44 protein-coding genes, 1 tRNA gene and 1 pseudogene (1 of these 46 running past the window's edge) are annotated in these 57,671 nt (G+C 43.5%); 25 read left to right on the plus strand and 21 right to left on the minus strand.

The features are described from left to right. Positions 1-34 precede the first annotated feature (34 nt). On the minus strand, positions 35-655 hold the full coding sequence (locus tag ACJB0T_RS10515; RefSeq protein WP_479293278.1) for a DUF4795 domain-containing protein: 621 nt from the start codon (positions 653-655) through the stop codon (positions 35-37). Between the two features lie 5 nt (positions 656-660). Beyond that, entirely contained in the window at positions 661-1,956 is a 1,296-nt protein-coding gene (locus ACJB0T_RS10520) for a tyrosine-type recombinase/integrase (protein ID WP_479293280.1), read from the minus strand. Between the two features lie 1,545 nt (positions 1,957-3,501). Here ACJB0T_RS10520 and ACJB0T_RS10525 point away from each other — a divergent pair. From ACJB0T_RS10525 to ACJB0T_RS10545, 5 genes are all read left to right on the plus strand, one after another. After that, complete coding sequence (locus ACJB0T_RS10525; protein ID WP_479293282.1) at positions 3,502-4,233, plus strand: endonuclease NucS domain-containing protein; 732 nt, start codon at positions 3,502-3,504, stop codon at positions 4,231-4,233. 160 nt (positions 4,234-4,393) lie between these two features. Beyond that, the gene (locus tag ACJB0T_RS10530; protein WP_479293284.1) at positions 4,394-4,684 is read left to right on the plus strand and encodes a GIY-YIG nuclease family protein; all 291 of its coding nucleotides are present in this window, start codon (positions 4,394-4,396) and stop codon (positions 4,682-4,684) included. Between the two features lie 15 nt (positions 4,685-4,699). Then, the gene (locus ACJB0T_RS10535) at positions 4,700-5,626 is read left to right on the plus strand and encodes a COG2958 family protein (RefSeq protein ID WP_479293286.1); all 927 of its coding nucleotides are present in this window, start codon (positions 4,700-4,702) and stop codon (positions 5,624-5,626) included. Between the two features lie 18 nt (positions 5,627-5,644). Beyond that, positions 5,645-6,478 carry an HNH endonuclease gene (locus tag ACJB0T_RS10540; protein WP_479293287.1) on the plus strand — a complete coding sequence of 278 codons (834 nt, stop codon included), beginning with the start codon at positions 5,645-5,647 and terminating at the stop codon, positions 6,476-6,478. Positions 6,479-6,908: 430 nt separating this feature from the next. Further along, on the plus strand, positions 6,909-9,032 hold the full coding sequence (locus tag ACJB0T_RS10545) for a KAP family P-loop NTPase fold protein (protein WP_479293289.1): 2,124 nt from the start codon (positions 6,909-6,911) through the stop codon (positions 9,030-9,032). A gap of 293 nt (positions 9,033-9,325) precedes the next feature. On the opposite strand, the pseudogene ACJB0T_RS10550 reads toward ACJB0T_RS10545, so the two are convergent. Next, positions 9,326-9,745, minus strand: a pseudogene (locus tag ACJB0T_RS10550) (DUF4277 domain-containing protein); the annotation flags it as partial. Between the two features lie 488 nt (positions 9,746-10,233). Between ACJB0T_RS10550 and ACJB0T_RS10555 the strand changes: the two are divergent. Next, the gene (locus ACJB0T_RS10555; protein WP_479293291.1) at positions 10,234-10,791 is read left to right on the plus strand and encodes a hypothetical protein; all 558 of its coding nucleotides are present in this window, start codon (positions 10,234-10,236) and stop codon (positions 10,789-10,791) included. A 326-nt stretch (positions 10,792-11,117) separates the two neighbouring features. Here ACJB0T_RS10555 and ACJB0T_RS10560 read toward each other — a convergent pair whose 3' ends face one another. From ACJB0T_RS10560 to ACJB0T_RS10575, 4 genes are all read right to left on the minus strand, one after another. Continuing rightward, the gene (locus tag ACJB0T_RS10560; protein ID WP_479293293.1) at positions 11,118-11,522 is read right to left on the minus strand and encodes a hypothetical protein; all 405 of its coding nucleotides are present in this window, start codon (positions 11,520-11,522) and stop codon (positions 11,118-11,120) included. A gap of 61 nt (positions 11,523-11,583) precedes the next feature. Beyond that, positions 11,584-12,366: a hypothetical protein gene (locus ACJB0T_RS10565; RefSeq protein ID WP_479293296.1), complete on the minus strand. Its 783-nt coding sequence runs from the start codon at positions 12,364-12,366 to the stop codon at positions 11,584-11,586. Continuing rightward, the gene (locus ACJB0T_RS10570) at positions 12,359-13,690 is read right to left on the minus strand and encodes a tyrosine-type recombinase/integrase (protein ID WP_479293299.1); all 1,332 of its coding nucleotides are present in this window, start codon (positions 13,688-13,690) and stop codon (positions 12,359-12,361) included. The genes ACJB0T_RS10565 and ACJB0T_RS10570 overlap by 8 nt, the downstream gene beginning before the upstream one ends. Positions 13,691-13,779: 89 nt before the next feature. Next, positions 13,780-13,870 (minus strand) — tRNA-Ser (locus ACJB0T_RS10575). 331 nt (positions 13,871-14,201) lie between these two features. Between ACJB0T_RS10575 and ACJB0T_RS10580 the strand changes: the two genes are divergently transcribed. After that, positions 14,202-14,882 (plus strand): MaoC family dehydratase, encoded by a 681-nt coding sequence (locus ACJB0T_RS10580; protein ID WP_479293302.1) that lies wholly within the window; start codon positions 14,202-14,204, stop codon positions 14,880-14,882. Between the two features lie 96 nt (positions 14,883-14,978). Here ACJB0T_RS10580 and ACJB0T_RS10585 read toward each other — a convergent pair whose 3' ends face one another. Continuing rightward, positions 14,979-16,595 (minus strand): VRR-NUC domain-containing protein, encoded by a 1,617-nt coding sequence (locus ACJB0T_RS10585; protein ID WP_479293305.1) that lies wholly within the window; start codon positions 16,593-16,595, stop codon positions 14,979-14,981. A 136-nt stretch (positions 16,596-16,731) separates the two neighbouring features. On the opposite strand from ACJB0T_RS10585, the gene ACJB0T_RS10590 reads away from it, so the two are divergent. The 4 genes from ACJB0T_RS10590 (at position 16,732) to ACJB0T_RS10605 (ending at position 21,976) form a co-directional block, all read left to right on the plus strand. After that, positions 16,732-19,476, plus strand: a complete 2,745-nt coding sequence (locus tag ACJB0T_RS10590) for a M16 family metallopeptidase (protein ID WP_479293307.1) — start codon at positions 16,732-16,734, stop codon at positions 19,474-19,476. Between the two features lie 203 nt (positions 19,477-19,679). Further along, positions 19,680-20,732: a 3-deoxy-7-phosphoheptulonate synthase AroG gene (gene aroG, locus ACJB0T_RS10595; protein WP_479293309.1), complete on the plus strand. Its 1,053-nt coding sequence runs from the start codon at positions 19,680-19,682 to the stop codon at positions 20,730-20,732. Between the two features lie 106 nt (positions 20,733-20,838). Further along, entirely contained in the window at positions 20,839-21,234 is a 396-nt protein-coding gene (locus ACJB0T_RS10600; RefSeq protein ID WP_479293310.1) for a hypothetical protein, read from the plus strand. Between the two features lie 127 nt (positions 21,235-21,361). Beyond that, complete coding sequence (locus tag ACJB0T_RS10605; protein WP_479293312.1) at positions 21,362-21,976, plus strand: DNA-J related domain-containing protein; 615 nt, start codon at positions 21,362-21,364, stop codon at positions 21,974-21,976. A gap of 60 nt (positions 21,977-22,036) precedes the next feature. Here the strand turns inward: ACJB0T_RS10605 and ACJB0T_RS10610 are convergent, their stop codons facing one another. The 4 genes from ACJB0T_RS10610 to ACJB0T_RS10625 all read right to left on the minus strand — a co-directional run bounded on the left by ACJB0T_RS10610 (position 22,037) and on the right by ACJB0T_RS10625 (position 27,811). Further along, positions 22,037-23,692, minus strand: a complete 1,656-nt coding sequence (locus ACJB0T_RS10610) for a P-loop domain-containing protein (protein ID WP_479293314.1) — start codon at positions 23,690-23,692, stop codon at positions 22,037-22,039. A 123-nt stretch (positions 23,693-23,815) separates the two neighbouring features. Next, a complete protein-coding gene (locus ACJB0T_RS10615; protein ID WP_479293316.1) occupies positions 23,816-25,654 on the minus strand; it encodes a putative bifunctional diguanylate cyclase/phosphodiesterase in 1,839 nt (612 codons plus the stop codon). A gap of 211 nt (positions 25,655-25,865) precedes the next feature. Continuing rightward, entirely contained in the window at positions 25,866-27,062 is a 1,197-nt protein-coding gene (gene fabV, locus ACJB0T_RS10620; protein ID WP_479293317.1) for an enoyl-ACP reductase FabV, read from the minus strand. A 140-nt stretch (positions 27,063-27,202) separates the two neighbouring features. Then, the gene (locus ACJB0T_RS10625; RefSeq protein WP_479293319.1) at positions 27,203-27,811 is read right to left on the minus strand and encodes an arylesterase; all 609 of its coding nucleotides are present in this window, start codon (positions 27,809-27,811) and stop codon (positions 27,203-27,205) included. Between ACJB0T_RS10625 and ACJB0T_RS10630 the strand changes: the two genes are divergently transcribed. The 7 genes from ACJB0T_RS10630 to ACJB0T_RS10660 all read left to right on the plus strand — a co-directional run bounded on the left by ACJB0T_RS10630 (position 27,810) and on the right by ACJB0T_RS10660 (position 36,602). Beyond that, positions 27,810-28,484, plus strand: coding sequence for an ABC transporter ATP-binding protein (locus tag ACJB0T_RS10630; RefSeq protein WP_479293321.1), 675 nt, complete (start codon positions 27,810-27,812; stop codon positions 28,482-28,484). The two genes, ACJB0T_RS10625 and ACJB0T_RS10630, sit on opposite strands and share 2 nt — an antisense overlap. Positions 28,485-28,487: 3 nt before the next feature. Continuing rightward, positions 28,488-30,968 (plus strand): ABC transporter permease, encoded by a 2,481-nt coding sequence (locus ACJB0T_RS10635; RefSeq protein WP_479293323.1) that lies wholly within the window; start codon positions 28,488-28,490, stop codon positions 30,966-30,968. Positions 30,969-31,222: 254 nt separating this feature from the next. Further along, on the plus strand, positions 31,223-32,632 hold the full coding sequence (locus tag ACJB0T_RS10640) for an FAD-dependent oxidoreductase (protein WP_479293325.1): 1,410 nt from the start codon (positions 31,223-31,225) through the stop codon (positions 32,630-32,632). A gap of 101 nt (positions 32,633-32,733) precedes the next feature. After that, positions 32,734-33,747, plus strand: a complete 1,014-nt coding sequence (gene galE, locus ACJB0T_RS10645) for a UDP-glucose 4-epimerase GalE (RefSeq protein WP_479293327.1) — start codon at positions 32,734-32,736, stop codon at positions 33,745-33,747. A gap of 485 nt (positions 33,748-34,232) precedes the next feature. After that, a complete protein-coding gene (rimK, locus tag ACJB0T_RS10650; RefSeq protein ID WP_338166361.1) occupies positions 34,233-35,138 on the plus strand; it encodes a 30S ribosomal protein S6--L-glutamate ligase in 906 nt (301 codons plus the stop codon). Between the two features lie 2 nt (positions 35,139-35,140). Next, positions 35,141-36,160, plus strand: a complete 1,020-nt coding sequence (locus ACJB0T_RS10655; RefSeq protein ID WP_479293329.1) for a succinylglutamate desuccinylase/aspartoacylase family protein — start codon at positions 35,141-35,143, stop codon at positions 36,158-36,160. A gap of 4 nt (positions 36,161-36,164) precedes the next feature. Next, on the plus strand, positions 36,165-36,602 hold the full coding sequence (locus ACJB0T_RS10660; RefSeq protein ID WP_112462695.1) for a putative ATP-dependent zinc protease: 438 nt from the start codon (positions 36,165-36,167) through the stop codon (positions 36,600-36,602). A gap of 206 nt (positions 36,603-36,808) precedes the next feature. Here the strand turns inward: ACJB0T_RS10660 and ACJB0T_RS10665 are convergent, their stop codons facing one another. After that, a complete protein-coding gene (locus tag ACJB0T_RS10665) occupies positions 36,809-37,177 on the minus strand; it encodes a MaoP family protein (protein WP_479293332.1) in 369 nt (122 codons plus the stop codon). Positions 37,178-37,430: 253 nt separating this feature from the next. Here ACJB0T_RS10665 and ACJB0T_RS10670 point away from each other — a divergent pair, with 253 nt between their 5' ends. Then, positions 37,431-38,318: a LysR family transcriptional regulator gene (locus tag ACJB0T_RS10670; protein ID WP_479293333.1), complete on the plus strand. Its 888-nt coding sequence runs from the start codon at positions 37,431-37,433 to the stop codon at positions 38,316-38,318. A gap of 54 nt (positions 38,319-38,372) precedes the next feature. Here the strand turns inward: ACJB0T_RS10670 and ACJB0T_RS10675 are convergent, their stop codons facing one another. Further along, a complete protein-coding gene (locus ACJB0T_RS10675) occupies positions 38,373-38,828 on the minus strand; it encodes a methylglyoxal synthase (protein WP_479293335.1) in 456 nt (151 codons plus the stop codon). Positions 38,829-38,998: 170 nt separating this feature from the next. Continuing rightward, positions 38,999-40,027 carry a TMAO reductase system periplasmic protein TorT gene (gene torT / locus ACJB0T_RS10680; RefSeq protein WP_479293337.1) on the minus strand — a complete coding sequence of 343 codons (1,029 nt, stop codon included), beginning with the start codon at positions 40,025-40,027 and terminating at the stop codon, positions 38,999-39,001. 100 nt (positions 40,028-40,127) lie between these two features. On the opposite strand from torT, the gene torS reads away from it, so the two are divergent. Further along, positions 40,128-43,040, plus strand: a complete 2,913-nt coding sequence (gene torS / locus ACJB0T_RS10685) for a TMAO reductase system sensor histidine kinase/response regulator TorS (protein WP_479293339.1) — start codon at positions 40,128-40,130, stop codon at positions 43,038-43,040. Between the two features lie 132 nt (positions 43,041-43,172). Here the strand turns inward: torS and ACJB0T_RS10690 are convergent, their stop codons facing one another. The 3 genes from ACJB0T_RS10690 to ACJB0T_RS10700 form a co-directional block, all read right to left on the minus strand. Next, positions 43,173-43,358, minus strand: a complete 186-nt coding sequence (locus ACJB0T_RS10690) for a hypothetical protein (RefSeq protein WP_042497832.1) — start codon at positions 43,356-43,358, stop codon at positions 43,173-43,175. Between the two features lie 51 nt (positions 43,359-43,409). Then, a complete protein-coding gene (locus ACJB0T_RS10695; protein ID WP_479293341.1) occupies positions 43,410-45,764 on the minus strand; it encodes a fatty acid cis/trans isomerase in 2,355 nt (784 codons plus the stop codon). 186 nt (positions 45,765-45,950) lie between these two features. Then, positions 45,951-47,183, minus strand: coding sequence for an L-lactate MFS transporter (locus tag ACJB0T_RS10700; RefSeq protein WP_479293342.1), 1,233 nt, complete (start codon positions 47,181-47,183; stop codon positions 45,951-45,953). Positions 47,184-47,686: 503 nt separating this feature from the next. Between ACJB0T_RS10700 and ACJB0T_RS10705 the strand changes: the two genes are divergently transcribed. Next, on the plus strand, positions 47,687-48,052 hold the full coding sequence (locus ACJB0T_RS10705; protein WP_479293344.1) for an NADH:ubiquinone oxidoreductase: 366 nt from the start codon (positions 47,687-47,689) through the stop codon (positions 48,050-48,052). 231 nt (positions 48,053-48,283) lie between these two features. Here the strand turns inward: ACJB0T_RS10705 and ACJB0T_RS10710 are convergent, their stop codons facing one another. After that, a complete protein-coding gene (locus tag ACJB0T_RS10710) occupies positions 48,284-50,476 on the minus strand; it encodes a TonB-dependent hemoglobin/transferrin/lactoferrin family receptor (protein WP_479293346.1) in 2,193 nt (730 codons plus the stop codon). A 193-nt stretch (positions 50,477-50,669) separates the two neighbouring features. Here ACJB0T_RS10710 and ACJB0T_RS10715 point away from each other — a divergent pair, with 193 nt between their 5' ends. Next, entirely contained in the window at positions 50,670-51,557 is an 888-nt protein-coding gene (locus ACJB0T_RS10715; protein ID WP_479293348.1) for a LysR family transcriptional regulator, read from the plus strand. 60 nt (positions 51,558-51,617) lie between these two features. Here the strand turns inward: ACJB0T_RS10715 and ACJB0T_RS10720 are convergent, their stop codons facing one another. Beyond that, positions 51,618-54,302 (minus strand): bifunctional acetate--CoA ligase family protein/GNAT family N-acetyltransferase, encoded by a 2,685-nt coding sequence (locus ACJB0T_RS10720; protein WP_479293350.1) that lies wholly within the window; start codon positions 54,300-54,302, stop codon positions 51,618-51,620. A gap of 233 nt (positions 54,303-54,535) precedes the next feature. Between ACJB0T_RS10720 and ACJB0T_RS10725 the strand changes: the two genes are divergently transcribed. Beyond that, positions 54,536-55,150, plus strand: coding sequence for an SPOR domain-containing protein (locus ACJB0T_RS10725; RefSeq protein WP_479293351.1), 615 nt, complete (start codon positions 54,536-54,538; stop codon positions 55,148-55,150). A 162-nt stretch (positions 55,151-55,312) separates the two neighbouring features. Beyond that, complete coding sequence (locus ACJB0T_RS10730; RefSeq protein WP_479293353.1) at positions 55,313-56,308, plus strand: D-alanine--D-alanine ligase; 996 nt, start codon at positions 55,313-55,315, stop codon at positions 56,306-56,308. On the opposite strand, the gene ACJB0T_RS10735 is transcribed toward ACJB0T_RS10730, so the two are convergent. After that, the gene (locus ACJB0T_RS10735; RefSeq protein WP_479293354.1) at positions 56,305-57,261 is read right to left on the minus strand and encodes a tyrosine-type recombinase/integrase; all 957 of its coding nucleotides are present in this window, start codon (positions 57,259-57,261) and stop codon (positions 56,305-56,307) included. The two genes, ACJB0T_RS10730 and ACJB0T_RS10735, sit on opposite strands and share 4 nt — an antisense overlap. A gap of 93 nt (positions 57,262-57,354) precedes the next feature. On the opposite strand from ACJB0T_RS10735, the gene ACJB0T_RS10740 reads away from it, so the two are divergent. After that, on the plus strand, positions 57,355-57,671 hold the 5' portion of the coding sequence (locus ACJB0T_RS10740) for a DUF3319 domain-containing protein (protein WP_479293356.1). Its footprint extends 52 nt past the window's final position; 317 of the gene's 369 nt are visible here — the first part of the coding sequence; its start codon is at positions 57,355-57,357; its stop codon lies off the right edge, out of view.

The raw sequence follows: 57,671 nt of genomic DNA on the forward strand, positions 1-57,671 counted from the left end.
ACTCAGTAAATCAGAGTTAAATGATTAAGTTGAGCTATGTTGCCGTAAGCTCACATTCAGTTTGAGACGAATCGTATTTGTCACGTAGCTCAGAATAAACTTGCTCTTTACGAGCAAGTTCGGTCTCTAGTGCTTTATATTGATTTCGGTAGTACTCGATGTCTTCCGCGTGCCTTTGTAGTTCATCAACCAATTCAGCCAAGTCTTCATTTTCTTTGTCTAACATTGAAATTTGGTTCAAGGATTCTTGTGTGCGGATGTCCACCAGGTGCTGAACTTCTGCGTCAAACGCTTGCCAAACTGTCGTCATTTCGTTTTCCAACGCGGTATTTACGCGTCGCTCCGCGTCAACAAACCAAGTGGATTTATCTCGAATTAAGGGGGTTGGTCTAGTTGCTTGTATCAACAACTTAAATGCTATGCGCACGCGCTTAAAATCACCGCCAACTACATTTTGAAGTGCTTTAGCTGAAGTCGGTGCGTTTTTGGGGTCGTCAAAAGCTCGAGCGTACTCTTCTATTGTTTTGCCTTTTTCGAGAGAGCAACCACAATTTTCAAGTTCAAGCGTCCATTTGTCTTTGAGCGAGTTAGCCAAGCTTCCTTCCTGCCTTGTCGGGGCAAGAAGTGAGGCAGGGCGGGGAGGAGTAATATCCATGACCATTACTCCTTGTCCAATGTTTGTGAGATAACTTGGATTATTTGCGCTCTGTGCTCTTCACTTTCTGTGCTTCGCGCTAGATTAAGCATTTTCTTGATAAATTCTTTGTCGATGGCATTCTCCGACCTGTGCTTAGCCTGAACTATCTCCTGAGGTACCGTAATAGTATTTTCATCAGTTAACTTGAAGAGGCTGGAAATTGTGTTTTCTGCCTTTTTTTGTTCTTTCTTCAAACTGATTTTGTTGCGCTTTGCATAGTGTTGCTCAACGATGCTGACATCCTTATGTCCTAGCAGATCAGCAATCCATGCAACGCTAATGCCTTTGTTATAGTGAATCGATGCAGCGGAATGACGAAGCTGGTTTGGGCCGCGATGAGCCACGTTCGCCTTTGCTAAAAAGTCAGTGAAAAACTGTTTCGCGAACTGTTTTGCGTTGATCCAAGGCTGATCAGTTTGGTCGTTGAGGAAGATGAATTTGCGTTTTTCTTTTCGAGTGGTGATATTGTCTCGCTCAACGATGTCGATTGAAATCGCGGGTCTCTTGGCTGTGAGGGGTTCTACGCGCCTCAATAAAAGAGCTGCTTCTGCTGATAACTCTACCATTCGTGTAGACTCTTTTGTTTTTGTTACTTTGTATTTATTAAGCGGTTTAGCTAAGTCTACGTATAGCCGACACTTTTCAATCCCTTCATCAGTATAAAATTCCACGTTCTCCCAACTGACACAAATAAGCTCGCTGATACGTAATGCCGACAACAGACCGAAGACTGTCATCTCCTTTGCCAGTACATAATCTGTTTCTGTGAGTAATAATTTGTGTATTTCTTGTTCATCGAACGGATTTGGTTCTTTATTGATGATTTTGATGTTTTTTATCGATTCCATTACATCGTGATTTTGATTACCAGAAGAAACTGCTTTAGCGCAAACAGCTCGCAAGATCGTATAGCAACTATTTATCACCTTACCTTTGCAACCAAGCTTTAACAAAGTCGTTCTGAACACTTCAATGTCTTCGATGCTCAGTGCATCCAAATGCTTCTCGCCAACGTGTTTAATGATGTGACGTGCATGTGTCTTCATTGCAACGAAAGTGGATTCGGCCAGAATTGGTTCTTTCATACTTAATTCATGACAAACGGCTCGTGCAATAGATGATTTCTCATAGTTATCGGTATTGAGAGATACACTAGAAGTACGAGTACCTTTTCGTTTCGCCTGGGCTCTTGACTTAAACTTTGCTCTTTTGGTGGTTCTTTTGGGTGTTTTTTCTGTTACTGGTTTATCAGACTTCATATCCTCGACCTACAAAATTAAGGCCATCAAAAAAATTGAGTTGCTCTTCTCGCGGAGCGTACATTCAGTACTAGTTATTATTATTTTTTGATTGCTTATTGGTGAATGTGCTTATATAAAATCACAGACCAAAAGATAACGCAAGTGTATGATATTTATGGATTTGTTGACTTTTGGTGGCGTTGATATCTAATGACTCAGGTATATTTTTAGTGTGTATATTTTAGTCTATTTAAGTATCTGATTTATAAGGACTAGCTAAAACAGGCAGTAATTATTCAGTGATTAATAAATTTTGAAGAAAAATCAACCGTTGGAGCAAAAGTGTGGTTTATGTCGCATTATCTTGTCGTTTTTCAAGATTTTAGCAAAGAGAAATTCATCAGAAACTGACGTTGAGATTGATGATTTGTGAAGTTCCATCTCTGTGTTTAAGACCTCATTTCTTAAATCAAAAATGCCCCGAAATGAGTTTGCACAACAATCTGAAATTACCCTCTAAGTTCATTCCATAAAATAGGAGCGACGCCCAATGTCTACATGGTCACAGTTTTGACCCTTTAGCCTTATAGTTTTTATCGATTTAATCCTATGCTTGTTCAAGTGAAAAACGTTTATTACCTAAAATGTTGTAATAATGACTATGAAGACTTTGCATAGAGGAGTCATATGAGTACTGAAACAAAGAATGAACCTGAAGATGTTAAAAAATCAAAGACTTCAGGTTGTAAAAAATGTGGCTGTAAAAGTTGGCGAGGGGATTCTGGAGAGCCAGAGAAATGCGTTAACATCCAGTATCCATCGGCAAAACTGTGTGGGCATACTAAAGAAGAGCATTATTGATGCCAACCCTAATAAACGTCCTCAGCTAATTAGTACCTAAATTAGTTAGCTAAGGACGATATCAACTAGAAGCTAATTGCAATTGACTTTAGGATTTTTTGGGTCACTGCAATCACACCATGCATCGCAATCTTTTGAGCGAGTATAAGTTCGCCCATCACTGTCTGTGCAAGTGCATGTGGTTGTAGTTCTCGTGATCCCTTCCCCGACGATTTGTTGCGTCGTTTTTATACCTTTTGATACACTTCCTGTGACTGATACCGCAACTGTTCCAGCATCATGCCCATCTAAATTAAAGATTTTTTCCATCGTATTCGTCCTAACCAGAAATCAAAATAGGAGGGCATAATACCCTTACCCTTTATGATTTTAGTACATATGCAAAATCACGTGTGCGTCGACCTACTGATTGTTGAGCTTAAACCATATCTCAATGTTCTCTACTTCATAATGAAACAACTTTAATATTTGTAGCTAAGAGCCGTTACACAGAATCTAATTCAATTTATAAGGGATGGAAGTTTGAGTAGTTCAGACTCTAACAAGCTTCTGTCCAAAGGTGTGCTGGCGGGGTGTGTAACACAGAAATGCCCCATTATCATTTAGATGCATTCCGCCACGCACATTTCATGCACCTCATTTGACCTAAATTTTCTTATGATTCAATATGAGACCTATTGAAACTTCAATCAGGTACTACACATGGAACAGCAATTTAAGGATTGGCTTATTAAACGGGGCTACTCGGCAACTGGAGCCGCTAATAGTTACTCCCGTGCTATTCCCCAGATATCGAACCACTATTCCCAAAACAGTGGAGAACGAATAGATATATTTGCTATCACAGATCAAGCAAAGATAAGCCAAATTGCTCATGACTATAGCCAATCGGGAAAATTTGCATCTTTTGGATATGAGCAGCATGGCCGTTACCGAGCTGCTATTTCTAGATATTCGGAGTTTTTTGTTCATAAGCACCAAATCGAACATTTCGCCAAGACTTCAGAACCAGAGGAAGAAACTGTTAGCGAACTCGAAGAAGAATCAATACAAACTAACTTTGCATACGAAAGAGACCTGCAAACAACGCTATGTGCACAAGTTTCTGAACTGTTTGCTGGTTATAAAATATATGGTGAGTCGAATCTTGGTGTCGAGTATTCAATCGGCGGTAGAAGAATAGACGTACTGTTAGAAGAAAATGAGACAGGTGATCTTTTAGCTGTTGAGCTAAAGTCTGGTCTTGCTGACTATAAAGTTTTTGGCCAAATATCGATGTATCTAGGATTACTGGAAAGGCAATTTCCTGAAAGAAATATTTCGGGAGTAATTGTTGCTGGTTCCATAGATGATAGCTTAAAACAAGCTTGCTCTATTACCGACAAGGTAACACTAAAAATATACAGGATGAGCATTGAGCTAGAAGATGCGTAGTAAAATGCTGTCGATAGAAATACCAGCAGGATCATCGTTAGCACGTTTGTGCCCCATTATCATTTAGAGTGGATGCTCTTCACTAATCATGTATGTTCATATTGACCAACATTTTCTAATGTAGGAAGCTCGTCTCTAGCCAATCTCGTTGAAGGTCAATATGGACAGTAATAGCAAGATTATATACAAAATCACATACCCAAATGGCAAGATCTATATCGGGAAAGATCTCACTAACAGTATCAACTACTGGGGAAGTGCTAAAAGTGATGTGATCGCTGAAGACTTCAGCTTTGAAGAAAGGATGAGTATGACTATTCACCGTGAAATCATCTTCTTTTCTGACAGCGCTGATGAGGTCAACAAGAAGGAAGCAGAACTAATCCGTTTGTTCGACTCCAACAACCCTGATATTGGCTATAACAGATGGCCTAAATTCAAAGTGTATTAATAGGTTGATGTGTAAATGAAAAAATTATCGCAATCGAAAAAGATAGCGTTGTATCTCAAAGAAAACTCAAACCATAGATACACTGCAAAACAAATTGCTGAAGCGATAACGGCTCGCTTTCCAGAAGACTATTCTGAGAAACGTGCGAATCCTCGTTTTGAAACTGAGCAAGACTTCATATCACAAGTTGTTGCAGAAATTGGGGCACAGAAGCAAAGCATTCTTAATCAATCAGCGAATATAAAATGGCAAGATAAACCGCGTCCAAGAGTATATTGGTTCGATGATGGTACCCAGAACATTGAGGATGTCGGTGAACCAGACGAAAAAGTGGTTGCTGTTGAAAAAGATAATAATACGCTAACAGAACATGAGTTGTATCCAATTCTGATGGACTATCTTAACTCTGAGCACCATCTTTATTGCTTGCGTATTGATGAAAAACGCTCCAGAAACAATTTAGGTAGTGGTGGAAACCAATGGTTGCATCCTGACATTGTTGCAATGGAGCCTGTTGCTCACCAGTGGCACTCACATGTAAAAACCTGTGTGCAGCAAGGTGGAGGGCAAAGTGTTCGCTTGTGGTCATTTGAGGTTAAAAAGACACTTACCATGGGGAACGTCCGAAAGTGCTTTTTCCAGGCTGTGAGCAACTCCTCATGGGCTAGCGAGGGCTACCTAGTTGCCACCTCAATCGCAGATAGTAGAGTAGAACAAGAACTTCGTATGCTCAGTGCACTGCATGGTATTGGAGTTATCCTGCTATCCGTAACTAACCCATCAGAAAGTGAACTGCTGCTTCCAGCCCAAAAGCGGCCAGAAGTAGATTGGCAGTCGGTGAACCGAATTGTCCAAGAAAATGCAGACTTCAAAGATTTCATCGACCTTGTTTCCAATTACTACCAAACGGGCAGAGTTCGAACCAAAGACTGGAATCACTAAACTGGATCATTGAGTCAAATGGCTAATACATACTTATTTCAAGGAAACCCCAAGTATTACGATATGGATGCCTACTTAGCTACTCATCCATACATTTACTGGCGATGCCCTACATATAAAGACAAAATTAAAATCGGCGACAGAGCAATATTGTGGCGAGCAGGGAAAGGCGCAGGAATGATTGCAATTGGGGAAATTGTTGAAGCCCCCACACCCGCTTCAAACATCGATTTTCCAGAATTTTTGGGGCAACGCTTTTGGAATTCAGTTGAGATGGATGTCAATGATATCAAAGTTGGTATTGCCATCAGTGAAGTTCGACTGATGGGTGATGAGCATCCAGCTTCACGCGAACACTTCAAATCTGATTCCGTAGTCAGTAAACATCGAATTATTACCAATCCAACGGGCACAGTATTTCAAGTCGAAGACATGATAGCTAACGCTATGTTCTCTGCTTGGAATAATAGTAGTGCGTCAGATGAAAGTATTGAGATGCCTGAACCTAGCAAAGATATGGACTCGGAGGGTAAATGGCGTTACGTACTTCACAAGAAAAGAGAGCGCTCTAGTTCTTTACGTAAAGCTAAGGTGAAGAGCTTTTTGACAACTAATGACTTCATCCACTGTGAACTATGTAAAGTAAATCTTAACGAGTTATATCCGAGTTCACTTTCTGATGGATATATTGAAGTTCATCATATCAAGCCAATATCATCATTAACGGTGCAGACACCCACTCACCTTGATGATCTGATACTACTATGTCCAAATTGCCATCGAATGGTACATAGAACAAAAGATGCTGAAAGTAATTTAGAAGAACTAAAGACGTGGTTTGCAGATAAGTAATACTTTATTCGGCCACATGTAGGCAGGTCGCTATACCTGCAGTAACCTGAAAATTCAGAAGATACTACGGTTCGCAACTTGGAACTGTCCAGCTTTGTGCTGACTGGGGTATGAAACACGCAAATGCCCAACCTTGTTAAAGAAGTCACTCATCCATTAATTATTTATCCGATTTCTACTTGTTTTTTTATCTCAAATAGCCCTGATGACTTGATCTTTATCATGGATGAAAATCCGTTTAAAAACTGAGTTATTTTTATTCATATTTTATCAAGCAATCTTGAAAACTGTGCGCGTTCATACTTGTTATAATATGTTTTGACCATTAATATCAATCGGTTAGCTATGCGAAAAAATAAACATTAGGTCTGGAAACCGCGCATGCGCATTATACAAATGTTAGAAATCTCCACAAACAATGGATCTATGAATGGGAAAATATCATAACGACCAACCGATACAGGGTGGCCCCAATGACCCTGACTTACTAAATAGACGTGATTTTGCTAACCACCTAGCAAACGTACTTCTATTAAATCATGATGATGATTGTCTAACTGTATCTTTGGAAGGGGAATGGGGCTATGGCAAAACATCAGTAATAAACCTTGTCAAAGGAGCTTTAAATGAAAAAGAAGCTGCCCCTATCATCATTGAATATAACCCTTGGTTGGCTGGTAAGCCTGAGTCGTTAATTCAAGACTTCTTACTACAATTTTCATCTCAACTTAACATTAAAGATAACTCTGAAGTGGCATTAAAAGCTTCTGAGGAGCTGATTGCATACTCTAGTCTCTTTAGTGTCGCAAAGCTTGTCCCAGGTGCAGAGCCATGGGCATCAATCGTTGAAAAAGTATTCTCTAAGTTTGGAAGTTCAACTAAGAAGATTGCAGAACTAAAAAAACTTGACCTTTTAGGAAAAAAGAAAAAGGTTGTTTCTGCAATTGAAAAAATTAAAACCCCGATCATCGTAGTCATTGACGATATTGATAGGTTAACTCCATCTGAAACATTTCAAGTCTTACGCCTCGTAAAGGCTGTAGCAGACTTTTCTGGAACGTCGTTTCTATTAGCCTTTGACTCAAGCTACCTTGTCTCCGTTTTGGATAAGAATGATATCGTTAATGCTTCGGAATATATCAATAAGGTTGTACAGCTCAGAGTGCCCCTTCCTGTAATTTCTGAAAGGGGGATGAATGAGCTTGCAAATGTAGAGCTGAAAAATCTAAGCGACAAAAATTTAACAGATAGATTTGAAAGTGACCAAGAGAGATTAAGCTGGATTTATCACCATTATTTCAAGCACCTAATCAAGAACCCAAGGGAATTGAAAAGGTTTTTCAACCACTTGAGGTTTGTACTGGAGCAGGTTGAAGGCCAAGTATGTTTTTCTGATCTTTTTTCGTTGTCAATAATTGCTACAAAAGCCAATGCGATATACGAGCATGTCAAGAAAACGCCAGAAGCTTATATCGGAAAAAGGTTTTCAAATGAAGGCCTTATGATGGATAAGCCTGAAGAAGTGGTAAAGTCATTTAATGAAGATAGGAGTCAAATTTTACAAGCATTCAGTGAAAGGGATCGTAAGCTATTAGAGGGGCTTCTGGGAGATACTTTTCCACTTATAGACTCTGGTGGATATTCACATTATGGCGTTTCTGATGCTGATGCCGCTGGCAGGGTTTCAGCCCCGCAAAGGCTTCATGTTGCGTTTCATTATAAAACTCCAACGGGGTATTTTTCAGATCAAGAGATTCTCGATTTCATTGCTGGAAACATTGATAGAGACGAGTTTCTTAGTCGAGTACTGTCTGAAGACGCCGATGATCGATTCTTTGAAATGATGACGAATTATGCAAAAGAATGCAAAGGTAATAGCTTTGATATCTTGATTAGCATTTATAACGCACTTCTCAACTCTGAAAAGCTAATATCGTCTCTGGAAAGTAATTATGGTTTTATGTCTAAGGACCTTTATCGCCAGATGAATTGGCTTACAAATAAGGTGATCTCTGAGAGTGATGATAAATATACACTGATAAAAAATCTTGTTGGAAGAGAAGAAAGTGCTCCTTTGGCTGCCGATGTTTTGTACAAAATTCGAGGTCAAGTTCACGGAGAAAGCTATGATGAACCATGGGTCTCTGAAGAACAGTTGACTGAACTTGAGGTTGACTATCAAAAGATGGCAATTAAATCCCTTTCCGATAGGATACATATTAATAATCATCTTGAATCACACATTTTCTATGAGTTAAAAAGATCCTCAAAAGATAAAACATCTGAATTTATGGATGCTGTCATGAGTGGTGGGAATGGTGTAATTAGAGTGGCCGAAATAATTGGTAACTCTGGTAGTGATTCTACCAATGGACCTTATGTTCAGATTGATGAACAAACTTTTGGTGATGTTATTAATTTAGAAAATCTTAGAGAGCAAGCTGAAAAAATAGATTTCACGAATCAACCTATCCGCATTCAAGCAGTACTTAAAAGTATCCTTGATGGTAAAAAGTATTATTTGAGAGATGGGGAGTTAGGTGAGCGATGGTAACCATAATTGCTAACAAGCGCATGTCGTCGGACTGGTTTTCCGCTGCGGTCCAAACCAGCCGCAATTGCAGGTGTTACCCTTACTTTTCCTAATGCTTACTAGCCTAAATAGAGCAACCAGTATAAGACGCTTTTGTCCATCTTCGTGTTACCTGATGTGGCTGGTTCTCATATATGCCCCCAAAATTAGCCTTTACAACAATTGATAGCTCCGAGATTCCACAGTTAGTTTAGGAATAAACTGCTTCATATAGCGAACCAAGAAGTTTGAGTAGACGCGATTGATGCTCTTGAACGCCTGTAACCTTTCACTAGCTTAATAGCGTTAGTACCTTCGTTTTGGGCATACTCACCATCGACATGGAAGCTAGTGATATCGCGATGGGCATAGTCAGTTTTAAGTCCGAGTCGCTTACAACGTGCTCAGCAATCGCTTGGTAAAGTGCGGACACATTCACTTCATACAAGGCATCTAACATGCGCCCAAGTACATCGTCAGTTAAGTGGTGCTTCAATGTCTTTGGCAAGCAACTTTGCGACAGGCTTCGTCTCGAAAAAATCGGAGAACATATGCAAAGTTTTACTGTGAAAGCCGAGGCCGTTTAAAATCATGGCTAAGACCGCGTTACCGTGTGAGACATTATGATCAGCAAGCTTAGGAATGGCGCGATCAATAATATCAGGTAAGCCGACTTCATGGCAGAAGGCCGCGATTAACCCTAAGTGGTCGAGACGTTGATAGCAGGTCGAGGAGCAGACATAAAAAAGCGACCGTTAATTAACAGTTTGAATATATTTTCTGTGAATATTTAATTTCGTTAAAATCGCGTTTTATGTTGATCTGAGTTTTTAGTTGTTGTTATTATAAACTCGGTGGGTCTGAGTCTTCCTTGTAACATTTTTCAATCTCAGTAATTGAGTAGCTACAGGGTAAAGTATTGGAAATCTATTTCCGTTAGTTATCCAAGTTAGGTGTTTATGATGCTTGTAAAGCATACGCCTCTCTCGGAAAGCTCTGCATAATAACGATACAGTAAAAAGCGCTTCAATGAAGTAAGAGCTAAAGCAGAAGCTTACGTTAATGAAATTATCGATTTTGAAGAAGTTAATGAAGCACTTTTATAGCTATTATCTACCTCATCTCTGATAGAGTGATTAATAAAGCTAAAACTAAAACAATAATAAAAGTAGTGGGTTTAAATATGAAATATTCAACAGGTAAAACTGAAACAATAGTTGAAAGCAAAAAGGACTTCATTCTTTCGCTAATGGTTAAAGCTATAGCACATCAAAAAGAAGAGCTTGAGCCTCTAGGTTGGGAAATAGACTATATTGAAGAAGAACAGGAGCTAGTATTACTAAAAAATAACGATCCGATTGAGGGATTCTTCACAGGCATAATTCAATATGAAGACGATGTATGTGAACAAGTTCTTGCTAGCTTTATCGAAGAGCATGAGCTTGAAGAAATGGACTTGACTGAGACAAGTTTTGTGGATGATGTAAGAGAAATGCAGCACGAACTAATTAGACATATTGTTGACTTGTACAACGAGGGTTTTAGCGAACTTAACAAAGCACTTGAAGATTCTGAATCAGAGAAATTTGAGCTAAAAATTAGAAATGAGTTTCTAGATCTTTACTACGATAACGAGCTTATCGCTACAAAAGATAATGAAGTTGGTGTTATTGACTTAAAAGTAAACGCTAGAACAAGATTGGTTAGTAATAAAATCGAAGAACTGAAATGTCATCTTTAACCATCTACAGCTAACCTCGTCAGTTCTGATTTGAGTAGCCTTATCTTATCAGTTAGTTCGTCGGTTACACCGACGCTGAGTCGAGAGTTTGAATAAGACTATACGAGCCAGAAAAGTAATGAAGTTGACACTTTTAATCGAACCAACTAACCTACCTTTGGCGTTGGGGGGGCGTATCACTCGACCAATAGCGACAGGCAGAAGTACTTTACTCTTTAGTTTGTATGAATGCTGCTGATACACAACAAAAAGACCAGCATGAGCTGGTCTTTTTGTATTAAAATGATTTTGAATTAGTCTTAATTTCGTTAGATAGCTTTGTTCTACTATGAGCTGAGCATCTTTATCTTCGCAATTAGCTCGTCGGTTACACCAGCGCCGAATTTACTAGATAGATATCTATCACGATAGTCAGCTAGCAGTTCATCACCATCAAAGTCGCCACAGACCCACCATTCTGCTTCTAGAGCATGCGCGTGCGCTCTTGAATGACGAACAGCGTTGGAGTCATCAAGACGCGCACTACGACTCGTTGCTATATCGGGAGCGAGAATGTTGCTATCAAAAATCTTGTTCTCGACAAGCCAAGCGCGTGTATATCTACTCTGCGTAGGGTACAGCATTAGGTTCGCTTCTTTTGCTGCGTTAGCAAGCTTGTGTGCAGATTCAATGTCTATTGAATCTGATTTTGAGCGAAGCAGACTAAAGACATCGACGTAAAGTATTCTCATGCAAACTCCTTTGCAGAGGTGGGCACTCATTTGAATCCCACCTCGTTGACGATCTAATATATTAGAAATTCATCGCTTTCAAAAGTTCTCGATTGGCGCCATTTTCATGTCTCATAGAGAAGTCGTGTAGGTGTAGTATCTTAGTCGATGAACGGGAAACGTAATCGAGTTCAGGGATATCATCGATCAGGCAAACAGCTATAGGCGTCGTTCTTGTTAGTTGAGAAGAGAATACTTTAACTTCTATCTCTATTGAACGGTGTTCATTTTCTGCTGTCAATATCGTTCTCTCGAAGTCGTAAGTCATAGATCTATATCGTCCAAATCTTGACAGTATGATGTAAGCTGCTATCTCCATAGGGTCTTTGGGCAGTAACAAGCTTGTACCACACTTAAAAGTCATGGCTCTAGCGAATTGTTGACCGAGGTCGACTTGAAAGTGGGAGGTTAAAGCGAAACCTTCTAAATGATTGGCTCTAATCTCATCAGCGTAGTGCTGATATATAAAATATGGCAAAGTAATGCAGTTTTCATCTTGCAGCCCGTTATCTTGTATCCAAGCCATCAGTGAGTATTCTTCAATGTGCAATAGAGTTTTAAAGTGATTTACTCCGCCTAATACTCTCTGTACGCCTTGGTGGCTGAAGCCAAGCTTTTCAAAATCGATATCAGAGAGGTAAGGTGACTCCCGTAGTAATTGAATTGCAGTGTCGATTAGACCAATTTCAAGCTCTGTCACTCCACGCACTAAGAAGCGTTGCATGTCGATGCTCTCTCTATAAGACGCCCCTTCGACAAGCACATTTATGATTTCGGCGCGCACTTGATCAGTTAACTTAGTCATGAGATACCTCCACCGTCAGATTAAACTTAGCTACAGCTTCAAGAAGTCGAGTGACTTTTAGCTTTTTTCCGTAGCGACCAAAAGTCATATTCGGATTGGTATGTCCCACTAGCTCTGCAACAATGTGTTCTGCTTCGTCTGCAATTTTAAGTTGATCAATGAACGTATGACGTAAACCATAAGATGTTGGTCTCTGTCTGGGCTTCATACCGATTTCTGACTGCACCTTGCCGAACTGAGTTCGATAAGTCTTTGTCCAATCTTTATCGACTGACAAGGGCTTGTAGTGAAAGAGAGGGCGGTTATTGCGTTTACTGCGGCTACGAACAAACGCTATAAAGTCCTCTCGAATATATGGATGTAAGGGGACGAATCGAATCGCGTGAGAATTTTTTAAGTGCTGATCTGTTGACTTGTCGTTAACGTGCAGGCACCAGATCCCTTCAACCTCTGTGACATCATTTGTATAGAATTGACAAGCTTCTCCTGTTCTCAGTCCGTGAAATAGTTGAAGGCGCGTAATCCATTGAAAATCGAGTGACTGATTGCGAAAAGCTTTGCTCGATAGAAAGTCAAAGAGTTCTTTCTCCGTCCAGCGTTCGCGCTCAGTACTAGCGTGGTTTTTTGCTCTAAATTTCGGCGAGACTTTATCTGCGGGATTGTGAGATATGTAATCCATGCGATAAAGCCAACCAAAATATTGGGTGACTGAAGCAAAGTAGTCTTTGTTTGTCTTCATTGACCGCTTTTCACTGTGAAGCTGAGTCACGTATTGCATGAATGTCGCTGATGTAATGTAAACAGCGTTACTACTGTGAGCAAAAGACAAAAAATGAGATATGCGCTGTTCGAGTTGATGTACAGTTAGTGCTCTGACGTTCTCTACACGCTTTGATGCTAAGAACTCTCTGAGCAAGCTCTCTACGCTGTAGAGCGATATGGGATGTTGGTCAGATGGGAGATAAGGTTCTAACGTATGAAAATCGATATGATCGAGTTCTGGAAAGTCAGAATACCCAGGAGTTTTTTGCTCTTGAATGGAAAACTCAGTCTGTTGAGTTTCATCATAGTTATTGCGTATCGAACTGACTTGTTTTCGTAGCGTGAAGGTAAAAGTTTTTGCGCTGGGTACAGTGCTTTTAGATGCTGTTTGGAAAGCTGCTCGGATGCACTGAGCAATCTCGAAGTTACGCTCGATTGCTAATTGTCTATCTCGAGTAAGCAAACTGAATTTGAAATCGTATGGATAGCCATGGGAGCGAAGCTTTTTCGGAGTGCAAACGCGGGTTTGATATACGCCATTCGGCGCTTTTTGTAAGTACATTGTCTCACCTCTCTGTGGGATAGGTGATTTGCAGTACGATAGATACGAAAAAGCCCTTGTAAAACAAGGGCTTAATGCGTAAAGAATAGTGGCGGAGAGATAGGGATTTGAACCCTAGAACCGCTATTAACGGTTGCCGGTTTTCAAGACCGGTGCTTTCGACCACTCAGCCATCTCTCCGTGTTGGGGCTCATAATAGGGGGGCTTTAGATAACTGTAAAGAGAAAAATTCACGCATCAGGATTGTTTGCTTTAAATGTGGTCAATCTGGTGAAACGTTATGCAATAGGTGTTTGGTGAATTCTATTAATGGTTTGGCAAACGATTTCGTAGGTAAAAAGCAGCGATAGAGCACACAAAATAAAACTTTGTTTTTTATCGTTAAATGTTTGTTTTTAAAATATAAAACACCATTCAGAATACGCTTGTGCGCTCGAAAATGTTTGCGTGATTACGCGTGTTGCTTCAAAATATTAGGGTTAGTTCTCGCGAACTGTGATTTGAGGTCAAGATGAAAGTTGTTAAATTGTTTAAACAAAGAGCTGATTCTATTAAGCATCAGTCTGAGCTTATGCAATGGATGTCGCCAGCGATTAGAGAGTATTGGACTGAGTTTGTTGATAAGACGAATCACAGCAATTTTCTAGCGTGGGTTCGAGACTATCACAAGCCAGCGGTTAATGAACCAGAAGTTGCACAGGTCGAACCAGAAATTGTGCTCAAGCCCGCAGCTCAGGCTCTATTCGATGAGTTGCAAGAGCAAATAGGTACAGTTATTCACGAGGGTAGCTGGATTCATGTGGGTCAGGATCGTATCAATCAATTCGGCTCAATTACCGAAGATAATCAGTGGATCCACACAGACCCTGAACGTGCTGAACAAGAATCACCGTTTAAAACGACGATTGCGCACGGCTTTCTTACTCTGTCATTGTTGCCAGCGTTGACAGACAGCGTTGATCCAGACAAACCACTGTTCCCTACAGCGAAAATGATGGTGAATATTGGCCTTAATCAGGTTCGATTCCCATATCCTGTGAAAGTAGGTAGTAACCTGCGTGCGAAGAGCACCTTGGTTAAGGTAACACCTATTCGTAAAGGTTTAGAAATTGAGCGTGAAATTCGAGTTGAGATCGAAGGTGTACGTCGCCCAGCGTGCATTGCAACATCGGTTATTCACCTGCACTTCTAATTCTAAATACTGAATTGCTAAAGCCCAGCTTTAACGCTGGGCTTTTTTGTGCTTGGCATTTAGGTCTTTACCAATAATTGAAGCATCCGTGATAAGTTATTTATGGTTCACGTAGCACACTTGGTAGTGGATATTGAGTTTCTCGAATTGTTTCATCCATCGAATTTGATTGTGTTGTAATTTGTCTCCAGGGCCTTTTACTTCACACCACATCCAATCACCATCCTTGAAAGCGACAACGTCCGGCTGACCAGCTCGATATGCGCGCATGTCTGAGAGTATCACTTCAAATAGACCGACAAGCTGGTCTTTGCTAATGCTTTCCATTGCAAGAGTTAGCCATGAGTCGTCTAATAATTCCCAAACAATAAACGGATTTTGAAGGCCGTATTTGTTTATGTGACGGTCAACCAAATAGTCTATACCTTGTTGCTGGATGTCATTGAGTCTGCGTTCGACTAACTGTGTGCGACTTTCAACGAACTCCTTGCGATATAAGTCCAGAGGCTGGCGTTGATAAGGGTTTACAAAAGCTCCCTCAACAGGAGCAAATAAAATGTCCCAGAAAGCGAGCCCAAACAAGGTGTTTAGAAACTGATTCTCTAGGTTAAAAGCCTGCCAACCTTCGTTGTTTAGTGCTTCGACAACGGCAAGTTCGACGCGCTTTGCGTTTAGATCAAGTTTTCGATGCGCTTCTGGGGGTGAAAGCTTAACTGCCTTGGGTTTTGGTTTCCCCAGTGCTTTGCAAAGAGGCGCTGACAAACGTTCGGCAACCTCAAATTCATCAATGCTAAGTGGGCTTTCGAGCATTGTATCAACGATCTTTTTGGCGCCTTCCAGCTTAGTCTGGGCTTTCAGTATGCGTGCTTGACGCTCCCTAGAGGGTGGGGTGACAGTTTGCCTAAACAGAGCCAGTGCGTCGTCAAATGCGCCAACTCGTTCAAGATCGCGCGCAACTAAATTAACCAGTTTATTGTATGCACGAGAGGCGTGTTTGCCATGTGGCACTGGTATAAGCTTAGAAAAATCTTGCAATGCCTGTTGTGATTTACGGTCTATCTCTTCATAAGTGGCAGCCAGTTCGCCGATTGCCAGTGATGAGATGACTTCCTCTCGAGAATGGAATATACGTGTCTTTGTAGAAATTTCGTATTGTTCGAAAGTATGGATCCCTAAATTCTCGAGTACAAACTGAGCGAACTCTTGATGCCGATTCCCAAAGAACAGTAAACAAAACAGTGACAGTTTATCGTTGTCGACAAGTTTAATTGTTGTAAATGGTAGTGATACTGTCGAACTTTCAAATTGTTCAGGGAGCAGGTTAATGAGTTTTGGCTTCCGAAGTGCCTTTGGTAATTCGGGGTATAGCGACAAAAGCTCAGGTTTGGTCAGGAGCTTGTCGGCCAGCACATGTGGCGAACTTGGTAGAGTGAGATCGATGAAGCCTGCAAGTTCGAGCTTGTTGAGTAACTGTTCTGTAGCCCCAAGTTCTGGGTATGTAAGTTTATCACTTCGAAACCATTCTCCTTTACGAGTCATCATTCGGACCAACAGACACTGCTCATCTTCCTCCAGTGAGTAAAAGCGATCTAACCATCTACGCTCCGATGCATCCAATAAATCACCATATAGCCCCCCTACGCCATGGAGTAACGTCATGAAGTTGCTCAGATAGTATTTTGGTTCGAGGATAATAGAGGAAGGGCTACTCACTATAGGACCTGTAGTTTGGTTTTATGAATTGACTCGCATTGAGTTGTAAAACTAAATGCAAACCATTGAATATCATTTCAATGGTTTATGAAACATCGTAGCGTTTACCGGTATTACTCGCAAGCTAGGTATTGGTATGAAAAAATTGCAATTATGGTGTATGTCTTGGGTATTCGTGTTTATGTTGGGCTGTTCTCCAGAGAGCAATGTGCCGATTAAACCAGACCCAGGTTGGGTGTCGACTGAGTTTGAAAATGGTCTTGTCGTAAGCCAGTATCAAAAATCGGGTGAGCCGATAGCTCTCAGGCTCGTTGTCCATGCCGGCAGCCTTCAAGAGACGCAAAACCAATCAGGCTATGCCCACTTTTTAGAGCACTTATTTTTCAGAGTGGAGGATGTGCCAGAGCAGAATGCAGCAAAAGAAGTGCTGTTCCAATCAGGGGTCAGTTTTGGTGCTGACCTAAATGCGTTTACATTCAACCAATACACAGCTTATGAACTTTCCATAGATGATGCAGAGTCACTAGACGCAGCTCTATCTTGGCTAGCCTATGTCGCAGGTGGGATGACCATCACCGAGAAGATGATCGAGCAAGAAAAAGGAGTGGTCATAGGCGAGATGAGAAAAACAAGGCCAGATCCTCAGCCATACGCTGATAAAGCGTATCTGCACTTGCTGAAGGGGACGGCATTAGAATCTCATGACATCCTCGGTAGCAAATCCTCAATTGAAAATTTGGACTTGAAGGAGCTTCAGCGATTTTATCAGCAGTGGTATCAACCGCAGAACATGGAGCTCATGATCGTTGGAGACTGGGGACAAAGCGACGTGGTGGCTAGTATAAGTCGCTATTTTGGTTCAATAAAAAGGGGCGATCAGCCAAGGCGAGCTCTCATTAAGCCCGTTGAATTTAATGATGAACCTTTAGTCGCGACGGCTTTGGCACAGGAGCATGCGGCTCTTGATCTCGCTTATCAAATGCCAAATCCAATAGTGAATACTGAAGCCGCTCAGCTCGTTCAACTCGGTACCTATTTCATTGGTGATTTGATTTCAAATAGACTGTCTGAACTGAGTCGTTCTCCAGAGTTTACCTTGCAATGGAACAATTCTCATACGTTGGATTTGAATGGTAACCGATTGTTTGTTATTGGTGCAGGATTTGAAGAGTCAGAGCGAGATCAAGTCCAGCAAGCGATGACGACTGCTATTGCATCTTTAACCCAGCATGGAATCAGTAATGAGGAGTTAGATAACGTAAAGCAAAGTTGGCTGTCGTTTAATGACCAGTTGTTGAATGAAATTCAGACTTGGACGCCTAAAGAGCTAGTCGACTACAAGTTTGATATGCTGCAAGCTCAGAGTATTGCTCAAGATCCAGTTCAATATGTTGCTGTTCATCGTCGTTTGGTCGAGAAGATGACTCTAAAAGATGCCAATAAAGCCATCAAGAAGCTGCTTTCACAATCTCCAATCATCGCGGTGAACACCAAACTTGAGACTGTTGATGTTGTTGGCATCAATGCAGGACTTAAGCAAAAAACAGACAAGCCACTTGAGTTGGTCGTCACCAAGGCGCTTATTGTTCCAAGTACCAAAGGAAGCGTTGTGTCATTGGAGAAGCAATACCATGATTTGGTCCTGTTGACACTAAGTAATGGCATTGAAGTTTTATATGCGCAACATGAAAAAGCAGCCGATAAGTTCTACGGTTGGTTCGGCTCACTTGGCGGTTCGGCGGCACTCGACAACGAGTTAATGGCCTCCGGTCAGCTTTTCCCGTTAGTTGCACTGAATAGTAATATTGGCCCTTTAACTTCTGAGCAAATAGAGAGAGCATTTCGCCGAACCAATAGTTACATGGAACCGTTCATTCACGACGTTAAACACGGGGTGGTGTTTGGTACCAATGAAAAAGGTATCGCGGATGTCATGTCAGTAATGCATCATGCTATGTCTCTGACCGATGTAGATAATTCGGCAGTGGATAAAGCCAAAAAAATGCTTACCAATGAGCTCGATCGTTTAAATCAAAGTCCTGAATTCAAGACGTTTAATGATGCGTTTAAGATCGGTTTGGATGCAAATAGTCACTTGCAACCTAGAACTGAAGCTGAGATTGCTATGGTGAATAAAGAGGATGTACTTGAGGCATACAATAAACTATTCCGAATTAACCGTGGTTATAAAATGGTTTTAGTAGGAGGTAAGCCGGTAACCGATGTTCAACCGATAATAGAGCAATACATAGCGAACATAAAATTTACTAGTGACGCTGCATACCAGTGGCCTACCGTCTCCCTCAAATTGTTAGGGGAGGGAAGTGTTAAGACCATAGACAGTTATCCTTCTGACGACAGTAAATCTAAAGTGTACATGGTGACCGTTGCTGAACGAAGTGAACCAAGAACAGCAAAAGATGTATTTGCAGAGGATTTATTGCAAAGGCTACTCAATGAGCGAGTAATGCAAACGGTTCGAGTAGACAACTCACTGGACTACAGTCCAGAAGCCTATGGTTTTGTACAGGAAGGAAATGGCTTAGTTGGTTGGTCGTTTTATGCCCATGTAGAGCCAGAAGACGAAGCAAAGGCCATGAACTTGTTCCAGGATGTTACCAAAGGAGTGCTCAAAGGCTTCGAAGCTCAAGAGCGCGACAAAGTGGTTGCTCAGCTAAAAAGCGATCTCGCTCCTTGGACAGATAATCCAGAGAATATGAGTTTTATGCTGTTCCGTTATTGGCTACTAGGTTATGGCACCGAGGCACTTTATAACTACGAATCGGTGGCAGACAGTGTAACTTTGAGTGATCTTGATCGTATGGCTAAACAGGAGTTTGGTCGAAATTCCAGCAAGTTTTCTTTGTTAATCAATCCTTAAGGGTGAAAATTAGCTGTAATTAAAACTTTACACGGTGTTAATTTGTAAAAACGGTGAAGAAATTTGCGTTTTTTTAAAATTAGTGATTGCACTTCTTGTTCTAAGCGGATAAGTTACAGGAAAGAGCGCGATACAAATCACATAATGGATTGTGGTGGTCGCGCTCATAAGATGTAGATTTAGAGAATAGGAAGAAGTAAGCGATGTTCCAAACTGATGACGTAAGAATTAATAAAGTAAAAGAACTTTTACCACCGGTTGCTGTGTTAGAGAAGTTTCCAGCGACTGAAGTCGCTTCTTCTACCACGTTTAACGCACGTAAAGCGATTCACAACATTCTTGAAGGCGAAGATGACCGCCTACTTGTGATCGTTGGTCCTTGCTCAATTCACGATCCTGAAGCTGCTGTTGAGTATGGCAAGCGTTTGAAAGTACTTCGTGATGAGCTTGGTGACCGTTTAGAAATCGTGATGCGAGTTTACTTTGAAAAACCGCGTACCACGGTTGGTTGGAAAGGTCTGATCAACGACCCTTACCTAAACGACACGTTCAAAATTAACGATGGTCTACGCATGGGTCGTAAGCTTCTGCTTGATCTTACTGATATGGGTATGCCGACAGCGAGTGAATTCCTAGATATGATCACGCCACAGTATGTTGCAGATCTTATTAGTTGGGGCGCAATTGGCGCACGCACTACGGAATCTCAGGTTCACCGTGAGCTAGCTTCTGGTATCTCATGCCCCGTAGGCTTCAAGAATGGTACAGATGGCAACATCAAAATTGCATCAGACGCTATTCGCTCTGCAAGCGCTTCTCACCACTTCTTGTCGGTAACAAAATACGGTCACTCTGCGATTATTGAAACTGCAGGTAACCCAGATTGCCATATCATTTTGCGTGGTGGTAAAGAGCCAAACTACAGTGCAGCCCATGTTAAAACGATTAAAGACGAGCTGACCACTAACGGTCTACCTGCGAAAGTCATGATCGACTTTAGTCACGCGAACAGCTCTAAACAGTTCCAACGTCAAAAAGTCGTGTCAACAGATGTTGCCCAGCAAATGGCGAACGGTGAAGATGCAATCTTTGGTGTTATGATTGAGTCGCATCTAGTTGAAGGCCGCCAAGATTTGGTTGATGGTGTAGCGCCAACCTACGGTCAATCAATCACAGATGCTTGTATCGGTTGGGAAGACACTGAGCAAGTGCTACGTGAACTGGCGGACGCTGTTGAAGCGCGTCGTAAAGCCTAAGTAAACCTCTTTAATTTTAAGCCTTTACCTCGGTGAAGGCTTTTTTATTTGTCATTTACCGCACGGCGTGCTTTAATTTGCAGCATACCGTATAGGGGAGAGGCACATGAAACTTAATAATTGGATGTTACTTGGCTTGGCGCTGGGAGTATCGGCTCCGGCTATGGCGGCTAACATGAGTAACGAACAGATCTGTACTGCAGGACTATCGTTGGCGCTGGACAAAAAACCACGTAATATCAAAACACAAACGGGTTCGGGGAAGCGTGTATTGATGTCACTTAAAGACTTTGATGGCAATTGGGAATACCGTTGTGAGGTTAGCCGCAGCAGTAAGACAATGAAGCTTGAAGCGAGAGAAGCCCTTAGAAATGACACCTACTTAAATCAAACTATTCGTTACAAGGTCACTAATAGTGCGAGATCGATTGAAGTACTCATGAAGAAGCGTCAATCTGGTGTAAAAAGTGAGACTTACAACGCGATGCAACTGAAAAGCTAACAGGCCTCTAGGTAACATAGATTTTCGGAATGGGCATAGCACTTTGCGTGTTTTGCCATTTCCTGTTCTTTACGATGTAGTGCTACCATAAATATAGAACCAGCGCCATTTAGACAGGGAGTGCGGCTTGACGGAATTTTCACCTCATCAAATACACGTTCAGCGTCAAACCGAGAACCCATTACTATGGTCTGTACTCAATGTAGTAGAGCAGCAGACCAATGGCCTTCAAATCCACAAACTGTTTGCTGTATTGGCTGAAAAAGAACTTATCCCAATCCTCGATGACAGCGCAGAGAAAGATCTATTCAAACGAAACTTCTTGCTAATGAATGCTCTTTATCAGCTTCAGGCTATATTGTTACCTGAGAAATGGTTACAAGTTGAAGCGATGGACATTCGTTTAATGCCATACAATCCCTCCCAACATAAGGTTACCAATGAAGACCCATTGCGTGATTATTATCTAGATTGGTCACATTACGAGGCGGACAACCGAGAAGTAAAGCGGCTACTTGAAGAGTTTTGGACCCGATACAAGCAGCATGTTGGTGTTGGTGAGGTGACAATGTCACAAAGGCAGGCTTTGGCTTGTTTTGAGCTGGATGAATCAGCGACACAAAAGGAGATACGCCATGCTTGGCGTAGGTTAGCCTTGAAATGGCATCCAGATCGGTCGGGTGGGGATACAGAAAAGTTTCGGATTTATTGTGAAGCGTGGTCATTGCTCAAGGAGCAGTGACCACGCTGTGCTGAACTATTTTGTGTAGCGAAAGGGCGTTGTTTAATGAGAGAGTGTTGTTTAGCGAGGCTGTCTCATTTTTCCAGCTCGAAGACGGTTTAGGGTCGCAAGTACATCAACAACGCGTGGCTTTGCAAGATCGCCCGAGTTTGGCATGGTTGCACTCCAGTTTCCCTCTAACAGTGTCGCAATATCTTTTGGTGGATGCATTGACCAGCCTGGATTTTGCGCAAACTGGAACAAAGTCCAGCCAATTGCGTTGAGCTCTGAGTTCGATTCCAATTGTTCTAGTGCTTGAACATCGATATGCTCTTTACCAAATCTTAGGTTGTTTCCACCTTTACCAGAAACGCGATACTTACCGTCGATAAGCAGTTTCTGTAGGTGAGCGCAATCTACATGGCGAGGCGGGATCAGTTCAATCGGCTTCTCACACTCGTTTTGGCGCTCTGTTGGGTGAAGCTTGATCACCTCACGCGCTTTCTCTGTTACATCAATCGCTTGGTAGTCGTGCATTTGAATCACAGTGTCAGCTACGTCCAAGTAATCACCTGAACCACCCATTACGATGATGGTTGAAATATCTAGCTCATCACGAAGTTGTCCAACTCGATCGACAAATGGAGTGATAGGTTCATCGCCCTTGGAAACCAACGCCTGCATACGCTCATCACGGATCATGAAGTTTGTTGCTGAGGTGTCCTCATCAATCATGATGGCTGTCGCACCAGACTCAATAGACTCTTGAAGCCAAGCCGCTTGAGACGTAGAGCCTGAAGCATCCTGAGTGCTAAAGTCGCTGGTCTGTTTACCAAATGGCAAGTGATTGATGTAGTTACTTAAGTTTAGGTTGTGGATTGAGCGACCATCTTCTGCCTTGATTTTACAAGCATTGTTGAGAGTCACCACACCTTCGCGACCATCTCCCGGGATATGATCGTAAATCGCTTTCTCTAGTGCGTTCAGAAGTGTGGATTTACCATGGAAGCCGCCACCAACAATCAGGGTAACACCTGCAGGAACACCCATGCCTTTTATGTCACCTTGATTAGGGCGCGTCAGAGTCACCTCTAAAGAAGCCGGTGATGTGAATGGCACCGCCTCTTTCATAGGTAGGTCGCAGTTACCAGCTAGACGAGGAAGAACACTACCGTTAGCAACAAAAGCCACAAGATTTTTGGCTTCAAGCTGATCACGTAACATGCCTTGGTCTTCAATCACTTCACAGTGATGTTTCAAAGCTGTGATATCCAGTTCGCGATCAATTGTCGCTTTACGAATGTATTTTGGTAAATGGAAAGTCATGATGTTGATCGCTTTCTTCGCCAAAATGCTGCGACCTTCGGCCGGCAGATTGATGCGGAAGCGAAGCTCAATCCCTTCATCAGTAAACACTACAGCCGTTGAATCCAGAACGGTTTGACCGGTTGTTGAAATCGAGACGCTATTCTCTTGTTTAGCAAATAAAGCAAACTGCCTAGCAAGATAATCACGCGCAGCAATCTGGTAGGCCGGTGATTGCTCTTTTAGCCATTCTAGGCCTGTTGGTGCCCAGCGGCGAAAAGCGCGCACTCGTGAGGCTGCTGCGTATGGATCAGACTGAACGTGATCGATGTGAAACTCAAAATCAGTGAAATCGTAGCTACCTTTAATTTGTTGGTAAGCACGATAATTTTGCTTTTCGATCTTTTTAAGTTTGGCTATGAGTAGATCCATGTCGAATGTCTCGAATTTCAAAAGGTTGGTGCGCGATTATAGGAGGCGAACCATCGCGGGTAAAGGGTTTGCTTGAATAATAGCAAATCCATTTTGGATGTTGAGCAAAAGCCGGGAATTTGGCTAGCGAATAACAAAATTTTTCGGTGGTGGATACTGTTTTTGTAGTTCGATTTCAAAGATGTCACGAGGCATCGGTTTAGCGTAGTAATAGCCCTGTCCGACATCGCACTGCTCATTGGAAATAAACAAGTGTTGTTCGCGCGTTTCAACGCCCTCAACAACGACTTGCTTGTCGAGCTTTTTGGCTATGTTGGTGATGGAGCGGAAGATAGACTTGTCTTGGGGGCTATCAAAGATATTAATCAAAAATTCTTTGTCGATTTTTAGTGCACTAAACGGCAGCTTCCTAAGGTAATTGAATGAGGCATATCCAGTACCGAAGTCATCAAGAGCAAACTTCACTCCTAACAATCTGAGGGTATCAATATTGGATTTGGCTACCTCGAAGTTGGTAACGAGGCAGCTTTCGGTGAGCTCTAGTTCGAGGTTTTTAGGTGGCAGCTCATACTGCTCTAGTAAGGCAGCTACTTTACTAGCAAACGTAGGTAAGCATATTTGTTTAGCGGAAACGTTGATTGACAAACAGAAGTCCGGAGAAAACTCAATCCACTCTGAAGCACGATCAATAGCGTTACTCAATACAAAATAACCAACCTCGATAATCAGCCCATTTTGCTCCGCCATGTGGATCAGGGCTTCATTGGACATCTCTCCGAGCACTGGGTGTTTCCAACGAAGTAGAACCTCGGCGCCAGTCCATTTTTTAGAAGCAAGATCGACCTTAGGCTGAAAGTACAAAATAAGATCATCGTTTCGTACTGCTTGGAGTAGGTAGTGCTCTAACTGGTTGAATGCTTTCTGGCTCTGTTGGTCAGCTTGGGTATAAAAAGAGACGAGTTCCCCGGATTCTTTACACGCTAACGCAGCGTGGAACGAGTTATCAATAAGTTGGCTGGCGTCTTGAGTGTGAAAAGAGTTGGCTACCCCCATATAGCTGTGTAAATGGACTTCTTGCCCTTGATAGAAAAAACCTTGTTTGGCGACTTGTGAAATCTGTTTGCACAGTCTGGGTAGGCATTGATCGTCAAAAGAGGGAACGACGGTAGCGAGGGCAAGTTCCGTTGTAGAGATCCTGGCAAAGTAGTGGATTTGAGCGGTGACTTCTGAGACTTTTAGCTCAAACTCTTTTAATAGTTCATCCCAACCTTCACAACCGATTCGGGCTTGTACGCGTTCTCCATTGGTAAATTGAACCAGTATGACGCTCAAATAGGCCTCACCGTTAACAATTGGCACGCTATCGAACGAAGCTAATAACGCGTTCTCTAAACCTGAACGATTGAGCATGTTCGTCGCGAAATCGTGACTGAGTTGGTAGAGCATACGCTTTTCCAACTTATGCTTGTCGTGGTTAACCGTATCGACTAAGTGTTGATGTTCCGCTTTTTTGCGTTGATAGCCGCGCCGAATGGATTTGATCTTTATTGCTGTCTCTTTTCTAGCCAACCATAGCGATAGTGTTTGTTGTAAGCGATATAGCAAATCAAAAGTTTGAGATTGCTCTTCGCACAAGACGAATGCAACGCCTACAGGGCGTTTAGACAGAGAGTGGACGGGTTGGTAATTCAATGTGAACGACCGGCTTGGACTAAGTAATGACTGCAACGCGCTTAGAATAGGATCTTCTTCTGTTCTTAGCTCAATGCATACAGTGAACTCTTTAGCACTAATTTGCTCTGTTATATAGACTAGTTTCAGGCAGTTATATTCCAGAGAACACCAACCGAAAATAGACCTAGCGTTAGAGGCGGTATTTGGTGCTCGCATACTGGCGATGATTTCATCTCGCTCGTGACCATCCATATTCTGAAGAATGGACAACTTATCTTTTCTCTTCAATGTATACCACATCCTGTGGTTAGGCTTCGTCATCTTTGTCGAAGCGAATAGCTGGTTGTTACAGTATAAGAGCTGTATTGAAGTTGAGAGAGAATATCTAGCAGAGTTTGATCAAACGAGATGATTATTCAACGTATTCTCAAAGTTGAGAAGTGATGGCTTCTGTAAAGAAATAACGGCGAAAGAAATGGTTATCTTTCGCCGAATGATTTTATGGCTTTAGACGTTTTAACGCTTCAACATCTTGCGGTTGGCTGTAATCAATGTCATCAAATCCAAAACCATTTAAGTTTAAGAACGAGCGTTGGAAGCCTTCGAAATCGCCAATTTGCTTGAAGTTGTCTTGATTCATTTCAGATAGACGTTGCTGAACCTTATCTTGAACTTCGGGTTTGAGCTCCCAGTCGTCCATGCGAATCAAACGCTCACCATCCAGAGGAACCTTGTCTTGACCGTAGAGCTTGGTTGCAAACAAACGTTGCATTTGCTCAATACATTCCTCGTGCATACCTTGCTCTTTCATGGTTTTGTACAGAGCAAGTAGGTATGGTGACAAACCTGGGATGAACACACTGGCTTTAGTGACGAGTGCTTTACATACCGCAGCATAGGCATTGCCATCAAAGTTAGATAGCTCAAGATTGAGCGCATGACTTGTTTGATGTAAATCGACCTTGGCACGACCTAACGTACCGTCAAGATAGATCGGGTGAGTGATCTCAGGGCCAACATAGGAAAAAGCGACGGTTTTGAAGCCGTTAGCGACGGAATCAGAGTTGACTAGGGTGTCAATCCAGCTTTCCCAATCTTCACCACCCATGACTTTTAAAGTGCCTTCAATTTCTTCATCTGACGCGGGTTCTAGCAGAGTATCCTCCCACTCTTGTGTTTCAAGGTTAATGATTGAGCCTGAAACTGCTTCACCAATCGGTTTGATAGCGGAGCGCCAGAATTCACCGTCTGCTTTTGGTCTTACGCCTGTAGCTAGACTATAGATAACGAGGTCAACTTCACCTTCAAAGTAAGTTTCTATGGCTTCAATAACTTGTTCACGAACATCTTGAGAGAACGCATCACCAACGATATTGATGGCGCGTCGGCCTGCTTGTTGGGCACGTTGTTTGAAGTAGATGTTGTTGTACCAACCAGCAGTTCCCAATCCTTTATCAGAGGGGCCTCGCTCAAAAGAAACACCAATGGTATCAGCGTCTGCACCACCAAATGTGAGGGCAATGCGGGCCGCTAAGCCAAACCCTGATGATGCGCCCAAAATAAGCACGCGTTTGGGGCCTTTTTTGATCGGGCTAGCCGATTTAACGTAAGCGATTTGGTCATCGACTGCCTTTTTGCACCCTTGTGGGTGAGAGGTCTTTGCGACAACACCGCTGATAACTGGTTCAACTATCACTGTATACAACCTATCTAAGACGATGATAAAAACTCAAGATAGCGTAAAGTGTTGTAAATTATATTGAGCTAGGGCATCAAATTGGCGATTCTGAGCGTATTTACTCAGCAACAATGTTGCTAAAATCGCCAATTAGCCATTTAAAGGTGCGGCTTTAGTGCTTCAGCCACAAATTGTGCGATGAATGGTTGAGCATCAGGCTTAGGGTGCAAACCGTCTTGCATCATCCATTCTGGCTTGACGATAACTTCTTCAAGGAAGAAAGGTATGAGTGGAATGTTGTGCTCTGAGGCCAGTTTTGGGTAGATGTTCTCGAACATGGTGCTGTATCGCTTACCATAGTTAGGCGGTACACGAATTTGCATTAAAAATACGTTAGCGCCGGCTTCTTGGCTTTGAGTAATTAATGTAGATAGATTGCGCTCAATGATAGGCGGCTGGAAGCCACGCAGTCCATCATTCGCACCGAGCTCAATAAGCACATAGTCGGGTTGGTGTTCGCTCAGCAAGCCGGGCAGTTTTGCAAGACCGTTGCCCGTGGTGTCGCCTGACACGCTGCCATTGATGATGTTGTACTCGGTATCATCGTCAGATAGGTGCTCAGAGAGCATTGTTGGCCAACTGAGGTCTGCTGACATGTTGTAGCCAGCGCTTAGACTGTCGCCGAGAATAAGAATAGACGTCGCCTTTGCGTGAAAAGAGGCCAAGGAAACAAAAATAATAATCAAAGAGGAAAGTTGCCGAATCATGAGTTCTTCCATAATCAAAGCTGAATCAGTGTCCAAAGTAGTGTCTACGAAAACGGAGCATTTAACAATCCTCGAGGATGTGAATCTGTCGATTCAAGAAGGAGAGTCCATTGCTATCGTTGGAACGTCTGGGGCAGGAAAATCCACGCTAATGACGCTATTGGCTGGCTTAGACGTGCCAAGCAAAGGCAATATCCAACTACTTTCTAATCCCATTTCTCAAATGAGTGATGAAGACAGAGCCAGTATTCGTAGTGAGCACCTCGGTTTTGTATTTCAGAGTTTTCTATTAATCCCAAGTTTATCCGCACTTGGCAACGTGACTTTGCCCTGCCTTTTAAAAGGCGAGCAAGAGGACGAAGAAAAAGCACGTCAACTTCTCGAGTCGGTCGGGCTTGGACACCGTATCGACCACTTACCATCGCAGCTTTCTGGTGGTGAGCAGCAACGCGTCGCTATTGCGCGTGCCTTTATGACTAGTCCTAAGATACTCTTTGCAGACGAACCAACAGGGAATTTAGATCAGAATACGGCTCATAAAATTGTCGAGCTATTGTTTGATCTCAACCAGCAACATGGCACAACGCTCGTACTCGTTACTCACGATCTATCGCTAGCTAAACGTTGCGATCGCATTTTTCACATGAATGCGGGTCGGCTTGAACAGGAGTAGCGGATGTCACAACAGCAAACGAGTTCTACAAAAATCAGTTCCGAGCACAAAAGCAGTAGTGCGAAGTTAAACAATCGCCTTGTGAAATGGAGTTTTGACGAAATTAGGCAAGGGCAACTTTGGCCTATCGCTATTTCCTTGACCCTGATTATCGCCTGCATTTTTGGCTTAGCGGCACTCGCAGAGCGAATGGAACAGGTCATTGTCAAACAGGGGAAAGATGCGCTAACTGCTGATTCCATCTACATTTCAGCGAACCCGATCACACAGGAAAACACTCAATTTATCCAAGATTCAGGGCTGGAAACTTCTTGGTATACACGCTTCGCAACGATGTCGTTTAGTGATAGCGGCATGCAGTTGATAACGGTAAAAGCCGTGGATTCAAAGTTCCCACTTCGTGGGACATTAACTTTAGGATCTGAACAAGGTACACAAGACCAGGTCAAAGAAGGGGAATTGTGGCTGGATAGCCGAATAGCCGAGCAGTTGAACGTTTCCAATGGTGACGTTGTCACTATTGGTGATACTGAACTTGCTGTGAGTGGCGTTATTTTAGAAGAGCCTGGTATTAGCTTTAATCCGTTTCAGCAAATGCCAACTGCTTATATTCACCAGAGCTCTGTGGATGAAACCGGTGCTGTTCAGCTTGGTAGTCGTGTGCAGTTTCGCGCATATTTAGTTGGTGATGAGTCAAATATTGACGCACTCAAGCAGCAAATCGAACTCACCCCAAGTGACCGATGGCGTGACCAATCTTCAGGTAGTCGAACCAATGATATCTTCGACAGGACAACGCAATATCTGTCTCTCACTGTTGCAATTATCATTATTATGGCAGCGACGACACTTGTTCTTACCTGTCAAAATTACGTGCAAAGTAGAAGACAAACGGTCGCCATGCTCAAAAGCCTTGGTGCTAGTAAACATTGGTTAGTACGTTGGCTTTCAATCCAAACCTTGCTGCTTGTGAGTATGTCGGTTGTTGCTGGGCTGCTACTAGGGATGGGTTTAGAAACGCTTCTTCGCGTACCTCTTACGGATCTACTGCCAGACCCGCTTCCTACTTATGGTTTTAAACCGGCCGTCATCGCTATCGTATCTAGCATGCTCATCGGCGTTCCCGCTCTGGGTATCCCACTGTATAAGCTGATTTCGGTGTCTTCAGTAGAAGTGTTGCAAAGTGCTGATGAGAAGCGTGGAGGATGGATTTACTTACTCGTTTTGGTCCCGGTTATACCTCTACTCATTGCCTATCGCGACAATAACCTGGTGTGGATTGTACTTGCAGGCATTGTTGGTCTGTTTGTTGTTCTTGCCGCCATTAGTGTGCTGTTTACGCTGCTCTTAAGTCGTCTATCTTTGCCAATTTCGATGAAACTCGCCGTTAGCCGTATTAACCGCAGTAAACGTCATACGGGACTGCAGTATGGGGCATTAGGTCTTTCGCTGATGCTGCTTACAACCATTTGGTTGGTGAGAAATGATCTACTAAGTGATTGGCAGAGAACGCTTCCAGCTGATGCGCCAAACGCGTTTGCACTTAATATCGCCGATTACGAAAAAGAGGCTTACCTGAGTGCTCTAGATGGTAACAACATTGACCGCTCACAAGCGTTTCCGATCTCTCGAGGGCGCTTGACGTTCATCAATGGCGAAGATGCACAAACTAGACAGAAAAAGGGTATTGATGAGGAAGATGCGCTAAGTCGAGAACTCAATTTTACCTACGCCGATACGCTTCCTGACTACAATGATGTGCTTTCTGGTCAATGGACGCCGACAGGTGGCGTCTCAGTAGAAAAAGAGGTGGCTGAAAACCTTGGTCTCAAGATTGGTGATGAGCTTGGCTTTACCATTAATGGCCAAGAGGTAAGGGCAGTGATCAACTCTGTTCGATTTGTTGAATGGAGAGACATGAAGCCCAATTTTTACTTCATCTTTACTCCAGATGTGTTAGCGAATATACCAAGTGCATGGTTGGTGAGCTTTCGACTTGAAGATAAGGACAATGATTTGATAGCCACCTTATCACGTAACCATCCAACGGTCAGTTTGGTGGACATACGTTTGATGGGAGAGAAGATACAAGGTCTACTCAGTCAGATAGTGTGGTCGATAACTGTATTAGCGGCATTAGGAGTACTTTCAGGAGTGCTGTTAATCTTTACCTTACTCAGGTTGAGCCTGTCTCAGCGCCAAGCTGAAATTCGTCTATATAGAACCTTAGGAGCAAGCCGAAAAAGGATCGTTCGAACCATTTGGGCCGAATATGGGATCATGGCGATTACCGCTGGTATTGTTGCCACATTTGGCGCAGAAATAGTGGTTGGTTCGATTATGACGATAGGTTTCGATTTACCGTGGAACTGGCATTTATCCACGTGGATAATGGTTCCCGCAATCGCTTTCGCGACATTAGCACTGGTACTTTTTTCATTGATAAGACAGATGCTTACTGCCTCACAGAAGCAGTTCGCCTAATAGTTAGCCACCGTTTTTGTTAAGTTATCCACAAAAACGGTGGATAAACTTTTGGATAACTCAAGAGTATCCTAAGTGATAAAAATCGTTAGCCTTTGATTGGTCGGTGATGGCGGGTAATCTGATTGTCATTTGGCTGTCAGAAAACTTATTCACCGATTAACTGTCAAGCGAAAACATCACAAAAAATGGGATTTTTTTTATACCTCGATGCGGCTAAAATGTCGCATCTTCATCACGTCAATCTATAAGAAATGAGTCAAGAATTCGTAAAGATGCAGAGCAGTCAGCGAGTCGCTATCATTGGTGGCGGCGTAGCAGGGTCTACGGTAGCCTTGTACCTTGCACAACAAGGCGTCGACGTGACTATCTTTGAAAAAAACAAGCATTTGGTAAGTGGACCACCAATTTGTCACTTGCACGCTGGCGGCAATCTATATCGAGAAATCTCCGAGCAGCATTGTCTTGAACTCTTAAAACAGTCGATCGAGTTCGTCCGCTTCTTTCCATCAGTTATTAATGTGCGCCCAACGGTAATCGCAGTTCCACATGGCGATGATGGTGAGCCTGACGCCTTGCTTCCTCGATTAAATGTGCTTCGTAATGCTTATAGAGAGTTAGTTGATCTGGATGGCAACAACCAAGTTTTAGGGAAACCTGAAGACTATTTCTATGAGTTCCATCGCGACGCGTTAGATGCATTGTCCGAACTTCCTTCTCCTAAAGCACCGAAAACCATTGAAGAGTGGTTAATTCCTTTTGCGAAACACACTGACTTAGAAAAGCTTAAGTACCCAGTGTATGTGGTTCAAGAATATGGACTGAGTCTGTTCCGTGTGGCGTCTTCTGTTGATCTATGGGCTCAGAAAACGGCTAACTTACACGTCCGTACCGGTGTTGAGATTAAGCAGATACTAGACCGAGACAGCCAATATTCCTTAGAACTGGCATGTGGGCAAACAGAGTCGTTCGACTTTGTCATCAATGCATGCGGATTTCGTACCGGCATCATTGACGATCAACTTGACAAACCGCGTCAAAGACTAGTGGAGTTTAAAGCTGCTTACGTTACCAAGTGGGATGAGCACCAGCATGAAAAATGGCCTGAAGTCATTTTCCACGGCAAACGAGGTACGCCTCAAGGGATGGCGCAATTAACGCCTTATCCTGGTGGCTACTTTCAGCTGCACGGCATGACTAAAGCGATTACTCTGTTCGACAATGGATTAGTACAGTCGGGCGCAAGGACATCACAGCCTCAGCTTCCTCAGCATCTGGTTGATAAAATCGATAAAGGCTGGCCGCAACAGGTACAAACAGAGCGTTCAAAAAGCGCTATTCTACACTTGGCCCAATACGTGCCAGAGTTCACGACAGCGAAACCAGCTGGGAAGCCTTTGTATGGGGCTCAGCAAATACCGGGTTCAGAGCCTAGTCTTCGCTCAGCAGATGTTAGCTTTGACGGCCAGCGTTATGCGCGACTAGAAATAGTTAAAGCGTCGTCGGCTTTACTGGCGGCACAAAAGATAATGAATCGATGGTTTGTGGATCAGAAAATGGATATGTGCCGTGATATTGAGTTGAAGCCATCGGATGTTGAGTCGGTAGCAAAACGAATCGCACGTGATCGTGGCTATCCAGAATCTCTCGCAATAGCCTACTGAGCTTCGCTAATCCTCTGTTTTATAAAGAAGAGGTAAAATAAAGGCTCGCAAATCCATATCGATTGCATATAATCGCAGTAGAGAAATACAAGGAATGCAAGATGAACGTACTAGTAACAGGTGGCGCAGGCTACATTGGAAGTCACACGTGTGTGCAGCTTATTGAAGCGGGTATGACCCCAATTATCTTTGATAATCTTTACAACGCAAAGTCAGCAGTGATTGATCGCATTGAGAAAATCACCAAGACTCGACCAGTTTTTGTTAAAGGTGATGTTCGAGATAAGCAAGCTCTGGTTGATGTGATGACCACGTACAAGATCGACTCGGTTATTCACTTTGCCGGCTTGAAAGCGGTAGGCGAGTCAGTTGAAAAGCCTCTTGAATACTATGATAATAACGTTAATGGAACCTTAGTTCTTGCTGACGCTATGCGTGAAGCGGGCGTTAAGCATATTGTGTTCAGTTCTTCTGCAACGGTATATGGCGATCCGGCTTCAGTGCCAATTACAGAATCATTCCCAACTAGCGCTACCAACCCTTATGGTCGTAGTAAACTCATGGTTGAAGAATGTCTAACCGATTTCCATAAGGCCAACCCAGATTGGACCATTACTTTGCTGCGTTACTTTAACCCGGTAGGCTCTCATCCTTCAGGTGAGATGGGTGAAGATCCTCAAGGGATCCCAAATAACCTAATGCCATTTGTTTCTCAAGTTGCTGTGGGCCGCCGAGAATGTCTATCGGTCTTTGGCGACGATTACCCAACACCAGATGGCACCGGTGTTCGCGATTATATTCATGTTATGGATCTGGCTGATGGTCACATCGCCGCTCTGAAGACGTTGAATGGCAAAGAAGCGTTATCTATATACAACTTGGGAACAGGTAATGGCAGCAGCGTACTTCAAATGGTTAAAGCGTTTGAAGAAGCTTCTGGAAAACCAGTTCCTTACAAAGTCGTTGAACGTCGTCCTGGTGATATCGCTGAATGTTGGGCCGATCCTAGCAAGGCGAACAAAGAGCTTGGTTGGAAGGCGATACGAACCTTATCAGATATGACAGCAGACGGATGGCGTTGGCAGTCGCAGAATCCGACTGGTTATCCAGAGTAATCTAGATATTTGTTGCATAAACTTAACAAAAGGCGCTAAAAGCGCCTTTTTTGATCCAAGTCGCCTTATTTATTGAATAAAAAATATCATATTGTTGAATATTTGCTAAAATGGTTTTAGTACTTAATTTAACCAGTGAAATTAGTCTTAAACCACAAAGGGGACTCCATGGAGTTAGCACTCATCATTACTTTCGTTGTAGCTGCGGTTGTAATGGTTAAGAAAGAAATGGCTGCAAAATAACCTTCATTCATACATTTTATTTACAAATCTTTTAACTGAATGAAAGTATTAACAAAAACCGACGAAAGTCGGTTTTTTTATGCGTGAAATTTGCGTATTCAACAACAAACTTTCCTTATCGTCACGACTAAAAACAATCGTTTTATTTTTAATTGCTAATCTCTTAAGGTGCACGCTCTTTCCGGTCGTTCGTAACCGCCGTTTCACACTCATAAAACAAATACCTAAAAGAGGATACTGCCATGCGCATTGCGATTCTATCTCGCAACGAAAACTTGTACTCAACTCGTCGCCTAAAAGAAGCAGGGGAAGCGAGGGGACATCAAGTGGATATCATAGATACCCTGCATTGCTATATGGATATTACAAGTAGTAACTCTAAAGTCCGTTACATGGGTGAGGAGTTGCCTCAATACGATGCGGTGATTCCACGAATTGGTTCATCCATTACTTTCTACGGAACCGCTGTGGTTCGTCAGTTTGAAATGATGGGCACTTTCTGTGTTAACGAGTCAGTAGCGATTAGCCGTTCACGTGACAAACTGCGTTCATTACAGTTGCTATCACGTAAAGGTATCGGTCTACCTCGCACTGGTTTTGCAAGCAAACCAGACGACATTCCAGATTTGATTAAAAACGTTGGCGGCGCGCCACTTGTTATCAAGCTACTTGAGGGTACTCAGGGCATTGGTGTGGTACTCGCAGAGACACAAAAAGCAGCAGAAAGTGTTATCGAAGCTTTCATGGGTCTAAAAGCCAACATTTTGGTTCAAGAGTTTATCGAAGAAGCTAACGGGGCTGATATTCGTTGTTTTGTTGTCGGTGGAAAAGTGATCGCTGCAATGAAGCGACAGGCTGCCGAAGGTGAATTCCGTTCAAATCTGCATCGTGGTGGTACGGCACAGCTAGTCAAGCTCACTAAAGAAGAGCGTGCGACAGCAGTAGCGGCGGCCAAGGCGATGGGGTTGAACTTGTGCGGGGTTGATATCCTTCAGTCGAAAAATGGTCCAGTGGTTATGGAAGTAAACTCATCACCGGGCCTAGAGGGAATTGAGAACGCGACAAGTAAAGATGTGGCGGGCCTTATTTACGAATTTATCGAGAAAAATGCCAAGCCAAACAACAATAAAACGAAAGGACGTGGTTAAAAATGGCTAAAGAGCTTGTCATAGCGGGCGTAGAAATACGCCCTGGTGAGCGTAAAGAAATCGATATCCCAGTTGCGAAATTATACACGGACGCGGAAGTAAGTATCCCAGTCCAAGTCATACGAGCAAAGAAAGAAGGACCAGTGGTGTTTGTGAGCGCCGCTGTCCACGGGGATGAGTTAAATGGCATAGAGATTATTAGTCGCCTAATTGCGGAAAACTTGAAACTGCAGTGCGGTACTTTGATTTACGTGCCTATGGTCAACGTGTACGGCGTATTAAACCAGAGTCGCTATATGCCGGACCGTCGAGATCTAAACCGTTGTTTTCCTGGCTCAAAGAAAGGATCGCTTGCAGGACGTCTAGCGCATACTTTTCTAGAGAGTATTGTTTCTCATTGTGACTATGGTATCGACCTGCATACCGGCGCTATCCATCGTTCTAACTTGCCTCAAATTCGCGCAAACTTGGAAGATGAAGAAACAAAACGTCTCGCAGAGGCGTTTGCAGTGCCAGTTTTGCTTAATGCCAACATTCGAGATGGCTCTTTACGTGAAGCGGCTGTTAACAATGGTGCGCGCGTACTTCTGTTTGAGGCAGGAGAAGCACTACGATTTGACGAGCTATCAATCCAGACCGGCGTTAAAGGCGTTCTGCGGGTATTGAAAGCACTCGGTATGATTCGCAAACGTGTCTCTAAGTCAAAAACAGAACCATTTATTGCCAACCGCAGTGACTGGACTCGCGCTGACGCGAGTGGATTCGTTAAAGAATACGTTCAGTTAGGCTCAATGGTCGAGAAAGGAGAGATCCTAGCCGACATTAATGGCCCGCTAGGTAACAACATCGGTCAGGTTACGTCTAATCGCACCGGTATCATTATCGGCAAGCAAAACATTCCTCTCGTTCAAGAAGGGGAAGCTATGTATCACATTGCGTATTTTGGAGATAACGCAGAAGAGGTATTTGAACATATCGAAATCATGCAAGAGTCGATTGTTCCAGTAGAACCGAGCATGTAACACTATGCCAAACACATATAACGACAGAATGATCATTGGCAACTTGGAAGTTTGTAGCCTTCCTGAGTTGGGTATTTTTGATTTAGAAGTACGCATTGATACGGGTGCAAAAACCTCTTCGCTTCACGTTGACAACTTACAGCGTGTGAAACGAGACGGTCGTCTATACGTTCAATATGACTTGCATCCAGATATCTACCACTTGGATGAAATCGTACACTGTGAATCGTTAATTTACGACTCTAGACGTATCAAATCATCTAACGGTGACTCAGAGCAGCGCTGCGTGATCCAAACCTTGTTCAGACTTGGTGACAGAGAGTGGCCAATTGAGATCACGCTAAGTAATCGCCAAGACATGTCTTATATGATGCTGTTGGGGCGTGAAGCTATGATAGACAAAGTATACGTTGACCCAAGCCGAGCGTTTCTGATTGACTAATCAATCAGACAAGACAGCTTTACTAGCCGCCTACGGGCGGCTTTGTTTTTGTTTGGGCTTTGGTGTGAGTGACTGACAGTTTCTGTCATTGATATGTAGTATAGAGAAATGGGGTAAAAGAGGCAAAGAGGGGATCGATTGTGGAGACAAAAAAAAAGCAGAGCACTAGGCTCTACTTTTGCGTTTAGGAGGAAAGATCACAACACTTATGCCGGCTCTAAAACGTCGTCGTTTTCCATATCGTAATCGTAGTCTTTCGAAGTTTCGGTAAACTTAGATTTACTGTTCAACGTATGGAAAGCTCGTCTTCCGCGCGCCAAGCGTACGTATTTAAGCCAGGTGTGTTCCAGTTTGGATTTCGCTTTGCTAGGGTTAACGATCACTTTTGTGAAGTGTTTTTCTTCGGCGTTTTCCGGAGTAATGTCACCGTGTTCAAGCGCTAACATGGTTTCTCCGTAAGTCACCAAGATGTCTTCTTCAATCAGTGTAAAGTCACCCGATTTCGCGAATCCGCGTGGGAACTTTACTGCATCATAAAAACGTTTCTTGCCGTGGCGAAATTGAGTTTCAGTCATAGAGACCTCAAAGCAAATAGGTAGTAAAGCAAGGTAATTCAGGGGGCTTTTTGCCATACAAAGACGCCGAGAAGCCTTAGAATCCCGTGTTGGTTCGATGCTGAAAATAGTTGGAAATGAACAATAAAGAAAACGAATTGTTTTTGTCGAATGCACAAATTTTCTTTATGCTTAACTAAGCTTAATTGTGTAAGAATACGTGGCTAACCAGAACGTTAGCTCAATCTATTAGAAATATCTTAAGAGTCACACTATGGACGTAAAAGTATTCCAAACCTTCCTTGAAGTCGCTAAGGAGAAACACTTTGGTCGCGCATCCGAAAACCTCTACATCACGCAGGCGGCGGTAAGTGCACGTATCAAGCAGCTTGAAGAATACTTTGATACGCGGTTGTTTACCCGACATCGCAACAATATTCAATTGACCTCAGCTGGACAAAGGCTGGTAGGTTATGCAGAGGTGATGGTTTCTACGCTTAAGCAAGCGACGTTTGACTTATCACTAGAGAGCAATAAAGCGCTGCAACTTACATTAGGCGGCACACCAAATATTTGGGATGCGTATCTACAAAATGGTTTAAGTGTCGTAACGGATTCTTTAACGGGTTATGGCTTTGTTGCAGAATCTCTCAGTCGCGAACAATTAAACCGTAAGCTACTCGAACGTACGCTCGATGTGGCGTTCTCTTTTGATCCCTTTAAGGTTGAAGAGTTCAAAAGTCATCAAATTGCCGAGCTGCCATTGGTGCTCGTTTCCACTGAGCCAAGTAGCATTGAGTCAGCGTTCAATAACAAATATGTTTATGTAGATTGGGGTACACAGTTCGCATTTGAACATGCTGATCGACATCCGAGTATCCCAGCCCCTTATCTGCGCACCTCAACAGGCCGTATTGCACTAGATTTTGTTTTGGAAAAGGGAGGTTGTGCATACCTTCCAGCATCGCTTGTTGAGCCTTTTATTGAGTCTGAGCAGCTGTTTAGAGTTGACGGTGCTGATGAATGGTCTCGTCCACTGTATATCAGTTACCGTAAGAACAGCACGTCTCTAGATGCAATTCTTCAGGTAGAGGCACTCATTAATAAGGTTGAGCCGACGACCTCGTTTGTCGTACAGCAAGCGGGTGAGAGTGCAGAGTAGCGTAAAAAGCCTCATTTAATGAGGCTTTTCTTTTATCAGAATGGCGTGTAGAGGCTAAGTGCGCTCAGCCAAATACGCTTCGTAATCTGGAATTTCGATATCGACTTCCTGTGAAAGCAGATTTGATTCGAACAGGAAGTTAGCCGTTGCGCGATTGGTCGCAACAGGAATATTCCAAACACTGGCGATACGCAGAAGCGCTTTGACATCTGGGTCATGAGGAACGGAATTGAGGGGATCCCAGAAGAATATCAACATATCAAGCTTACCCTCAGAGATGAGTGCACCAATTTGTTGGTCACCGCCCATTGGACCGCTAATCATACTTTTTATTGCTAGTCCGGTTTCCTTGCTCAGCATGTTCCCTGTTGTGCCAGTTGCATACAGGAAGTGACCTTGTAACTTTTCCTTGTTCTCTTGAACCCAGCGCAGAAGCTCTGGCTTGTAATGATCGTGAGCTACTAGTGCAATATGCTTGTGTGCCGGCATTGTGCGAATCGTTTTCTGCATGTAATTCTTTTCCTAGTTATCTATTTTTGAATTTGCTAATTCGAATGCACACATTTCGCTGATATGAGCGCATTAGGATTAGCTAAGCTTTAAGCTATTGATTTCAGCTTAGCTTGATACTACGCATCAACATAGAGGCTCGCAAATGGCTTCATTGATATCTGTGACAATTACTGATCTCCGACACTAAAAATAGGCCTGAATGCACTAGGGGACAAGGACTCAGCAATGACTTGTTGATCAATGGAATCAGGTGTAAGCACTTCAATGTTAGGCGCTAGATCGGTTTGATAGGGCTCGTCACGTAAATAATGCACGGCCTGGCGGATTGACAATTGACCTTGCTCTACCATTTTGTCTGTCGGTGCAAACTCTACCTTATTGCGAAGTAAGCCGCGGTAGACCCCATGACTCAGATAAATCGATAGCAGTTTTATGTTAGAATGGTGCGGTTGAGCACGCAATTCGCTAATGGCGGCTTCAATGGCAACTGCACTGCCCACGAGGTAATCGAGCGTTGAGTAGTTTTCAATAACCTCTTGAACAAGGTTACGCTGTAACTCCTTGTCATTGTCTGCCCATAACGTTTCAACAACGTTGACATCACTATCCTTTATCGCTTCAAGAAACCCCAAAATCACTGGCTTGGTTCCACCGCTCGATTCAGGGCCGGGAAGAAAAGCCACATCGACAACGCCGCTGCCTTTAGGGTGCTGCTGAGCTAGATAATTTCCAACTCGGTGTCCCATCCAGTACCAATCGACGCCAACAACCCCTTTCACATGTTTGCGTTGCGGTTTGTCTACTATGAGGTGATTGACTGTCGCAAACACGGGCGTTTCTTTTGTGTAGTCACTTAAATCGTCGCTGAATGCGGTCGGTGAGACAGTGCCGAGTATAATTGCGTCTGCGCCCCAATCACGACATGAGCCTAGCTGTAAGCGCTGTTTGTCGATGTTCGGATAGCCGCCAGATTCCAACACCTTGAGTGTAATATTTTGCTTTTCTGCTTCTGTTACCATCCCATAGTTCACCGAAAGCCAATAGGAATCTTTGAGGTGCGGGTAGATGGCACAGACTTTTTCTGACTTCGAGCCACTTTTAGGAGTAGTAGCATGTGCTGAATTACTGCTCAGTAAGACGCCCGCGGTCATCATTAGTGCACAAATTGTCGAAAAAAAGTGAGTCTTATTAGGCATATCGTCAACGTTTAGTGGTATCTAGCTCTGCTACACTGCAAAATATAGCGTAATACAGTCCAATGAGCGTCGGCAAGCGCTAAGTGTAAATGGAGTGGGTATGTTGCTCTCAAAAGCCAGTATTGGCCGTAAGTTATTGTTCTCCTTTTTAGTGATGGCATTGCTCGTATTGTTATCGACGGCGATTGGCGTGTCCGGATTTTCATTTGTCGCGAAAACTGAGCGCAATGTGGTTGATACCGCCATTCCTTCAATGCTTGAAGCGCGTGAGGTGTCTGAGCTCAGTTCGCGCATCATTGCATCGGTACAAGTGCTTTCAAACGCAAAAACCAAGCCGCAGCATCAGGAAGCTGGGCGTGCCTTGTTTTCTCGTCTCGAATCTTTGCTCATGCACATTAAATCGCTCGGCTCTGATTTCTTTGATTCCAAGTTGCTTGATAGCCTTGAACAGACCGTGCAATCAATCATCGACAGTCTTGCAGAGTTGGGGAGTTCAGTCGAGCAAACCATCACAATCGATCAATCCATTTTAGAGTTGACGACTCAGTTGCGCGTACAAGCAGAAGAGTTAGAGCAGCTCACGCGTACTCAGGTTCTCAACACCAGCACAATCGCTGTGGCTAATGTGACTCATATTTACGGTTTGCTGGAAAAAGAAAAGAAAGCGGAAGCGCTTAGTGCCTTGGACAGCTTAGTTGAAGTCGATCTTGATTTGTCAGAGAGATTGCACGAGTTGCACTTGCTTGCTTTTAAAATGCTGAATCAGATTGAGGAAGCAAGAACAGTGTCTGATCCCGGACGTATTGATGAATTGCAGCGTCAGTATCAGGCCAACATCAGTATTATGCAAAGACGAGTCCCCGGTGTTGAAGACCCGACTCGCTCAGAGCAGATGGCGTCGCTTCTCGATGAATTAGCGTCAGGTAAGACCATCTTTACGTTGCTTAAGCAGAAACATAATGAGCGTCAACGCTCGCAAAGCCTGATGCAAGAGACGCTTGAGCTGTTTACGAAGTTGAATGACACCATTTCAAAACTTGTCGATCAATCCAATGCGGCGACAACGGTAGCTGTGGCCGATTTATCTGCGACATTAAAATATGCGCAGTGGACATTGGGCGTTCTTTCTATTATTGGCTTCGTTGTGGTGGTGTTGATTGTTTGGCGAGTGGTGTATGTGTCTGTGGTAAAACGACTAGCTGAATATTCCAATGCATTGCTATCAATAGCGAAAGGTCAGCTTAATGTTGATGTTAGTGTAAAGGGTAATGATGAATTGGCTCATATGGGACAAGCGATTATCACTGCTCGCAATACAGCTCAGGCCCTTAAAGTCGTGGCAGAGGCCGAAGTTAAAGCTAAGAAAGAGCTTGAAAATCACAGAAATCAGTTAGAACAAATCGTCACCGAGAGAACACAGCAGTTACAAACCAGCAATGAAAAACTTAATCAAGAAGTGTTAAACCACGCCAAGGCGCGTAATGCTGCCGAGCAGGCGAGCCGTGCTAAATCTGCCTTTCTTGCGACCATGAGTCATGAGATCCGTACCCCTATGAACGGAGTACTCGGCACGGCAGCCTTGATGGAAGATACGTCACTTAGTGCACAGCAGTGTAACTACTTACAGGTTATCAACCGTAGTGGTCAGAACTTGCTTGCGATCCTCAATGACATCTTGGACTACTCGAAGATCGAGGCGGGGCACCTTGAGATCAGAAATAAGCCATTTGATCTCTATCGTATGGTGCAAGATTGTTATCAGTTAATGCTGGGCAAGGCTCTTGAGAAGAGCCTAGATTTCCGTTTTCACATTGAAAGTGACGTATCAGGTGTCTATTGCGGTGACGTCACCCGTCTTAGCCAAGTGCTCAACAATTTGGTTGGGAACGCAATTAAATTTACCTCGTCTGGGCAAGTGGATATCTACGTATCCCTTGACCCTGATGATGAAACCTGCGTCATGATTGAGGTCTCCGATACCGGTGTTGGGATTAGCCCAGAAGACCAGCTACGCTTGTTTGAGGCCTTTACTCAAGCCGAAAGCGGTCACAGCACTATTGGCGGCACTGGCCTTGGATTAGCGATATGCCAAAAGTTAGTCCATGCGATGAACGGTGAAATTTACGTAGATTCCTACCTTGATGAAGGCAGTCGCTTTTGGTTTGCTATTCCTTTGGAGCAGTGCGCACTAGAAGGGCAAGAGATCACCTCACCAATAGGTGGTACTGAAACCGTCAACGGTCGCGTGCTATTGATTGAAGATAACGAAGTGAATCTCATGGTGGCAGAAGGTTTTCTTGTCAATATGGGGCACCACGTAATCGCAGCCGAGACGGGGGCGGATGCCAAAGTGATGTTTACTGAACACGACTTTGATATCGCGCTGGTGGACATTAACTTGCCAGACTGTAGTGGTATAGAGCTACTTAAAGCACTCAGAGACATAGAAGATCAGAAAGCGATAAGTGAAAAGACCCCCATGATTGCAGTATCGGCTCATGTGTTTAACGAAGAAGTGGAATCTTACCTAGAAGCCGGGTTTGATGGTTACCTTCCGAAACCTGTCGACAGAGAAGATCTGCGAGACACAATACAGCAGCATCTCGCCAATAAGGTAACGACCTACTTGGCATCGGAAACTCAACCCTCTCAAACGGAGTTAAAGAGTTTGGAAGAATCGTTGGTCATTGATGATAAAGTGCTGCGCGAGGACTTGTCGATATTAGGTCATGACAGAGTGAGCAAAATTGTCGATGCCTTTATAGAGTCTAGTCAGCAAGTCATTGAAGAGCTTGAAAGGGCAGCTCAAACGGATGACGATCATGAGGTAAAAGCATTGGCCCACAAGCTTAAGGGCAGCGCGGCAGCATTAGGTTTAACACAGCTGTTCGAAATTTGTCTTGCTATCGAAACTGCCGATGATCATATTGGTCGATTGCTTTCAGTCCTAGAGCTTTTAATTCAGTCAAGACAGCAATCCGTTAATCGCTTACGAGGTATGCTAAATAGCTAGTGCTGTATAAATATACAGGCTGCTGTTTTTCGCTACTTTTTTGACCATTAGCGAGGCTTGTTGGTAATAAAAAGCCAAACAAGAAGAAGGGCCCCATGTGGGCCCTTCTTCGTTATACAGCTGGTTTTAACCTCACCATTCATCATCAAGGTAGGTTCGGTGTTCAACTGCATAGGGATCTTCATCAATCCCTTTGTTAGAGAGTCCTCTCAAGTGTTCGAGTTGATGTTCCAACATGTTGACGGTCTCGTAGTCACCGTCTGAACAGGCAACATAAATCTGTTGCTCGATGGCTTCTATGCTATCTCTAATGCTCATCTTACACCTCCTAAGAGTTCCCGCGAGCACTTTTCTGTTCTCAAAACAATTCTATCTATTCTCAAACCGATTATAGTCCAACAGCCCGAATTCGATAGGTTGAGTGCGTTGGTAAAACTCATGAACTTGGTCACTAAACTGCCAAAAATCAGGAGAACTACGTCTAACTGCATAATTGTCGAGCAGTTTTACATAGCCTTCTTCACCGTTGATACTCCGAAGTGCAACGACAAAATTTTCGATCTCTGACTCTTTGAGACTTAGATACGCGCCTGGGTAACTACCGATCACACCTCGAACAAACGTGAGGTCATCGTTTTTATAATCGCGATTCTTTTCTTCAGAGAACAGGCTTGAGATGTTGATGTGTGCATTATTATGAAGCAGGGTAAACAGTTGTTGGTTGCCATTCTCGGCTTCAATCATCACCATGACGATTTGAGGCACGGTTTGCAGTCCTTCTCCTCCTATATCATCGATACTACGAAGCAATGCTTCGTTTTTCTCAGACAAACCGGTATTGACGATTTTGAATCTGTCGTGAAGTACTGGCTGGAGTTTGCTCTGCAATTTACCATACAACTCTTGTTTATAGTCCTCGGTTAAATAAAGCTCTTGAGTTGGTTGGCTGAACGGTTTGATGTTGCGCTGCAAAAACTCACTAAATTGTGGGCTTTGTTCTTGATACCAACTACTGAACTCTTGGTGACGTACGGTATTTGGCAATAAGGCTAAAAAGTTACTTTCACCTTCCATTCGCAGGAAGTCCATGAACATGCGAGTGATTAACTGATGGCCAAAGTTGCCATAGACGTCAAAACCAGCCACCAGCAAGTAATGGATACGCTCTAAGAGGGCGTAATCAAGGATCCATGCCGTCTTAGGCGGCGTGCCCACCATACCTTGAACGACTGATGCACTATCAAAATGACGGAAAACAGTCAGCGCTGCATTTGGATTCTCGCCACTGCCGGTCCACAGTACGTCGGTAGTCAGGTGTTTGCCACCTTCAAACCATTTATTCATGAACTCAGATTTTGCTTCTAGATAGCGAGTTTGTTGATTTGCGTATTTCACCCAATTAGTAATTGGAACGGTGTTGCTTTCTAGCTCACTTGGCAGCTTCAAGTTATCTGCTTGCTGCTGATAAAACTCATTCACTTCTGGTAAGTCTGCTTTGTCTGGGTCGAGGAAGAAGACCCAAAAGCGATCATTAATGACGTTCAGAGCTAGCTGACCGCGACACACAGGCCCCTTAATGTAGGCCATAATCGTATTCTGAGCATTATCGAGCATGAACTTGAAGCGTGCGTTCACCGGAAGATCTTTAAATGCCGTCATTGGGTTGGCCGAGACGGCGATATCGTAACTAGGAAGGGTATTCACCTCATAGCTGGGTTTAATGAACCATTGATACCAAGACTCGAGCCTTAGCGTGTTAAGAGCAAAAGGCATGTGGGTTTTATCTACAATTGTGCTTCTTACTGGAACGAGGCGGTAGTAGACACGGTCAACACCCGGGGCATCATAAGGTCGTCGAGTCACGATTCTATCTATAGGCTTACCAGGCGGTGTTGTAGAACGAATGATAGTAAAAAAGCGTCGCTCGGTTTCTACTTCTGAGAAATAGAGGTGAGCGAGATAGAGGTGCTCATAGATATACCTTGCCGTCAGCTGGTTTTTTAAATCATTATGATTGAGCAGCTTTTCATATTCATTGACGAGGCTTTGCTCTTCCTCTGTGAGTGGCAGTGGTGCATTCATTTGCGCGCCATTACCAAGCCATGAGATCAGCGTTTGGTACTCAGTGTTGGTAATGCCAGGCATACCGTAAGGCATTCCCCAGAGAGGGTAATCGGCTTCGTAGGCATCATATTCTTCAATCGTTGGGCAAACTTGGGTACGATCGATGGAAAAATCAAATCCTTCAAGTTGATCTGTTTCTGGTAAAGGGTGACGTGCTTTTTGTGTCAGCATTCTTGCTACTAAGCCTGCATCCAAGTTGCCAGACAGAGATTGTTCACGCTCATTGAGCACTGGAAAGAATCCTAGTTTTCGCCACTCGGCAGTAGACTGAGCATCTTCAAATAAACGAGTAGGCTGTGAGGCAGTTAAACGGGTACCTTGATAGACAAGTTCTTTGCTTGAACCACGGTCAATACCATCAACGGAAGAGAGTTTCAGCTGACAAGGGGCGTCGTAGCATGCGTGACAAACGACACAGCGATTGTCGATGATAGGTTTTACTTCGGAGAGGAAGAAGTCTGATTCGGGGGAAGAGACAGGAACGGTACGTTCTCTTACTTCTGGTTTACCAAATAGCTGGTCATAATTGAGCCCTGCGTAAGTGGCGCACCCCGAAAAAATCAGGATCAGCAGGGTGAGTGAAAATCGTTTTATTGTCATATTGTGCTCTCAATGCATCGCATAGTGCGAGTTTTTCCTTTTGCATAGAGTTAATTTTCATTGATAACTCGATAATTTTCCAACTATAAATCCAAAACAGCGCCTCAATAATGTTCTGAATAGACAAAAAAAGCCTGACGATAAATCGTCAGGCTTCAATGCGATGGTACTTTTAAAGTGAGGGAATTAAGCTGTTTTTAGCTCAGCTGCCTTCGCTTCAGTAATCGGTTTAGTCACAAGCGACAGTACGATACATACGCCCATCATAACCGCAGAAATTGTGTACGCTAGGTTGTAACCACCACCATGAGTCATTGAGTAACCCACGATAGCTGCACCGATCGCGCCGCCGATACCCCAAGACGTGTAAAGCACACCGTAGTTAGTACCGTAGTTCTTAAGGCCGTAGTACTCAGCGGTTAGTGATGGGAATACCGCTAGTAGTGTACCGTAGCCAACGGCTGCAACTGCAGTACCGATGATCAACATGAACTCAGAAGTAAACGTTGAGAACAGTACCATGTTCACACCCTGAAGGATGAACGCTAGCATTAGTGTACGTACGCCGCCGATCTTATCAGACAGGATACCCGCAGCAATACGACCACCAGAGTTAAAGATAGCAAGCAGAGAAGCCAAGTAAACTGCGTTCGGTAGGTTAGCTTGAACGCTTGCAATGTTGGTGATGTTACCAATGATCATCAGACCAGCAGCTGCTGCGAACGCATACATTACCCATAGAGAGTAGAACTGAGGCGTTTTTAGCATTGCTTTCCAGCTCATGTCGGCCGCTTTCTTAACTTGTACTGGTGCTTGACCTTCTTTTACTTTTGGTTCTTGTGGTTGATAACCTGCTGGTGGGTTATTGATAGTTGCCGCTAGTGGTACAGCAATGATAAGAACACCAACACCTAGCACCATAAATGTAGAGCTAATACCCATAGAACCAATCAGAGAAGAGGTTAGGGGAGCTAGGTATACTGCTGCTAGACCAAAACCTGCTGCGATAAGGCCATTAACCATGCCTTTCTTCGAAGGGTGGAACCACTTCATTGCAGAAGGAGAGAGACATGCGTAACCGAAACCGATACCCGCACCAGTGATCATACCGAACGTGATGTTAAGCATCATAACTGATTGAGCAAAGCTAGAAGCAATCATGCCAAGGCCAGTTAGCGTTGCACCCAAAATTAGGATGTTACGTGGACCCATACGGTCTTGAAGTACGCCAGCCACAAGAAGGCAGATAGAAAAAGTAATGGTCGCGATAGCGTAAGGAGATGACGCGTCTGCTGCACTCCAACCCCATTCACTTACTAGGGCTTTGTTAAATACACTCCAAGCATACAGGATGCCAAGACAAAGGTTGATACAGAATCCTGCAATTAGGATTCGCATAGCTTTATCAATCTTGCTCATTTTTGTTCTCTGATATGTCGAACAGCGTTCGGGGGTTAAACACTCAAATTAAGTTTGCGTTTATCAACAGATGACGCAAAGGAGCGCGGATTATAACCAATATTCCTACAATTGGAATCGATTTTTCCGAATTAATTCAATTAACCTATTCATGTAACAAAGGTGTAAACTTGATATTAATTTGACGTGTGAATTATTGCCTTGGGTTGTGGGATCACAAAATTAGCAAGTATTAAAAAAAGTCAGTTGTAAATACATTGTTATAGAATAATTTTTCTCACCAGTAAAATACGTAACATACTGTTACCCAAGGCGATCTGTGTTTTCGATTGTTGTCTAATTGTAACGAGAAATGAATGTGTGAAATTCGCACTAAAAATGGTCAAAAGGCAAGCTTGAAATGTTATCAATAAGGAATCACAATATAGGCAAAATGAGATTTCAAAATTGAAAATGGATATTTCAAACCCGTTTTTGATTATTTGTTGAGGTGACGTATGTTCATGACCAAAATTCTAATGTTGCTAGGTGTGTCTCTTGGAGCAGGTTACGCAGCCGCTGACCACATCCACTCGTACCTCCTTGGCTTATCAATCGCTTCTCTAGCGGTGGGTGCTTGTTACATGATTGCATTTGCAAGTACACGTTTCCCACAATTTGCAATGGGACTGTTGCTATTAGGAACAATTGCAAAACTTGTCGTCACCGTTGTAGGCGTAGGATTAAGTATCTCCAATGACCTAATTACCTCACCCATTGTGTTTGCATTGTCTTATCTGTTCTACATCATCGCCGTGAGCTACTTGTGGTTTAGCTACCGTGATAGCATTACGCCAGTACCTAAAACCCTTAAGGCGCAAGCAGCATAATCATATAGTCGGGTATGTTACCTTTAAAATTTAAAGCGCTGATTCACGTTAGTGAATCAGCGCTTTTTTCGTTCTCGGTGTTACTTTTTACAACTCGGTAGACGACGTTTTATTCTGATTATCCCAACCCCGATACTTTCCTTACTGCTATACGGCGTTACTAATCATTAACGAATCGTTGTCTAGTTATTGCTAGAGTGGTGACAGCGGTATGCTGTCACCATAGTGGCATTAGAATAGGTATTCTAACGTCACTGACCAGTTTCGACCCGGTTGAGTATAGATATCGTAGTTTTTCGGAGACATTGATCCCGGTACTACCGATTTCGATCTCAAGTCATCGTGTAGCCAGTATTTAGTGTCAAACGCATTAAACAAGCCAGCACGCAAAGTAAGATCCTGCATTGGACGATAGTAGGCGGTAAGGTCTACAACAGCGTAACCCGGTGCGTCGACATTCTTATCGTTTTCTGCTGCGTCTTGGTCTTGCCATTCTGTTTTGCGGCTTGCCATAGTCAGAGAGCTTAACAAACCCCAATTGTTAGCTGCATTGTCGTAGCCCAGAGCAAACACCGAGCGCACAGGTGTAATGGTATCAAGTTGTTCGCCAGTCTTTTTGTCTTCACCATCTGTATAAGTCAAAGAGAAGCGAGAATACATACCTTGAGGAGCGCCTAGCCATTCATCAAGCGCGACATTAGTTGAGAACTCAACGCCACGAATGTCAACGTTATCTAAGTTGACCATTGTATAAACATCTTTACCGCTACCCGGATCAGACCCGAGATCGTTTTGAGAGATGAAATCAGTGTATTGATTGTAGAAGCCAACCAGTTCATAAGTGGCATTTTGAGATTGGCTTCTGAATCCGAGCTCATAGGATGTGCTGCGTTCAGATTTTAAGTTCGGGTTTGCCTCGATAATGGCACCTTGATTATAGGTGTAATAGAGATCGTGAACGGTTGGTGCTTTAAAGCCTTGGCTTACCTGACCAAATACACTGTATTGTTGGCTCAAGTGGTAAACAGCGCCCAGTTTTGCTGAGAAATCATCATCTTGATATGGACTGACTTCGTTACTGTAACCATCACTTTCCTTTGGAGCGGTTTTAAAGCTGTCGTAACGTAGACCCGCATTCAACACTAATCGCTCATTCAGCAAGAAGATCTGATCGTCAATAAACAAGCCAAAGTTTGTGGTAGTCGCATCAGGAACACCTGTTGACCCGATGGTATTGCCGGATTGCTTGTAATCATCGTTATTAAGTTTAAAACGGTTGTCTTTATAGTTTGTACCATAGGTAAGTAGGTGATAGTGCCTATCGAAATCCAATTGTTTGTTGAGTTTCGCATCAAACTGCCACGAGCGATCTTGAGCATCACGCTGTCTAAGTCGATCACCGTACCAGTTAGTGTTGTCAAAGTTTTTATTTAGGCTGCGACTATCTTGATAGTTGATTGACCAATCTAAACCATCTGCTATTGCGCTATTGATTTGCCATTGGTGCTCAAACCCAACTCGGAAGCGCTTGTTTTCATCTGACGTCTTTCGGGAATTGTAGGTGAGGCCCATCGAAGGGATATTTATTCCGTAGTAGGAGAGTTCATCCTCTTGATGTGTATAGTTGTAGTACTCGCCTGTAAGTCCAATGCGATGATCGTCGTTCACTTGATAGAAGGCTTTTGCTAACACATTCCCTAATTTTTTACTTGCTGGGTTTGCAGCGCCTCGTTGGTCGCCAACCACATCGGCACCACTGCCATGAGTTTTTGTTTCAGAACCGTCTGCGTAAGTTAACATTAACAATGTTTCTAACTTGTCTTGGCGCATTGCCCAAGTTGCGGTGGTCTTGAAGTTTTCATCTGCAGAGCTATAACCAGTTTTTACTCCAAAGCGATGCTCATTCCCATCCGTGATCAACACATCGTCTGGGTTTTTCGTTCTCATTACGACAGCACCCGCCACAGCATCGGAGCCATATAGCGATGAAGAGGCACCTTTGTTGACCTCAATCGTTGCCAGCGTGTCGACTTCAATGGCATTTGGGTATTTGCGTTGTTCTCCAGAGCCCGGGTTGTAGGCGACAGGTTGTTGCACGCCATCAACCATGATTTTGACTCTTGAGCCGTTCATACCACGAATGTTGAAACCAGAAAGACCAAAGCGACCACTGCCTTCCGCCTCAACCCCTGGTAGATACTTCACCGCTTGTTTAATGTCGTTTGCCATGTTTTTTTCAAACTCATCGCTTGAAATTTTGCTAATGGACGTCGAGACATCTGAATAGGCTTGGGGCGTTTTTGAACCTGACACGACAACAACTTCGTCGTAAGACTTAGCGTCGATCTCTGCATGAAGATGAGGAGCAAATGCCAACAAAATAGAGGAGGCAATAAGCTGCTTTTTGAAAGGAAACTGGTACATCAAATTAATCCATAATAATAAATGTGAGTAATGCCTTTAAAAGGCACAATAATGATAATACATATCTAAATGATAATTACTATTGTTAGCATTAAAATAATTGATCGAGTGAACAATATTCAACCAGCTTGTATAAGTCTCTAAGTTTTGTTATCACTGACAGTAAGTTACCCAGTACCTACAAGGATCAGACATGTCGGTGTCGATTACATTAGAAGCACTAACCATATTGGATGCCATCGAGAGGAGAGGTTCATTTTCCGCTGCGGCAGCCGAGTTTGACCGAGCGACGTCATCGTTGAGTTATCAAATGCAAAAGCTTGAGCAAGATTTAGATATCATGATCTTTGACCGTTCTGGCCACAAGGCGACATTGACTGAGGCGGGAAAATTGATATTGGACAGAGGCCGCGTGATCTTGCAGGCGACCGAAAGCATGATTAACGAAGCTAGATTGTTGGCCAATGGATGGGAACTCGATTTAACGATTGCTTATGACAGCATTATTCCAGTGACCAACTTTTTTGAACTGGTCGACAAGCTTGGCAATGTCAGCAAAACACGCGTTAAGCTAGAAGAAGAGGTGCTTGCAGGATGCTGGGAGGCATTGAGTGAAGGACGCTGTGACTTGCTTGTCTGCCCACAACCAGACGTTCTACCGCAAGGCGTGAAAGCCGAACGTCTTGGTGAGATGTCCATGACTTGGGTTGCAGCACCGGAGCACTATGTACATAAACGTCAGGGTAAGTTTGATAGTGAAGCGCGAAGTAAGTACCGTGTCATCGCCATTGCCGATACCGCTCGTGAACAACCGGCGCTTAGCGTGAATATCTTAGAGAAGCAGCCACGACTAACCGTGTCTAACTTAGATTCGAAAGTAGGGGCCCTGATATCCGGACTTGGTATTGGAACTTTGCCAACACAAGTCGCCGACAAACTGATCGAGCAAGGAAGACTGAAAGTAATTAAAGACACTGAGGTGAGCAGTGTTGATGTGGTGTTAGCTTGGAAACGAAACCATATTGGTGAAGCAAAATCTTGGTGTATCAGACACCTGACAAAGACATGGAATCTAAAATAGGGGCCATAGCCCCTACTAATCATTGTACTAAATAGTTGTCGTTCCTACATATTCGTTCAACTACTCTAGTCGAAGTACCATGTCGGCAACCCCATCTTCAAACTGCACATCGAGCTCAAACCCAAGTTTTTGAGCTAGGGTGAGCATGCCTCGGTTCGTCGGCATTGTCATACCTGAGATCTGCTTGGTCTGTTTGTTTTTACAGTAATCAATCACCTTGTTCATCAATACACGTCCAAGGCCATTTCCCTTGAGATCGGAGCGGATCAAAATAGCAAACTCAGCATCACTGTTATCTGGTGTCACGAGAACGCGAGAAACACCTATTATATGGGGCGTTTTATGGCCTAGATCGACTGCCACAAAAGCCATTTCGCGGTCGTAGTCGATCTGAGTTAGGTTAGCCAGCGCCTCATGATTAAACTCACCAACATCCGAGAAAAATCGCTTGTACAGATCCTCCTTGGTGACGTTGTTGATGAAATCGGCATGGTAGGGCTCATCTTCAGGTCGAATTGGGCGAAGTAGGACTTGAGTGTCATCTCTCAATGTCACGGTTTGTTCCATCTCAGTTGGATAGGGCCTTATCGCCAACCTAGATTGTGGTTCTCCCTCGTAGCGCTTTATAACAACCGATGCATCAAGAATCGTAATATCGTCCCCGTTAAGAAGTAGTGGGTGGATATCCAATTCATAGATTTCGGGACAAGCTACGACTATTTGAGAAATCTTGACGAGAAACCCAGCAAGCTTGGCAAGGTTAATTGCGTTGGGAGATTGCTGGAACTTTAGCGTTCCTTTGTTAATAGCATTGATGATCAAATACCGAGCCAAAGCCATATTCAAAGGGGGCAGAGCAGTCACAGCTTCACGTTCAATGTTCCATTCTGAACCACCTTGACCAATAAAAATAGCAGGTCCAAATATTGGGTCACTAAGTACTTTTACGCGGATTTCTTGTCCACCGGCGACCTTGGCCATTTGCTGAACAGTGAGCCCCTCTATGCGCGCATCTGGATAAGAAAGTCGTGTTCTATCTAAGATGGACTGCGCTGCATTAGACACTTCTTGAGCATCTTTGAGGTTAAGCATGACACCATGGATGTCAGACTTGTGTGCAATATCCGGTGAACGAAGCTTTACCGCAACCGGGTAACCAATATTGTCTGCTAAGTGTATGGCTTCACTTGGGTCATGAGCTAACCAAGTTGGTAGTGTGGGTAGGTTAAGAAGACCAAATAACTGCTCACACACATGTGACTCTAATGAGGAGGAGCCGCGAGATTCAGGTAATGTTGCTATTTGTGCCGCCAGCCACTCGTGCGCGTTATCAAGTTGTTCTGTTGAATATGAGTCGGTCGTGGTCGGCGTTTCCATCAGTTGCCATTGATTTCGCCTGTACTCAACCAAATGCATAAATGCTGTCACGGCACTCTCGGGCGTTCGGTATGTAGGAATGCCTTTGCTTGTGAAAAGTAGTCGCGCTTCTTTTGCTGTCGCTTCACCAGACCAGTTGGTTAAAATATTAAAGCGTTTCGCTTTTGGGTGTGCTTGAATCGTATCAATAACTTCGCGCGCCGTTTGTGAAGATTCTGCAGTGGCTGACGGGCTATGCATGACAAGTAGCGCGTCAATATCGTCACTATCGAGTATCCTTTGTACCGCTTGACAGTATCGAGCAGAGGTTGCATCGCCACCGAGATCTACCGGGTTCGATTTAGGCCAATGGGCAGGTAAAACGGTGTTCAACTCTTCAATCGTACTGTCTGAGAGTTGCGCCAAACTTCCTCCTTTATCAGCTAATGTGTCCAGAGCCATTAACGCCGGTCCCATACCATTGGTAACAATGGCTAAACGTTCCCCTCTGAGAGGCACCGAATGAGTGAGGGTTTCAACTGCTGCAAAGAGTTCATGAGTGTTATTTACTCGCAACATACCTGCTCTTTGAATGGCAGAATCATACACAATATCGAAAGAGCGTGAACCTTGCCTTGATTGAGCTGAAGCGCCGCCAGCGTGACGGCCGGCTTTTAGCACCAAGATTCGTCGATTTCGTGAAGCGGCACGAGCAGCAGAAAGGAAACGGCGGGCGTCTCGAATGGAATCAACGTAAAGCAGGATAGCTTCAGTCTTACTATCTCTAGATAGATAATCAAGAATGTCATCGAAGTCGACATCGCTTCCATTGCCAATTGAAACGAATGCTGAAAAACCGATATTTTTATCGTTGGCCCAGTCTAAAATCGTGGTGCAGACTGCCGAAGACTGGGAAATAAAAGCCAGCTTTCCCGGAAGACAATCAACCGGAGAAAATGACGCATTGAAGTTTTGCCACGGCAGCAGGACACCAAGACTGTTAGGTCCGACTATTTTCATTCCGGCCTGCTGGGCGATACGCAAGCAGGTTTGTTCAATGGTATAGTCGACGTCATACGCGATAGACATATCCGAAGCCATGATAATGGCTACTTTCACGCCAGCAATGGCTAAATCGTTTATCAGGTCGACGTTTCGATCGCCGCGAGTACACAGTATGGCCACGTCAGGGATCAACGGAAGCTCACTGACAGAGCGATAGCAGAGGATTCCGTTTACTGACTTATATCTAGGGTGCACTGGCAATATGGTACCTTGATATCCACCCATTAAAAGGTTTTTGATGACGACGCTACCAGCACGATTCGGTTTACTTGATGCTCCGATTACGGCGATAGAGCTAGGTTTGAAAAGTGTTTCCAAAGACATAGCGTCTCCCTGAACGATAAGGTTGCTAGGCATAAGATGCATTATCCAACAATACTAGACCAGCTTTGAACCGTTTAAAGATGGTTTGCTCCTAAAATTAGACATAACATATTGCTGTACCTCAATTATTGTGTAACATGTCACAGGGAATTAAGACAGGGCTCTGGAATCATCGATAGATGACTTTCCTGTCTGATAAAGGATAGACAATAGTTAATTCAGGCAGTGATACGATGAAGAAAGTGATGATTGTGAGCTTAGCTACCTTGTTGGCAGCTTGTTCCTCTGGTGATTATACAGCAGAAGTAAAATCAGAAAGTTATCGTGAAGATTATCAACCGGTAGCAGTGGCGGTGGCAACGACTGCTGCGACTGCTGCGACTGCTGAACCAGAAAAAATGGCTAAACCTGAAAAAGTAGCCGAGCCAAAAGCTCAGGTAACGCAGGTCCAGACAGCATCAGCAGCACCTAAACAAAACTCAACACCAGCTAAAGCTCAGCCAACACAAGACAGCAAAGTCGTGAAAATCGTTCCTCCTTCCAAAAAGCAGGCTGAACAAAACGTGCGTTTTGGTTATACGATTCAAGTCGTTGCCGTAGGAAGCCAAGACAAAGTAGAACAATTCGCGAATAAACTGCCAAACAGTAGCCAGCCTGTATGGCAAAACTACAAAGTGGTGAATGGAACCAAGTGGTACGCCTTGCTATACGGAGACTTCGCATCAAAAGTGAAAGCGCAGCAAGCAATTAAAACCTTGCCACTAGAGCTCCAAGACTTAAAGCCTTTCGTTCGCAGCATCGACAAGATCAAAAAGTCCGACTATCCAACGTTGAGCAAACTAAATTAGTTAATTTTGTAACGATAATGCCCAGTACTTAAATGCGCTGGGCATTTTTGTATGTAATCTGCTCACACGAGTGAATAAATCGCAAATTTAACAGATTTAGAACTGAATCTTGCTGTTCAATCGTTTATGATCGATTGAAAGCAATCTAAGGACAAGCTTAAGATGTCAAAACTGAATATCCTTCTTCTGTGTGGCGGTGGCTCTGCCGAACATGAAGTCTCCCTCGTCTCTGCGAACTATCTAGAAAGCCAGTTAAAACTAAACGCAAAGTTTAATGTGACTAGAGTCGAGATCACCAAAGATGGTTGGAAGTGTAGCGATGGACACCTTGTCGTACTAGACCTCAACCAAAAAGCCTTGGTGGGAGAGCACCTTAAGCTCGATATTGATTATGTCGTTCCTTGTATCCACGGTTTTCCGGGTGAAACAGGAGACATTCAGTCTTTGTTTGAAATGGCAGGTATTCCATATTTGGGGTGTGGTCCAGAAGCGAGCAGTAATAGCTTTAACAAGATCACTTCTAAATTGTGGTACGACACGCTTGAAATCCCAAATACACCGTATCTTTTCCTGACAGAAAACGATGAGAAGGCTCACCACGCAGCAACTCAAGCGTTTGACAAGTGGGGTAAGGTATTCGTAAAAGCCGCGAAACAAGGCTCTTCCGTTGGGTGTTACAGCGTAACAGAAAAAGCGGCGCTTGATAACGCTATTGATGCTGCGTTTGGTTACTCTGACCAAGTGGTTGTTGAACAAGCCGTTAAGCCGCGTGAGTTGGAAGTCGCAGCATATGAGTACAAAGGTAAACTAGTTATAACACAACCAGGTGAAGTGACAGCTCCCGACGGTGCGTTTTATAGCTATGACGAGAAGTACAGTGCTGAGAGCCATTCGACAACAACCGTTGAAGCCACAAATCTAACAGACGAACAACGCATTGTGATTCACGAATCAGCACGCAAAGTCTTTACTCAGATGAAGCTTAAGCACTTATCCAGAATTGACTTTTTCCTAACGGAAGACAACAGAATCTACCTGAATGAAGTCAACACATTTCCGGGTATGACGCCAATTTCAATGTTCCCTAAAATGGTGGAGCACTCCGGTGTTGCTTTCTCAGAATTTTTAACAGATTGTATTGAGTCTGCGTTTAACTAATCGTGATTTTTCTTTGTCTTGAAGAGTGCTTTTTGCTCTTCAGACAATGACGTTTTGCCACTGTACTGCAGTGGCATTGCCGGACTCGCCCAACGCCCAAATTCTTGTATTTCTCTTATTTTCAAACCTTCACGTGACAATTCTTGTACTGCGCCGACACGTCCTGATTGAGAGGAAAAGCTCAGCGACTCATCCAATTCAAGCAACTGACCAGCGCGTTTTAAAACGCGATGTATCGAAGAGTCGTCTAATGCTGAATCACTAATATTTCCATGGCGATCAATAGCTCGGAATAAAACAGAGTAGGGAACATAGTCCAACCAACGCTGAATACTTACTCCGGCATGTTCACTCAAAACGTACTGCCTATCTTCAATCGTGACAATGTAACTTAGGTTTTCTGTTATTATAGCCTCAGCCGTTAGCGACTTTAAATCACGACGCTTAAGTGCACACTCATACAGGAGAAAGTAAATAGCGAGGTCACGGATGTCTTTCTTTTCATCGCTGCGAGAGAGAATGGTGTGCAAGTTAGAAAGATGTTCAGCAGTAAAAGGACGCGATTGTTTAACCTTTGAATAACTGTCTATTTTTAGTTGGTTCATAACAAGACCAACCTTGTGTGAACTTGTAGGGTCTTTTAAGTCGAGCAGATAATGTACTAAAGATACAGTGACAAGGTAACGCCTGACACTACTGTATTTTTTCTCTTTTCTTGTGTGCTCAATAAATTCAAGCAAAGTCGCTTCTGATGCGGGCAGTGAAGGGTGTCCATGCAGCTGGCAATAGTCATTAAAACTGCGCCAGTCTTTAGACATTGCCAGATTTGTACTACGTGAATAACGGTTTGCAGTCATCTCTGCAAACTCTTCATAACTGATCGAAGTGCTTAATAAGCCTTTAAATTTGTTAGCTTGGTCAGATTCTGTTATTCGTGGGATGTCTTTTTTCATACTAGTGCACTATAACTTAATTGATTGACTTACAATACCTGATACCATGTCAGGTGGACAGTGTTATAACAACGATACAAGAGAAAAGTCTTTATGGCTCTAGCGAGTTATCGAGGGTTTACCCTAAAATCTATCGGCTCTTCTAATCAAACATGGAAAGTCACAATTAAAAATCGCGAATTACAGGGCACACTTGCTGCTGTAAAGAAGAGTATCGACTGGTGGTGTGATACCGCATCAATTATTGATCCAGCGACGTTAACGGTGAGTTCAGAAAAAGCACCTGCGAAAGGTACTCAAGAAAACTTTCATGGTTTTACCATTCGCAACGATACAGGTGAAAACAACGCGTGGTACTGCATGTTTAATGGTAAACTTATCAAAGGTGGTAAGCTTGCCATTCAAAGACA

The sequence above is a fragment of the Vibrio sp. CB1-5 genome (genome assembly GCF_059412285.1).

Bases quoted from the DNA above. Each gene is read 5' to 3' on its own strand.
- ACJB0T_RS10515 (WP_479293278.1), bottom strand. From the start codon at position 655: ATGGATATTACTCCTCCCCGCCCTGCCTCACTTCTTGCCCCGACAAGG.
- ACJB0T_RS10695 (WP_479293341.1), bottom strand. From the start codon at position 45,764: ATGACAATAAAACGATTTTCACTCACCCTGCTGATCCTGATTTTTTCG.
- ACJB0T_RS10580 (WP_479293302.1), top strand. From the start codon at position 14,202: ATGAAAGTTGTTAAATTGTTTAAACAAAGAGCTGATTCTATTAAGCAT.
- ACJB0T_RS10625 (WP_479293319.1), bottom strand. From the start codon at position 27,811: ATGATTCGGCAACTTTCCTCTTTGATTATTATTTTTGTTTCCTTGGCC.
- ACJB0T_RS10715 (WP_479293348.1), top strand. From the start codon at position 50,670: ATGTCGGTGTCGATTACATTAGAAGCACTAACCATATTGGATGCCATC.
- ACJB0T_RS10735 (WP_479293354.1), bottom strand. From the start codon at position 57,261: ATGAAAAAAGACATCCCACGAATAACAGAATCTGACCAAGCTAACAAA.
- ACJB0T_RS10600 (WP_479293310.1), top strand. From the start codon at position 20,839: ATGAAACTTAATAATTGGATGTTACTTGGCTTGGCGCTGGGAGTATCG.
- ACJB0T_RS10725 (WP_479293351.1), top strand. From the start codon at position 54,536: ATGAAGAAAGTGATGATTGTGAGCTTAGCTACCTTGTTGGCAGCTTGT.
- ACJB0T_RS10730 (WP_479293353.1), top strand. From the start codon at position 55,313: ATGTCAAAACTGAATATCCTTCTTCTGTGTGGCGGTGGCTCTGCCGAA.
- ACJB0T_RS10660 (WP_112462695.1), top strand. From the start codon at position 36,165: ATGCCAAACACATATAACGACAGAATGATCATTGGCAACTTGGAAGTT.
- ACJB0T_RS10525 (WP_479293282.1), top strand. From the start codon at position 3,502: ATGGAACAGCAATTTAAGGATTGGCTTATTAAACGGGGCTACTCGGCA.
- aroG (WP_479293309.1), top strand. From the start codon at position 19,680: ATGTTCCAAACTGATGACGTAAGAATTAATAAAGTAAAAGAACTTTTA.
- ACJB0T_RS10690 (WP_042497832.1), bottom strand. From the start codon at position 43,358: ATGAGCATTAGAGATAGCATAGAAGCCATCGAGCAACAGATTTATGTT.
- ACJB0T_RS10530 (WP_479293284.1), top strand. From the start codon at position 4,394: ATGGACAGTAATAGCAAGATTATATACAAAATCACATACCCAAATGGC.
- ACJB0T_RS10630 (WP_479293321.1), top strand. From the start codon at position 27,810: ATGAGTTCTTCCATAATCAAAGCTGAATCAGTGTCCAAAGTAGTGTCT.
- torS (WP_479293339.1), top strand. From the start codon at position 40,128: ATGTTGCTCTCAAAAGCCAGTATTGGCCGTAAGTTATTGTTCTCCTTT.
- ACJB0T_RS10675 (WP_479293335.1), bottom strand. From the start codon at position 38,828: ATGCAGAAAACGATTCGCACAATGCCGGCACACAAGCATATTGCACTA.
- ACJB0T_RS10565 (WP_479293296.1), bottom strand. From the start codon at position 12,366: ATGACTAAGTTAACTGATCAAGTGCGCGCCGAAATCATAAATGTGCTT.
- ACJB0T_RS10670 (WP_479293333.1), top strand. From the start codon at position 37,431: ATGGACGTAAAAGTATTCCAAACCTTCCTTGAAGTCGCTAAGGAGAAA.
- ACJB0T_RS10520 (WP_479293280.1), bottom strand. From the start codon at position 1,956: ATGAAGTCTGATAAACCAGTAACAGAAAAAACACCCAAAAGAACCACC.
- ACJB0T_RS10570 (WP_479293299.1), bottom strand. From the start codon at position 13,690: ATGTACTTACAAAAAGCGCCGAATGGCGTATATCAAACCCGCGTTTGC.
- ACJB0T_RS10540 (WP_479293287.1), top strand. From the start codon at position 5,645: ATGGCTAATACATACTTATTTCAAGGAAACCCCAAGTATTACGATATG.
- ACJB0T_RS10560 (WP_479293293.1), bottom strand. From the start codon at position 11,522: ATGAGAATACTTTACGTCGATGTCTTTAGTCTGCTTCGCTCAAAATCA.
- ACJB0T_RS10545 (WP_479293289.1), top strand. From the start codon at position 6,909: ATGGGAAAATATCATAACGACCAACCGATACAGGGTGGCCCCAATGAC.
- galE (WP_479293327.1), top strand. From the start codon at position 32,734: ATGAACGTACTAGTAACAGGTGGCGCAGGCTACATTGGAAGTCACACG.
- rimK (WP_338166361.1), top strand. From the start codon at position 34,233: ATGCGCATTGCGATTCTATCTCGCAACGAAAACTTGTACTCAACTCGT.
- ACJB0T_RS10700 (WP_479293342.1), bottom strand. From the start codon at position 47,183: ATGAGCAAGATTGATAAAGCTATGCGAATCCTAATTGCAGGATTCTGT.
- ACJB0T_RS10610 (WP_479293314.1), bottom strand. From the start codon at position 23,692: ATGGATCTACTCATAGCCAAACTTAAAAAGATCGAAAAGCAAAATTAT.
- ACJB0T_RS10640 (WP_479293325.1), top strand. From the start codon at position 31,223: ATGAGTCAAGAATTCGTAAAGATGCAGAGCAGTCAGCGAGTCGCTATC.
- ACJB0T_RS10705 (WP_479293344.1), top strand. From the start codon at position 47,687: ATGACCAAAATTCTAATGTTGCTAGGTGTGTCTCTTGGAGCAGGTTAC.
- ACJB0T_RS10635 (WP_479293323.1), top strand. From the start codon at position 28,488: ATGTCACAACAGCAAACGAGTTCTACAAAAATCAGTTCCGAGCACAAA.
- ACJB0T_RS10555 (WP_479293291.1), top strand. From the start codon at position 10,234: ATGAAATATTCAACAGGTAAAACTGAAACAATAGTTGAAAGCAAAAAG.
- ACJB0T_RS10720 (WP_479293350.1), bottom strand. From the start codon at position 54,302: ATGTCTTTGGAAACACTTTTCAAACCTAGCTCTATCGCCGTAATCGGA.
- ACJB0T_RS10665 (WP_479293332.1), bottom strand. From the start codon at position 37,177: ATGACTGAAACTCAATTTCGCCACGGCAAGAAACGTTTTTATGATGCA.
- ACJB0T_RS10590 (WP_479293307.1), top strand. From the start codon at position 16,732: ATGAAAAAATTGCAATTATGGTGTATGTCTTGGGTATTCGTGTTTATG.
- ACJB0T_RS10655 (WP_479293329.1), top strand. From the start codon at position 35,141: ATGGCTAAAGAGCTTGTCATAGCGGGCGTAGAAATACGCCCTGGTGAG.
- ACJB0T_RS10535 (WP_479293286.1), top strand. From the start codon at position 4,700: ATGAAAAAATTATCGCAATCGAAAAAGATAGCGTTGTATCTCAAAGAA.
- ACJB0T_RS10710 (WP_479293346.1), bottom strand. From the start codon at position 50,476: ATGTACCAGTTTCCTTTCAAAAAGCAGCTTATTGCCTCCTCTATTTTG.
- torT (WP_479293337.1), bottom strand. From the start codon at position 40,027: ATGCCTAATAAGACTCACTTTTTTTCGACAATTTGTGCACTAATGATG.